Below are 43,204 nucleotides of genomic sequence, written 5' to 3'. Positions count from 1 at the left end.
ACTCGTACTTATGGTCATATTAGCGCTAGAGGTGGGGCAATTGCTGGAGATGGCGGTTTTGTCGAAACCAGTAGTGCTGGCTTTTTAGATGTTCCTTTTGCTCCCGATATCACAGCACCTGCTGGGGATGGGGGAACTTGGCTGATTGACCCCTACAATATCACAATTAGTGATGGGACTAATACCATTCCCCTTGGTGGCACTGCACCTGATTTGAATTTTACGGCGACGGCTGATAACTCAGTAGTCAAGATTGACACCCTCTTAACTGCCTTAAGTAGTGGTAATGTCACTATATCTACAGGGACAGGAGGCACCCAAGAGGGAAATATCACTCTAGCTACAGATTTAGATTTTAACGGCACGGGGCAGAGAGCCTTAATCTTGAATGCGGCAAACGATATCATCATCGATGGGAAGATATTTGATAGCACCCCCGATGCGGCTAATTCTGATTTCCTTTCCCCGACGTTGAATGCAGGTGGCACTGTTGAATTGAATCAAGATGTTTTAACCGGAATCGGTAACATCGAAATTAATGCTACGGGTGGGATTACGCAAGCTCCTGGCACAACGTTGAATATCGGAGGAGGCACCACGTTAGACGCCGGTGCAAGTGATATCAACTTGGATAATCCGGGCAATAACTTCTTGTTTGTATCAGTTGACAACGCTAATAATGTCTTTCTCTCTGATGCAGATAATATTGAGCTAAACACTTCTACCATTACAGGCAACCTTGATGTAACTGCCCAAGGTAACATTAGCCAAAGTGGAACTGTCACCGTTGGCGGTACAAGTAGTTTGACGACTAGCGAAGCCAACAGCACGATTACCCTAAATAATTTAAATGCCACCGGAGCAATTAGTCTCAACACCAACGGCGCTGGTGGTAACGCCACAATTACTAATGCTAAAGGAGTAAACCTCAACACCTCAAACGTTAGCGGAAACCTGAATGTCACCGCCACGACAGGTAACATTAGCCAAAGTGGAACTGTCACCGTTGGCGGTACAAGTAGTTTGACGACTAGCGAAGCCAACAGCACGATTACCCTGAATAGTTTAAATGCAACAGAGGCAATTAGTCTCAACACCAACGGCACGGGTGGTAACGCCACAATTACTAATGCTGAAGGAGTAAACCTCAACACTTCAAACGTGGGTGGAAATCTGAATGTCACCGCCACGACAGGTAACATTAGCCAAAGTGGAACTGTCACCGTTGGCGGTACAAGTAGTTTGACGACTAGCGAAGCCAACAGCACGATTACCCTGGATAATTTAAATGCAACCGGAGCAATCAGTCTCAACACCAACGGCGCTCAAGGTAACGCCAAAATTACTAATGCTCAAGGGGTAAATCTCAACACCTCAAACGTGGGTGGAAATCTGGATGTCACCGCCACGGATGTAAATATCAATGGTACAGTTGAAGCAGCCAATGCCACCTTCAAACCAAGTAGCGCTGCCTCAACGATTGGTATTGGTGATAGTGCGGCGGGAACTTTTAACCTGGATGCTACAGATTTAAGCAACTTACAATCCAATGGCACAGTCACAATTGGCAGTAGTACCGTTACAGGAAACGTTAGTATTAATACTATTGACCTGAGTAGTGAAACCTTTAACCTGGCAGTACAAGGTGGCAATCCCACATTCACTGGGAACCTTAACCTACCAAAGAACCTGAATGTTACCGCGACAACAGGCAATATTAGCCAAAACAGCGGTACGGTAACAGTAAATGGTCAAACTACGCTGGCGACAGGAACCAGCAATGATATCACATTTAATAATGCCAATAAATTCAACACAGTAGCCGTAACAAGTGGTGGGAATGTTACCCTGAACGATGCCGATGATATTGTTCTAAAAAATTCTACTATTGAGGGAAACCTTAATGTGACAAGCAACTCAGGTCAAATTACTCAAAATGACAATGACACCTTGATAGTTAAGGGGACAGCCACCCTTGCAGCAGGAAATAATCAGGATATTAATCTAAACAATACCAACAACAACTTCAATGAAGTAGTTGTCAACAACGCACAAAATGTGACGTTGAATGACACCAATGATATTAGTTTCAGGAATTCTAACTCTACGCTACGAAACTTGAATCTGAGTAGCAGCAATGGAACTATTGTTCTGGGAACTACCTTGGTTAATGGAAATATCAATGTAAATAGTCAAGGAGAAGGAGGTGGGATTAGTCAAAAGGAATCCACTGATACCCTAACCGTTAACGGCACAGCGACTCTGGCAGCAGGAAATAGCCAGAATATTACGCTTAGCAATACTAATAACGACTTTAGTAATGTAATTGTTAATCGGGGTAATGATGTTACTCTCAACGACGCCAATACCCTTAATCTAAATTCTGCCTCAGTTTCTGGTGTCCTGAAAGTTACAGCAGCAAATATCTCGGCGAATGGAGGAATCAACGCTGGCGCTGTCAACTTAACGGGCAATAACGGAATTACTCTAAACGGTACGATAAAAACGTCAGATATCGTTGACAACAACGTTTCCTTAACCGGAGCCGTGACTTTAGGGGCAAACGCGACGATTGATACTGATAATGCCAATAATGACGGCAATATCCGTATCAATCAATCGATTAATGGTGCCCGTAACCTGACATTGAATGCTGGAAGTGGTGCTATCACAGTAGGTCAAGCAATTGGTAGCACTACAGCCCTAAGCAACTTAAACTTAAAGGCGAGGGATATTACCCTATCTAATATTGGGGGTATAAGCGAAGGTGTTACAGACACAGTAACGCTTAATGGGACAGAAGCTATTAATTTTACAGGGACAACTTATAACGCTCAGAACCAGAACTACACCGCAGGAACAGCATTTAATCTGAATAATACTACAACGTTTACCTCTAATGGGGGTGCGATCGCGTTTAACACCGGTACGATTCAGGGGACTAATCCAGCCGATCTAACCCTTGATGCAGGTACAGGTAGTGTTACAGTAGATGCGATCGGCGGTAATGGCAATGACATTAATAACCTGACGATTCGGGGAAGTAGCGGTATTACGCTCAATGGCAACATCACCACATCTGATGCAGCTACCAATACTATCAACCTCAACAGTCCAGTCACTCTCGGTCAAGATATTGCCATTACCAATAATGGGGGAGTGATTAATTTCAACAGTTCTCTCGATGGGACAACAGCAAACAGTCAAGCTTTAACGGTAAATGCCGGGAATAGCACGGTAAAATTTGGGGGTGCTGTGGGCAATAGCGCACCGTTAAGCAATTTGACGGTTAATAATGGGGAATCTGTAACCTTTAATGATCTGGTCACGGTAACCAAAAAGATTGACCTAACCGCTGATGAAATTGACTTTAATGGCGGATTAAACTCGGTTAGTACCCCAAATCAAGGAACCATTTCCCTGAAGCCAACCACCGATGATACATTGATTGATATTGGCTCACCCCCTAGTGGAACAGGCACTTTAGATATCAGCGATACAGATTTAGCCGCTATAGCCAATGGCTTTAGCCAAATTACAATTGGACGAGAAACAGGTACTGGCACAATTGTCCTGGATTCTGGGGGAGTCAGTTTCCAAGATCCGGTGACGATTCAATCACCTTCACCTATTGAATCACCTGATTCTGGCGGCAAAATTTATGTGAATGGCAATCTGACAGGAACAGATGATGCATCGATCACAATTAATGGTGCAGATGTCTATCTAGGGAACCCAGATCAGCCGACAGTCACAATAGAAACAGCAGGAAAACCTATTACTTTAAGTCAAAATGTATGGCTATATTCTACTGATGTGGAAGTAAAAACCGGTGCAGAAGGCGGTGACATTATTTTTACAGGTAATGTTAGTGGTAGAACGATTGAGGAGCAAAATCTCACCGTTGCACCGGGTACAGGGAATGTAACCTTTGAAGGTGAAATCGGTCAGCCTAATGCCTTGAATCAGTTAAGGATTGGTGACGATACCACAATCAATGCTGATATTATCGGCACTTCGACGACTGTTTTTAATAGTTTAGTAGTGGAAGCTCAGCAGAGCCGAGTCGCGGGTATTATTAAAACTCGAGGCGGTCCAATTGAATTTACTGGTGATGTAATTCTGGTTACGGATACCACATTCGATACAATTTCTGAAGCATTACCGGGAGCGAGGGGAGGTGATGTTACCTTTGGTGCTACTGTATCCAGCTCAAAGGAAAACATCCCCAATCAATCCTCTACGTCACCCTTTGACTTGAACATCAGCACTGGCTCTGGAACCGTCACATTTGGTGATACTGTCGGCGCTCAAGACTTTGGCGGCGGATTTACCACAACAGATTTGGGTTCACTGACAATTGAAAGTGCTGGAGAGGTTAAAGCCGTTTTAGACGATGGTGTCAGTGTACCGTTTACAATTACCACTGTTGCACAAGAAATGCTTCCAGAAGATGCTCCAAAAGGCATTAGTATCTTGGCGGATAGTATCGACTTTAGCAATGCTAACCTTGAGGCAGAAATAGTCAACCTAGAAGCAACGGATGACATTAATACTGCAAGTATTACCGCCACAGAGGAAGATATCATACTCAATAGCCAAACCAGTTCCATTGATACGAGTGAAGGAACACTCACCGCCACTCAGGGTGACGTCAACCTCAACGCTAGTCAAGGTGATATTACGACGGCGGATATTGAAGTAACCGAAGGGGTGGTGGATTTAAATGCAGAGGATGGTAGCGTCACGACAGCGAATGTGGGAGCGCTAAACGTTAACATTCAGGCGAATAATGATATCAATACGGCTAGTGTCACCGCCACTCAGGGTGACGTAAACCTCAACGCCACTCAGGGTGATATTACGACAGAGGATATTGAAGTAACCGAAGGGGTGGTGGATTTAAACGCCGAGGATGGTAGCGTAACGACAGCGAATGTGGAAGCGCCAACGGTTAACATTCAGGCGAATAATGATATCAATACGGCTAGTGTCACCGCCACGGCAGAAAATATTACACTCGATAGCCAAACCGGTTCAATTGATACCAGTCAAGGAACACTTACAGCCAATCAGGGTGACGTAAATCTCAACGCTACTCAAGGTGATATTACCACGGCGGATCTTGAATTAACCGAAGGGGTGGTGGAGTTAAACGCAGAGGATGGTAGCGTCACGACACCGAATGTGGAAGCGCCAACGGTTAACATTCAGGCGAATAATGGCATCAACACGGCTAGTGTCACCGCCACGGAGGAAGATATCACGTTCAATAGTCAAGGTTTTATTGATACGAGTCAAGGAAAACTGACAGCCACTCAGGGTGATGTTAACCTCACCGCTAGTCAAAGTAATATTGCTGCGGCGGATATAGAAGGAGAAAGCGTCAATCTTCAGGCAAATAACGGAATTGCCACAGCCAATGTCTCTTCAACCAATGGCGGAATTACCTTGACTAGCCAGTCAGGAGCTATACAAAGCGGTGATTTAACCGCCAAGGGAGAGACAGAAGAGGGAGAGACAGAAGAAAACACAGTAACTGTTACAACCTCAAATACTATTACAACGGGTAATATTGATACCTCTTCAGAAACAGGTAAAGGGAATGCGATCGCGCTCACCAGCGAAACCGGAGATATTACAACACAGAATTTAAACTCATCGGGTCCATTGGGTGGGGGTTCTATTGATGCTTCCACCCTGGGTCAAATTACACTTGCAGAGGTTAACTCCAGTTCTACTGGGGGTTTCGCGGGTTTAATCACGCTCAATAATGGTCAACCCGAATTCCTCAGAGAAGCTCCTGGCATTGATTTGACGTTTATCAATGCTCAAGGGTTACCGCGAAATCCAGCCGCCATCTCATTAAGTCCAACAGAAACAGAAGGGACTGAAATTACGATTAACATCACCACGGATGGTTATTTGAGAGCAACAGGTACATTCGTTTCCCAAACTGGCTTACAAGCTAGTCTTGCTACCGGTGGTGATCCGATTGTGATTCGACATGGTGGTGGTACCGCCTTTGATCCCTTTGAAGTTGGAAATGCGACCCAAAATGGCACAATAGGTGCAATTACAAACGGCAATGGATTTACCGGAACAATCTTACCCGTTCAATCTTTTACTCGTCCTGTTCGACAAGAAAACATTGAAATTATTTCTCGGATACCCTCTCAAAACAATCTGCCATTAACAAGTCTCTATCCTAACCTTTCATTGACTAGTCAAGTAGCTGATGCTGACCTGGAAATTTCTACGCTTGACAGCGTTCTTACTGATGCCTTTTCAGGATATTTAGGACCCAAACCCAGTGTTAACAATCCCGCTGATGCACCTAAAATACTGGCGCAAATTGAGAAACAAACGGGGGTAAAACCAGCCTTTATGTATACCACCTTTGTGGGCGGACGCCTGGAACTGAGAATGGTTTCGGCTCAGAATAAAAAGATTGTCACCCTTCCTGATGTAACCCAAGAAAGGATTGTACAAACGGCGACAAAATTACGCCGCGAAATCACTAATCCCATTAAACGGAGAACGACCAGTTATTTAGAACCCGCTCAACAACTCTATGAATGGTTAATCGCTCCCTTAGAAGCTGAGTTAGAGGCGCAAGGCATTCAAAATCTGGTGTTCATTATGGATAGTGGTTTGCGTTCCTTACCTGTGGCGGCTCTCCATGATGGTCAAAACTTTTTAGTGGAAAAATACAGTGTGGGGTTAATGCCTAGTCTCAGTATTACCGACACCAGCTATAACAATATTCAAAATGCTCCCGTTTTAGCGATGGGAGTGGCTGAATCCAGTAGTCTGGCGAAAGAGCTGAATCTGAGTCCTTTACCTGCGGTTCCCCTGGAACTTCAAACGATTGAAAGTATTCGCGATGGAGAAACTTTCCTGAATGAAAAAGTTACCCTAGAAACTCTCAAAACCCAAAGCCAAGATGCCACAATTGTGCATTTAGCTACCCATGGTGAATTCAAACCGGGTCCTCTAGAAAATTCCTATATTCTCTTGTGGAATGATTTACTGCGTTTAAACCAACTGCGAGAATTAGGCTGGAATGAGCGTCGCACCCCAATTGAATTGTTAATCCTGTCAGCCTGTCGTACAGCCGTGGGTGATGAAAACGCGGAGTTGGGGTTTGCTGGATTAGCTGTGCAAGCAGGTGCTAAGTCAGCGCTGTCAAGTTTGTGGTATGTCAGTGATGAAGGAACTTCTGGATTGATGACGGAGTTTTATCGGAAGTTGCAAACCGCTCCAATTAAATCTGAAGCTTTACGACAAGCGCAGTTAGCGATGCTCAAGGGTGAGGTGCGCTTAGAAGGTGGACAATTACGAGGAAGTGGACAACCTGTTCCTTTACCGTCAACAATACAAAGTCAAGGGGATCAGTCTCTCTCCCATCCTTATTACTGGGCAGCATTTACTATGATTGGAAGTCCTTGGTAAGTAGGTGGACACAATAAAAGCTAACGGTGGAGAACTCGCTCCCTTGAGAAGCAAGCTACGTCCTTTGTAAGGGTTTGAGGTTTGTTTACCAAACTTACTACAGTACCGTTTTCTTTTGTCCGACTACTTATCAGTTGCTAAAGTCTTGACATGAGCAACAGCCGCTGCAACGGTGACAGGTAATCTGTAGCCACCTCCATGAGAAGAAAGGACTGGACACCTATATCTCTTGGCAGAATCTAATACAATTTCAGTCAGTTTGCAGAAATCAGCATTCGTCCAACCTGTTGTACATTTACCACAATCATCCCGATGTGAGTCATAACCCGAAAAAATAGTAATCAAGTCCGGTTGCCACGGCAGGCAATCTAGAGAGTGCTGAAAAATGTCGATGCTCTCATGTCCATCGTAAAACTTACCCGTTAGTCCCAGTTCCTCTAAAACTTCAACGGGAAAATATGTATTTAGGATAGGAATATTACAGTGTCCAACCGCTTCAGCCGCCGTAGTTGTCCCATATTTTAAGTCTGAGGCTTTCGCCATATAAAGGTCTACAGCACTGTGAATGCTAATGCAATAAATACTGGAATCATCGCTAAAAATTGACTGAGAACCATCCCCATGATGAATATCCCAATCAATCATCAAAACTTTCTCAAATCCTTGCACCTGAGCGTATCGTGCCGCCGCAGCCAGAGGATTTAAAAGGCAATAACCGTGTCCCCAATTACTGTAAGCATGATGTCCAACCATACTGAAGCAATAGGCACGTTCCAGGTTCCCTTTTTTCATCTGATCAATTGCTTCCATCATGCCCCCTAAACCATAGAGATATCCGGGTAAACCGTACTCCAAACCTTGGCACTCAATACTCAATTCAGGTAGGGCAGCACTCACCTCATCGAGTGGTTTTTCAAGAGCTTGTAATCCAATTTTTCGGAGATACTCAGGAGTATGAACGCTCTGGAAATTGCGCCGCTGGGCTTTTCTTAATGGAAGTGTAGGATATTCAGCAAGAGCTTGGGTAAGAGCCTGTCGAACTTGGTTGTAGTAGGGAAAAGAATGCCCCATGAAGGAAATTGATTCAATTGGCTTGGACGTACAGAATGTTTGTGGGTGTAGATAGGTCGCTAAATTATTCATTTCCCTAAATCAAGCACTATTCAAAAGTGGCTCTCTCTCGCTGAGTGAATTGGAAGCATGTCATCTTTGTAGGTTAGGTTGAGGAACGTAGGCGAAGCCTTCTCGTAGAGTAACCCAACGTCATCGTTAGCCTGTTGGGTTTCGCTATCGCTCTACCCAACCTACGAGAACATTTTGTGCAAAACTGACATGTTACCCGTGAATTTGTCGTCGCCTAAACTTCAGTATAAGTCATGCCGATGGCAAAGGTATTGTAATTGTCATCATTGTACCGACTCCTACTTCACTATTGACTGAAATCGTACCCCCTTGTATGTCTAGACATTTCTTGACAACCGCTAATCCTAATCCGGTTCCGGGAATGTTGCCAATATTCGTACCGCGATGAAATATACCAAACAATTTTTCTTGATCCTCTACAGGAATCCCAATGCCTGAATCTTTGACTTTAAATGTCACTGTGGATTGACTACAGGTTACTATTAAATCTATTTGACCCCCTATCGGAGAATATTTAATGGCATTAGACAGTAAGTTAATTAAAATAGAACGTAATAACTTCTCATCTAAGCAAACAATAGTAGATTTATGTTGACTCAGTAAGTTAATTGAGTAATCAGAGCCAGCATTTAATTGCATTTCCTCAACTAACTGATAGCAAAAACATTCTAATTCAACAGAGTGAGCAGTAAACTCCAATTTGCCAGTATCTGCTCGGCTAATTGTTAAAATATCGCCCAAAATTTGCGTCATGTTTTTAGCTGTTTTTTCGATACGATCAATATTACGAATAATTTTCTGATTTAATTCTTCGGGATAGTAATATTTCAGTAATTGAACACTGGCTAAAATGGTACTCAATGGTGTGCGAAATTCATGAGATGCCATAGAAAAGAAATTAAGCTGGAGTTGTCTTAGTTCCTGCTCTTGTGCCAGTGCCAGACGCATTGATTCTGCCTGCTTGTGTTCTGTAATATCTTGAGCAGTACCGAGAATTTGCTGGGGTAAACCATCAGCCGTGCGAGTGAACACCATCTCGCGACTATACAGCCACCGCCATTCCCCCGATTTATGTTGGATGCGATACTCTGTCTCAATAATTTCTCCCTCTTTAGCGGTGGCAAATCGTTTAATGGCAGTGGTACATTTAGATTGATCATCTGGGTGAATCAGATTTTGCGGAAATGTCGGTGCCATGGCTTGGATTTCTTCTGGGGAGTAGCCGATAACTTGAGTAATTTGTTGATTGCTGTAAATATTTCGCTTTTCAACTAAGTCATAAAGATACAAAGCGGTTGGCATCGCGTGAGCAATGCGTTGAATAAACCGTTCACTTTCCCGGAGTGCTTGTTCCCGAATTCTAATTTCGGTAATGTTGGTGGCGGCACAGGTAATGCCAACCACTTCTTCGGCATGGTTTCGTAGGGGTTCCACGGTTAAATCGTAGTACCGGACTTTGCCTTCTACGATAATTGATATCTCTTGGCGCTCACCTACTCCTGTGGTCAAGACACGATGTTTAATTGGCATTAGCTTTTGGGCATTTTCCGGTGCAAACATTTCTAATTCTGATTTTCCAATTAGTGCGTCGGTATTAATCCGACTCGCCGGATTATAGACCCAGGTGTAACGCAATTTTTTGTCTTGATTAAATACTGTGATGGGTGAGTCATGCAGCGCAACCCGAAAGCGTTCTTCACTAATTCTTAATGCGGCTTCTGCTTCCCGGCGTTCATGGATTTGCGTTTGGAGATCAGCGTTTGTCTCCATCAGTTCAGCCGTCCGTTCTTGAACTCTGACTTCTAGCTGATCACGGGCTTGACGCAGTTGGTATTCAATGGATTTGCGTTCAATTAATTCCGTCTGAAGCTGTTGATAGAGTTGGGCTTGGTGAATGGCGATGGTAACTTGGATGGCTAATTGATACAGTAAGTCAATTTCTAAGGATTGCCATTGTCTGGGTTGAGAACAGTGATGAGCAATCAGTAGTCCCCAAAGCTTTTCTTGTTGCAGAATGGGTACGACGAGTTTAGATTTGACACCTAACTGCTGGAGGAATTCCACTAAGCAGGGAGCCACGTCATCGGTTTCTGGGTTGACTACGGTGCGAATCCGTCCTTGACAGTACAATTGATGCATCTGTTCGGGAAACACTTCCGCCGGAAACGTTTGTCCGAGAATGGGTGCGGTATCAGGAGTGACAGATTCCGCTACAGTACTTCCTGTACCGTCAGACCAAATCCGATAGACTAATACTCGATCAACGCCCAGAAATTCTCGGACTTCGGTTACTGTGGTTTCGAGAATGGTGTCCAGATCCAGGGTTTGGCGGATGCGTTGAGCGCTACTGAGGATGAGTTGCTCTCGTTGCGCCATTTGCTCTAGAGTTGTTTCAGACAGAGGGCGATCGCGACTTAATTCTAACTCGGCTTTGAATCTAGAATGCTGCTTCAGGAGCAACCCACACAGCACCATAAGTATGGCGATGCTGAGACTATCCCCCAGAATTAGACTCAATTGGGTTCTCTGGATTTGAGTAACTATAGCCCCTAACTGCTCTTGTAACAACAGTTGTGCTTGCGCTGGGATCTGCTTCAAAAGCCACGGCTGGTGTTGAGCGATCGCAGAGGCGCTGTTGAGCTGAGACAATAAATCTTGCAGAGCATCCTGTAACTTGTCACTATAGTCCATCCATCGGGAAGTTTCCATCAGTTGAGTTAGGTGGCTATAGGACATGACACTAGCCCCTATAAAGATAAGTAATGCCAGACAATAACCACCGATAATAACTTTGATACCGATAGATTTTGGCATTTGAGTTCTCCTCCGAAATAACAGCAGCTAGTGCATCACGGCTTCAAATAAGCGGTTCCCCATTTAGATTAGGATACCTAAAATCCTGCCAGGGAACAGGGAATTATTTACATAGAACAGGAGCAAACGCTTGATATTTTTTACAATTCTTAACTCAGTTAAGCCAATTGATGTCCAAGTCATTCCCTCTCTGTTCTCTTGAGCAAGTTTATTTTGAGGCGACCTCGTGATAAATTCATAAAAGGGAATAGTATTTCTATAGGTGAGAATTCTTCTAGTCGAAGATGATATTTATTTGGCTGAAGCTTTGGCTGAAGCCCTGGCAATACAACGGTATGCCGTTGATACGGTTTCCGATGGAGAGGCGGCTTGGGTGCAAGTAAATACCCTCGATTACGACCTAATTTTGCTCGATATGATGTTGCCAAAATTGGATGGGATTCATTTGTGCCAACGCTTGCGTTCCTATGGTTATCAGATGCCAGTTTTGATGATCACGGCTCGCGATACCAGTACGGATAAAGTTATCGGTTTGGACGCAGGCGCTGATGACTATATGGTTAAGCCTCTGGATATTCCAGAGTTACTGGCTAGAATCCGAGCGCTACTGCGACGAGGGCAAACGGTTTCCCCCCCTATTTTAGAGTGGGGACAATTGCGTTTAGATCCAGGGACTTATGAAGTCTGCTACGGTGATCAAACTTTACGCTTGACTCCCAAAGAATATAGTCTTTTAGAATTACTGATCCGCAATGGACGACAAATCATGAGTCGGAGTGCCATTATTGAGCATGTTTGGTCTATCGATAATCCTCCGAAAGAAGATACGATTAAGGTTCATGTCAAAAGCCTGCGCTCCAAACTTCGAGCCGTAGGCGCTCCAGAAGATTTAATTGAAACGGTACACGGTTTAGGTTATCGTCTCAAATCTCTTTCTGAATAACTGCTTAGGAGTCGCTTTCACAAATTTTTATTACAACTGGAGTTTAGACTACGAACCCTGATTCAATTGAGCGACCGGGCCTTGTTAATTCGTGCAGGTGGGTCACCTCTACAGGTTGAATTAACCCACAGCAAACCCTGTATATTGCCTGACAAAAGGTTCATGAAACGCCAGAACAATATCCTCTTTTGGGACGCCCAACTTGACCAATTCATTGGCTATACCAATTTCTGTTCCATCATGCTGTATCCAAATTTTTCCATTTTTAATATCTAGATGCAATACGCATCCATACATCGGCTGGCGATTTTTCCAACCGGTATAAACAACCTGATAATGATCCCGTTCTTTGTCAAAAATTAGTTCTGTTTCTACTTCGTCATCCGATGGACTTCCTTTCGCATAGTCACTTAATAACTGTTGGATATAGGTACGATATTCTTCTATCCTTTCCATTCTAAAACCACCTCATCTTTAGGCTCATAAACCAGCAACCTGAGTTGAAACGACCTGCTCGAATTCTCATAGGATCATCGGTAATCACCCAATCCTCTTTTTCCAATCCGTTTTTAACGGCATCATGAAAAATATCTTTAGCCACTATCTAACTAATTGATAAATTTAGTATTTTTAGCTTTAATTGTAGCATGAATACCATCCCGACTTGCCGTGAAACGTTAGAACAATGCTAAGGATGATCAATCTGCCTTTACTCAAAACGTTTACGTTGATCTGACCAACGCTTAAGCCTATATTTATTCTCACCCGCCAGGACTAACGCCGCCGTTCCCCCATCCCCCAAATCCGCGATCGCAGTTAGTGATGTATTCCCATGGGTGGAAAATTCACTGTAGAGTAACGCCCCCTTCTCTGAAAATATTAATGTCCGAGGTTTATACTCCTGCGTGTTCGTGTCTGGGCGTTTGATATTCAGGGTTTGATTGGTACTCGCTGTATCCTCATACAAGGTTAAAACGGCTTCCGGTTCATCGTTTCCGGTTAAATCCAGAGGCTGTACTAACCAATGTCCGATCTCTTGCAGCATCATCGGAATCGTGGGTTCGACTTCAGGCGATCGCTTGCCACTTTTAACCAATTCCTGCCACAGTGTTGGTAAAATCGCCGCCACCCATTGCGGTTGCAGTTGGTTTAAATCGGATAAGCTAATTGAACCCGGTTCTAGCCAGCGCAGCGCCGTTTGAGAATATGCCATAGGCGAACTCTTTTCTCTATTGGGTAAGGCTTGTCCTGCGGCTAAAAGCTTGATTACACCCTCTTGATAGGACACCCCTTGAACCGTCGCGACGATCGTCTCCTGGCGTCCCTCCGCTGACCAGACGGCAATTTGCAGGTATGGATCAGTGTCTAAACCCAGATATTGCCAAAGACGCTGAGTTGCAACAACTGTGGACAATTGTAAATCGGTAAAGGGTGTTTGACGCCAGCGTTGACCATCATTAAAGGCGGCGACTTCTACCTGATACCAAACCTCTTGGGGGGCTTTTTGGAATCCTGAAGCTGGGGCGGTTAAAGTGACGGGAAATGTGGCTGTACTATTTCTGGCTTCCGGTTGTCGCCACTCTTCAGGCTTGACAGTTTCCACGGATTGTGCTGTCCCGACAATTTGACTTAAATGAGGGATGATGGCTGGAACCTCTGCTAATGCAGTATCCAGATAATCCAGGTAGGCATAAATTTGGGCATTATTGTTAGGTTGAGGCTGATCAGATTCTGATTCAGGGGATGGAAGTTGCTGCAACCAAGAAATGGCTTTAGTCCGCCCTTCTTGGGCGGCGAGAATTAAAGCCCCCCAAGTTTTTACGGTGCGATCATTGGGACTAATATTGAGGGCAGCTTCTACCCGTCGCCATAATTCCTCGGTATCGGTTTTAAGTAAATTAGCAATCTCTTGGGCGGAACCATTAACGGCGGCGGTTTGAAATACCTGTAAGCCATCTGTCCACCGTCCATCAATTAGATAGGCGAGAACTTGTTGTCCTTGACTTGCCCAGGTTTGGTTGGCTTGCGCCTCAGTAAATTGGGCATGAAGTCGAATTAAGTCTAGTTGCGCTTGGACTGTCGCCGACTCCGTGTTTTTCTGTTCTTGTTGCAATCGTCGATACGCCCACGACCATAACCCATTCCGGGCTAACATTAAGGAATTCCGATAAGTGGGACTATCATCAGCCCGTGTATTTAGTGAAATTTCGGTTAATTGAATTGGATTGAGGAGAAACTGGCGGGGTTGAACCTGGTACACCTGGAATTTCGGTTCTAATCCTACTGTTTGATTAATCACTAATTCTGGGGTGGATTCCCCGGTGACTTGTTGCCAATAAGGGGGTTTATCTGTGGGACTTTGCCAGTCCAGCATAACACTCAGGTGCATTTGTTCGGGGTTGTAATGGAGGATTTGTCCATAAGTTTTCGGGGATTCATCGGTGAGGCGAACTCCCCAGAGGTTAAACCAAAATCCTGTGGCGGGGGCTTTATTTTCTAAACGGTTAAATCGAGTAAAGGGTAAGGAACGAGATGCACTTCCAGTAATCGCGTCGGTGGAGGAGAGGACAAAATATTCTTCCTGTTCATTGATAGCCAGCTGAGTGACCAATTGGTAAGCAAGTTCGGCTTGCTGAAATTCGATGGGTTGATAAAGTCTCAGTTCGACAATTTTTTGGCAATTGGTTTGACAGTTCGGTTTAGATTTTAAGATAGGTAATAGAATAGGGGTTTCTCGATAGGGTTGTCCTGTATTGAGGGATACAAGTTCTCCCGCGATTAACCCATTTTGGCGCAATTCGTCGCGTATGGTTGCCAGGGTTTGTGGGGGTGAAGCATCAGCGATGGGAATCTTTGTCCATCCGGGTAAAATACGATTCAGCCAGATCGCTGCATTGGGATCAATCATCAGGCGAATCCCTAGCCATATTCCCCCAGTAACGATCGCACCCGTGGCGATTAATGCGGCGATCGTACCTAATGCTACCAGACAGCCATTGGCTGATGATTTTTTCCGAATTCGTCTGCGGCGTCTCTTTGTGACTCCGGACAATCGTTTCCCCCTTTCACCTACTGACACCTTATCGCCGATCATCGCTGCATTAAGTTAGTGATTTCGTGAACCTAAATGACCCGGTTATTTTGACATTAGCAATCAGAACCAACGCCGCGATCGCAACTCCAATACAGATCACCGATATATAGGGTATTGTTCCCCCTGCATTCAGACGCGCTACGATTCTTGGCATATCCCGCCGACGCCCCATAGCCAATAATACGCGAGATAACGCGATCGGGATAGTGCGTTGCGGTTGATGCACCTCTTCTCCCAATGTGGCAATTCGACCATAGCCAGTATACGCTACAAACATTAAAGCACTGCCATGGAGTAACGACGCGATCGCACTTTTATGTCGAGTGATCTACGATACAAGCAAAAAGAAATGTAGGGGCGCAAGGCTTGCGCCCAGAAGTATTTTGATGTTGCCCAAATCTTTAATATACCGTAGTAGGCTGGCAAGCTTAAAAATAGGGGTAAAATTTTTCTGGATCGCTACTCTAATAAGGGTTTTGGAAAATACTGGGCGATTCAGCGACTTTTCCCAACCGCATCAAATCAACACCTACCCATCCGCGCTATCGACAAAAAAAGAGTTTTGGCATCAGGGGGAAACGAGGGGGGTTGGGAGAGGGGCTTCTGGTGAGGGATTGAGCTTAAGTTGACACCAATGGGGTAAAACTCGCCCCTACAGAATACCTCTTTTATCTAAAGGTTTGAGTCTTGGTGGTAAATGCTTGGTTACTACGCCCCTACTTATCCATAGTATCTAAAGTCGCTTCCTGTTCCTTTAAAGCTTCAATACTGTCGCTCAAATCAACGCTATTACTAGACACTCGATTGAACGATAACCAAACGACAGCAGTCGTGAAACTGGCTCCTATAATCACCGCTAAAGGTAAAATAAAACCACTGTCAGTCATCGAAACTAATGGAATGCAAATCCCTAGCATTCCCGTAGCAAATCCCCAGATAATGGCAGTGGCTGCAAGTTTAAAGCCTGCTCCTTGTGTTTGACGTATCATAAGTTAACTCAAGTTATCAGACAATCAGTCTCTCCTCTGTCAAAATGCGATAGTGTTCATTTCCCGCCCAAAACAATGGAGTAAATTTTCCAGCTTGGGGTCAGTCAAATCATTAACCACCAACTTCGCCCCCGCCGCCATTAACGCCTGTGGTTCATGAGTCGTCGCCACACCAATCGTTAAAATTCCTGCACCGACGGCGGAACGAACGCCAGTTAAGGAGTCTTCAAACGCCATGGCTGAAACTGGGGATACACCCAATAATTCTAACCCTACCTGATAAGGCATGGGATCAGGTTTACCCTTTTCCAGTTCCTCGGCTAAAACAACAGTAGTAAAGTGCTTGTCTAAACCGAGAACTTGCAACATAAATTGGGCATTATCTTTCGGTGCATTTGTCACCACCGCCTGCTTCAGTTGCTTTTGATTTGCCCAATCTAACACCTCTAGCAATCCGCCTAACGGTTTCAATTGTTGAGCAGCACGTTTCCGATATTCTGCTTCTTTATAATCCCCTAACTGTTTTCCTGCCTCTAGAGACAGATGAGGTAATAAATCCTTGACAATCGCCGCATTGAGACGACCGCTAAAATGAGTTTGGTAGAAGGCGTGATCAAACTCTAAGCCATACTCGCGCAAGATATCTTGCCACGTCTGAAAATGGATAGGGTCAGTATCCGCTAAGGTGCCGTCTAAATCAAATAATAATGCCTGAAGCATAATCGATGGGGTGATAGCTGTTGCACTCCAGTCTACCGTTTAGTAACGAAATATGACAAGAACGATCCAGTTTCAGGTTAAGACTGACGTATCGTAATAAAAGGTGGGGTTTATCAAGATGGGTTTAGCCACTTTCTGCGTGGGTATCACCGATTACATTTCAACCAAACCCCTCTTTATCCCAAATCAGTATCACTGCGCCAAAGCTTTGATTTCTGCCAGTATTATTCACAATAAGTGATATGATTCAATCTCAACTCACACCGCCAAAAGTATCCTACAGGATTGAATGGAAAAAACTGCCTGATGATTTTCACTTACCTGATGAACCTGTGGAGAATATTTATCATCCCTTACTCGCATCAGCACTGCGAGAGATTCTAGAAATCGCTGGCTTTATCACCTCTTCCATGCTATTCGCCTCCAACTTTGCTATCTGCGCCACCGTGGATGGCAAAATAGTGGTCAAAGCACCAGATTGGTTTTATGTTCCCAATGTGTTACCTATCGCGCCAGAAGTTACTCGTCGCAGTTATACCCCTCATACAGAGGGAGATATCCCAGCCATTGTTATGGAGTTTCTCTCTGAGACTGAACAGGGGGAATACTCAGCGAAATCGACTTATCCCTATGGAAAATGGTATTTTTATGAGCGGATTTTGCAAGTCCCAATTTATGTTATTTTTAACCCCAATGATGACACATTAGAAGTCCATGACTTAGTAGCCGGACATTATGAACTGCGACAACCTGATGCGAATGGACGCTACTGGATTGCCGCAATGGGTTTATATTTGGGAGTTTGGTACGGCACTAAGGCAGAAATAACCTGCTATTGGTTACGGTGGTGGGACGAATCAGGAACTCTTTTACCTTGGGGAGTTGAGCGAGTGGAACAAAGTTTACACGAAGGAGTACAACAAGGAAGAATGCAGGAAAAGTTAGCTATGATTAACCGTTTATTGATTCGCCGAATTGGTGAAATTACTCCAGATATGCAATCACGAATTAATGGTTTATCGGCAACAGCTTTAGATGAATTAAGTGAGGCTTTATTAGATTTTACGGATATGACGGATTTAGTCAATTGGATTGAGCAGTATTAATTCATATCAAATATTCATACCAAATCCACCTTTATCACCCCCTTTTGCCACGGCGATTGAAATCGCTGCTACACAAATGTATGGTAGAGACGTTGCATGCAACGTCTCTACAACAGTTCGTTTGTCCTAATCGATGTGTCTACTGCTATAGAACGCAACATTGGTATTATTACTGGTTCAAGATGTAAGGTGAATAAAACTCGTGGATACGATGTCAGATTTAACTTGACGATCATTAAGTCCAATCAAGTCTTTAAAATAAATAGATGTTGGTTCTTTTAATGCTGAACTATAGTCTTTATGGAGTTGAGGCGTAACTGAGGTACTATCGCTGAAAAATAAAGAATCTCCGAGGACGGAAAGAGACTTTTGATTAAGGGAGTGAATTAAATCCTGTGACGTTATCCCTTTTTGATCATAAATTTTATTTAAAGCGGCATTATCTTCTGACACAATTGCTTTAAATGCCATTCGCTCATCCTGACTAAGCTGTTGAGTAAATGCCAGCAACTTCTGCCATTCTCGTGGTAAAAATACGGATAAATTAGGTTCAATTATGGGGAAGACTGTTTCAGTTGCGGTTAACTTCTGTACTCCTAGGGTTTGCATTTGCTGTTGCAGAGCGGCATAATCGGATTCTAACTGCTGTTTAAGCTGATCTAATCGCGTCAAATCTTGATTGAGTTGCTTTTGTTGTTGCTGTTTTTCAGTAACTTGTTGCTGCATTTGTTCCAATTCGGATTTGAGCGGAGTGAGATTTTCCTGCACTCGCTGTTGCTGTATCCGTAAAGACAAAAAAGCTTGATTCAGTTGCTCTAAACGTTGCTTTAAGGCTTGAATTTGGGTATGTAAGTCGTAAGCTTCGCCGCCTAAGTCTTGCTTACGGTGTTCCAGTTCGGCTAAGTCTTGACTAAGATGTTCGTGGTGATGCAGTTTATCGGCTATTTCAGTTTGAAGTTGTTCAAGTTCAGTATGTAAGTGATTTAAGCGAGTTTCCGCTGGCTGGAGTTGGGCAGTTTTTGCCCAAAGGGATTGATTCAGTTCGCTTTGGTGTTTCTCTATCTGCTGAATTTGCGATCGCAGGGTACTCACTTCCTCTAGGTGTTCCTGCTTATGCTGTTGAATTTCACTGATTTCTTGATACAGGCTATTTCGTTGGTTATGCAGTTCAGACACCCGACTCAGAAGCTGACTCCGTTCAGTTTGTAATGCATGACTACTGGCTTCGAGTTGATGTTGGGTTTCCCTTCCCTGGATGAGTGATTCATACAGCAGCCGTTCTTCTTCCTCAAATTCTTGGATTTGATTGAGTAAAGCGTTTTTGCGCTGTTTTTCTGCTTGGAGGCGTCGCCTATCCGCTACAGTAACGCCAGCATAACTTGCTACAACGGTAACGACTCCATTAACCAAGGCTTTGTTGGGGTTCACGAATAATCCCACACCCACGCTGACTGTAAAAGCAACTGTACCCAGAAGCATTTGATTAACGAGTTGGTTCATTGGTCATTCGTTATTGGTCATTGGTCATTGGTCATTGGTCATTTGTCATTGGTCATTCGTTATTGGTCATTGGTCATTGGTCATTGGTCATTTGTCATTGGTCATTGGTCATTGGTCATTTGTCATTCGTTATTGGTCATTCGTTATTTGTCATTGGTCATTTGTCTCAAATTTAAACGAAAAGAGGGCGGGTTTTGTTGATAAGTTATCGGTATACCCATCAATTAAATGGCTAAACCCGCCCCTACAATAGGATATAACTTTTGCCTCTTGCTACCCTTCTACCCTATCCAAAGGACGAATCCCTAAATCAGCGCTGAGAAAATCAACAAATTGGCGGGCGCTGCGCCCAGAACGCCCATTGTGGCGGGTTGCCCATTGAATGGCACGGGATTTTAAGTCGTTTTGGGGTAAGTTGATGTTGGCTTGCTGGGCTAAATGATAGACAATTTTGAGATAAGCGTCTTGGTTTGTCGGTTCAAAGGTCAGGGTTAAGCCGAAGCGATCGCTAAAGGATAATTTTTCTTGTAAGGTATCCCAGGCATGGATTTCATTATTATCGCTGGGATGAGGGCGATCGCCAAAAAATTCCCGTACTAAGTGGCGTCGATTGGAGGTGGCATAAACAACTACATTTTGGGAACGGGCGGTGACACTCCCTTCTAAGACGACTTTTAATGCCTTAAATGCATTGTCGTCTTCCTCAAAGGAGAGGTCATCTACAAAGATGATAAACTTCTGCGGTATGTCTCGCAATTGCTCCACAATTATCGGTAAGTCGTTTAAGTCAGACTTGGCAACTTCAATCAGCCGCAGTCCTTGATTTTTATACTTTTGTAATAACCCCTTGACTAATGACGACTTGCCTGAACCACGACTACCATACAGTAAAACATGTAACGCCGGATAATCCGCGAGTAAGAATTCTGTATTTTTAACTAACGCGGCTTGTTGAGACTCATAACCCACCAATTGAGTTAACTGAATCGGATCAGGGTGGGCGATACCAACCAATTGACCCGACTGCCAACGCAGGGCATGATATTGGGCAAATAACCCTGTACCATGGTGCCGATAGTGGGCGGCTAATTCCTCTAGAGATTCTGTCCAATCACTCTTTTGGTGTAGAAATGTGGGCTGCACTGTGTCCAGATTCCAGGAAACAGGCTGTGCTTCTAACTGAGAAGCTTTTTGCACCCACCGACTTAGCTGTTCGGCGCTACATTCAGAAAGATGTTGTAAGGCGTGTAAATCCTGTTGAGCCGCCGTGATTAGGGCTTCTGGTAAATCGTCCAGGGCTACCCGTTGTGCTTGCACAGAAAAGGGATTATCGTCTTGGAGAATTTGCCGAATCAAATAATCTTGCCAATTTTCTCCGTGGGCGGCTAACGTTTTGAACCAGTTACCATACGCCACCAAGCAAGCGGTTTGTTCGGCTTCACCCTTGCTTAAGGTTTGCAAAATATGGATAAAAGCTCGTCCCACATCGTTACGGAGAACGGATTGATACAGCAGCAGTGACGCGGCTTGGCGTTTGAGGAATTGGCTGGAGGCGTTGGCAGGTGTTTTTGTTGATGGCATGACGCCTATTTTAGCGGATTACAGAATACACAAGGAAATTTCGTTTCTTTCCTCAACCCAGCCGACAAAGGTAACATGCTTCCTGTTCCCAGCGTAATTGGTCGCTATCCTATGAAGCCTCCACTAAATTAGTGCCAACTGATAACTGATTCGTGGTAGGCGTTCGTTGTGGGTCTATGACTGTTGCAGACTGATTCAGAAAATAGTTACAGTAGTTGATATCATTTTATGATTGCACAGGCTGCAACTATGGAGCGAGAAGCTGTAACTATCCGTATTCCCGCAGATTTGCTTGAGCAAGCAAGGCAATTTCGAGAAGGCAGTGAGTCTTTTAACGAGATGGTTGTTGAAGCCATCAACCGCGAGGTGCGACGGCGGCGATCACTGGCAGCCCATCAACGCATTGTGACTCGTAGTGCTGAAGTAGAAGCCAAAACAGGAATTCAATCCAGTTCTGTGGACTTGATTCGTCAGCTGCGATCGGGTGAGCAACGGCGTGACTAAGTGTATCGACACCAGCGTTTGGATTCCTTATTTGATACCTGAGACATTGCAACCCCAAGTTGTATAACTAGCGCTCAAAGTTTAGATCCCCCTAAATCCCCCTTCAAAAGCTATGCATTACTCACATCTTTCTTAACAATTCAGAAGGCTGGACATATCTAGGTTTCAACCTAATGACGTTACATTTATTAATAGGCTCCCTCGGTAGTCCCTGATCCATCGTCAACGTCAGAATACGGCACACTGATAACAGGGTGTGGTAAAGTAACAGCTTTCCCTTGCATCCATGGGACTCATGGGACTTCAGCAACTTGGCTGAGACGATGTAACTTGTCCCCTTCCCATGTTTTGAGCGGTGGGTTAAAGGCAAGGCGATCGCACTCCTCAATCACAGCCGCAAACCTAAGCCCCCTCAACCCGGCAAGTTGTGGGTAGTTGGTAAAAAAGCGAGCGATTGTCTCCGGCACTGCGTTCCGTGCGATCGCACAAAATGTTGAAAATGTGAATTTGCAGAGGTAATTCAAATGAGCGATTGGGCAGCCGCAGAATTGCAATATGCCGACTTGGGGGATGTGCGCCGCAAAAAAAGGCTCATACGTAAGCGTGAGTGACTTGGCAGCCCAACCCTGCGCCAGCATACCCCAAGCATCGGGAAACTGGGCAGCGACCCAAGGGGCGTATGATTTTTGGAGTTCTCCTCATGTCAAAGCCTCCTCGATTGTTCAAGCTCACCAAACCAGTACTCTCAATAGAATTCAAGCCGAAGCGGTCGTTATTGCGATTCAAGATACGACAGAACTCAATTTCACCCATCATCCCAGCAAGAAAGGTATGGGTTATCTAGACAATAGTAAATCATCGGGTTTAAAAGTGCATTCGGTCTTTTGTAGTAGCGCTTCCGGAATACCTTTAGGAGTCTTACATCAACAAGTCTGGACAAGAGACCCAGCCTTTTTGGGCAAGAAACATCAACGACACAAAAAAGACATCCAAGATAAAGAATCTTATCGCTGGTTAACGGCACTGCAGGCGACTCAAACCCTAATCCCACCGGAAACAACCGTGGTAACAGTTGCTGACCGAGAAGCTGATATCTATGAGTTGTTGGCATTGCCCCGTCGCCCAAACAGTGAGTTGATCATTCGGGCTAACCACAATCGTTGTGTCAAGTCTACACAGCCCGAACCACAAGTACAGCGCTTGCAGCAAACCATTGAGCAAGTTCCACCAACGGGTCAACTTACCTTGGAATTGAGACGACATCCAGAGCGTCAACCTCGAATCGCCACTCTCACACTGCGGACTACCACCGTAGAATTACAACCCCCCCATACTCATCCACAAGCTCAACACCTTCAACCTGTCTATATACAGGTGATTCAAGCACTTGAAGTTGACCCACCTCCGGGTGTGGAACCCGTTAATTGGTTACTCCTAACCACCTTAGTCATCACTTGTTTTGAAGATTTGGTGCAATGTTTACGTTGGTATTCTTATCGTTGGTTGATTGAACGTTATCATTATGTTCTCAAGAGCGGTTGTCGCCTTGAACAACTGCAATTGGAAAGTGCCGATCGCATCCACCGTGCTTTGGCTACCTACACCATTGTTGCTTGGCGCTTATTATGGATCACCTATCTTGCCCGTTACCATCCCGAGCTGCCTGCCGACACTGTTTTAGAAGCATATCAGTGGCAGGCTCTTTATTGCACGATTCATCACCACTCTAACCCCCCTGACTCTCCTCCCAATTTAAGAGATGCCGTGCGTTGGATCGCCCAACTCGGCGGGTTCTTAGCCCGTTCTCATGATGGCGAACCGGGGGTTAAAACTATTTGGCAAGGTCTGCGACGACTCCATGACATTGCCCAGACTTGGCTTTTACTTTCCCCCAAAACTACTGCTTTTGTCAAGGGCATTCATGTTAAGAAAGATGTGAGTAATGCATAGCTTTTTAAGGGGGGCTGGGGGGGATCAACCACCGCCACATCATGGACATCTAAATCCCCCGTAACATAACCCACTTGCGGCACATAAAGGCAATCATACCCGTTGTGAATTTGTCCTGCTTCCAGGACATTTTCAAATCGCCACAACTGATAGAGTGAACTCAAATAAAGGGTGGAGCCATGAACACACAACCCCATACATCGCTCAAAGGTGCGCTCAAAGATTGATAACTGTCCCGTTGGCTGTACTCCAATAAAAAACACCTTCCCAGCTTGATAGGTGGTAAACGCCAGACTGAGATGTTGCTCTGCTAACCAAGCCGTGAATTGCCGGGAACCCGTTATTTCTAATGACGGGGAATTTGTCGAGGAGATTGGCGATTGATGCACCATGAACCTTGTACTCTCGATGAAAGCCACAAACGTTGTCCGTTATTTATATTAGGAGTAGTCGGCAACGAAAAATTAGCCAACAGGAAATCTTTACCGAATCTTCATACAGCAAGCTGAATTTTCTATGATTGGACAATTCCCGCCAATTTACCCCTATTGGTAGGATAATTTTCCCGATCGCGCGAACGAGATCCCGCACGAGGCGATCGCGTGGAAACTATTGACTCAACGCCCAATAAACTGCCCAAATTGCCATCGCCCGCAGATAATGACCTGCCCGAAATGTGCCAACCGGTGTAATCGCTTCCGGCGTGCGGAATTGTAACCCATTTTCATAGACTTGTCGCACTACTGATTCAGTGAGTTTTAAGGATTCATCCTTCATCCCCAATTGAATTAAAAATGCCGCTAGTCCAAAATTAATCCCTGTCCACACCTCCAAAGGATGCGTCGCATCGGGATATTCGGGAGAACCATCGGGTTTTACCCCATTCGCGGCACCGAATTGGGCATTATGGAACTTTAAAAAACAAGATTCGTAAACCGTTTTTAATACCGATTGGGTGCATTCAGCGGGAACAATATCCGGTAATCCTAATAATTGGGCATAGAATTGACCACAGAGTTGATCTGCCATCACCACATCAGAATCACTGTCGCTATCCAGGCGATAATATTGACCATTCCAGAGTTTTTCTTGATAAATGGGTTTCGCTTGTTGCAGCCATTGTTGATAATCGTTCAGGGTTTGTTGAATCACCTCCGGATCAGGTAGATCAATGGAAAAAACTAGGGTGGAATTGTCTAGGAGAATTTGGGCGATCGCGCTTGCGGCTTCTAAGGCGGCTAACCATAACCCACCACAATATGCGCTAACACCCTGCAACTGCCAATCATCAAACGTCTGATCCGGTGCGCCGGAGTTTTCTGGAATCCCATCCCCATCGTGATCAAAGGTTTTCAGATACGCCAACGCCTTGACAATCGCTGACCAACATTCGGCTAAAAATTCAATATCCTTTGACCCCGTAAACACAAAGGTTCGATATACCTGCAAGACAAAATCACAGGGTAAATCTTTCCACTGATTACAATCTTGATAACTGGTATAGTTTGTCTTTTCCCAAGGATGTTCATTTGCTGCACCTAAATCGTGAGGTGTGGCATCAGCAGCTTTGCGAATCGCTGTGGCTTGGTTGTATCCAATAATTCGAGGCGTATCATCACTGGTGGGAATTGCCCAGGCAAAGGCTTCCAGTACCGCTTTATCCAATCGCGACCACAACATCGCTAGGGCAAATGATCCATACAGGCGCACATCTAAACTTTCGTACCAACGATAATCAAAGGATTCCAAAACCCCGAACTGACCCACGGGATTCCGTTCATTTGCCGCACTCCAGATTGTTCCCCCAGCCGATAACAAATACAGTTCATTAAACAGCGCCATTTTGAACCAATTGGGTAAATCCTGACGCTGTAAAATTGGGTTTTGCCAGGATAAAATTCGCTCTTGCCAAAGGTCAGAATGTTTCAGGGCGGTGCGAACCATTGACCAAGCATTATTCCCGGTGCGCCCAAAGAAATCGGTATAACGGCGGTAATATTTAACCCCAGCCGCAAACTCAGTGATGGGAAAATCCCACGCCAGGATAAACGGGATTTTCCGGGTTCTTCCAGGGCGCAGTCTTACCCGTACCGCGATCGCGCCTGCAATTTGTTCTCCGGGTTCAGCAGGCGTTTCGTCTTGCACATCACTGAGACTTCCGTCACTGGCAAACGTATTCCACACCTGTGATCCATCGCCTGAGGGATTCCAGCGACAGTGATAGAATACCTCCTGACTGGGATTCGTCACCGTGGCGAAACAGAGTTGTCCTTCGCCTTCTTCAATCTCATCCCGCAACCTCACCCGATCTAACAGACAACCCACCCGAAAATTATCCACAATCCACTGATTATAATTCCCGGTGCTATTGCCCCAACGGGGTTGATACTCGTAAACTGGACTCCCATCATCCCGTACCTGAACTTGGGGATGCCTAATCGCGTTAGTAAACCAGCCCACCATATTCTGCCAGGTGAGCATAATACTTAAAATAATCGGCTGATCGGTGGGATTATGGGCAGTCCATTCAAACACCGCCACCGGATAACTGCTTTCCTGATAACAATCCGCCCAAATCGGAGAAAACTGTTGGCAAGTTAATTCCGTTTGAAATACATTTTCGTAGACAAACCAACTCCGAGGATAAAGGGCGTGATAGGTTCCTGTCGTGACGTTTGACGTTTCCCCAGTGGGATACCATTGCCATTTGCCCAGACTGCCATCTGCTGGGGGTTCGGTGCAAAGGGCATAAGCTTGGGCATCTTGGTTTTCTGGCTGTTCAAAGACGCTAAACTGACAAGCAGGCAGAGATTGAAACGTATGTTCTCCCCCATCCAGATGCCATAGATTAAAATCACCCCGTGAAGACCGACCCAGACAACCTGCGCCAAACCCACCCAAGGGCATACCATGCCAGGGTCCATCATCCAGATTACTGGCATAGCGTACAGTATAGGGATTCTCCCAGCCCTGTCCAATCGGACGTTGCCAGGTACAATCGGGGATAATTGGGCGCGGTGGTTGATAGATCATGCTTTCGATCTTACGGCGTAGTGGGTCGCTTGGACTATTTTGGATCAATCTTGTAGTTATACCAAGAAGAAAATTTAACCATGCTACTCCTAGACACGACAACCCTGAAACCGACCGCAGAACAACGTATAATTCTTGATGGCATAACCTGGCAACACTATATCAATCTTGCCGATATGTTTGTTGATACCTTCCCTCGCTTGACTTACCTGGAAGGCAAACTAGAAATTATTATGACCACCTCCCCCGAACACGAACGTCTCAAGAAAATTATGGCTCGATTAATTGAAACATACACCGAAACAAGAGACATTGAACTCAACGGTTATGGTAATACTACCTTCCGTAGAGAAGCCGCCGCCAGAGGTGCAGAACCCGATGAATGTTATTGCTTGGGTGAACTGGGAGAAGTTCCTGATATCGCCATAGAAATTGCTCTCACCAGTGGTGGAATTGACAAACTTGAACTATACCGAGGGTTGGGTGTAAGAGAAGTTTGGTTTTGGCAAAATAATCAGTTATCGTTTCAGATTTTGCAGCCAGAGACAGCAACGTATCTACAACGCGATCGCTCTGTTCTCCTCCCCGATTTAGATCCCATGTTATTAGTGAGTTACGTCAATTATTCTAACCAAACCCAAGCCGTCAGAGCCTATCGACAAGCCTTACAGAATTAGGGTTTGCTGCACAACTCCAAAACCCTTAGCCATCAATGTTTTGAGTGGCATTGACCTGGGTTGTAAGAGCGATAACTTAACTCAACTCTAAACGAAACCCTGGCAAAACATCCTCCCCTGACAACACCACAGGCATCCCCAGCACCTCCACTTTTTGCCCCTGGCGATAAATTTCCACCTGTTTCTCTTTGGCATTAATCAACCAACCCAACTGCAACCCACTCGCCAAATACTCCTGCATCTTATTCTGTAGCGGCTTTAATCTATCCGTGCGAGAACGTAGTTCAATCAAAAAATCCGGGCAAATCGGTGGAAACCCCTCTCGTTCCTCCTGAGTTAACTCCTTCCACCTTTGCAACTCAACCCAAGCGACATCGGGAGCTCGATCGCCACCTCCGGGTAAACTAAATACAGTCTGAGAGCTAAACACCACTCCTAACTGAGTTTCTTCATTCCAGATTACAACTTTTGCAATCAAACTCGCTTCTTGGCTGCCACTTTCACCACCGATAGGTGTCACAATAATCAATTCTCCATTCGCTGAACGTTCAAGCTGTAAATCGGGATTCGCCTGACACAATTGAACAAACTGTTCTGATGTCAGAGTGGTAATTGGCTCTAAATTCAGTGCCGTTGTCATCGCATTATCTCCTTATCTGGGCAGATATAACCCAGATCACTCAACAACTCACTTGTTAACTTGTCCAAACTTAATATCGGCATTCTTCATCAGTTATACCCTATCTATGGCTCTCTGCCTTTGCGATCGCACTTATTGGTTTAAGAGCCGTGAACTCAAGTTCCGGCTTAAAGCTAAAACCCGTTAAAACGGGTTAAAACGTCTAGTCAGCTTTAGCTGACTTTAGCTATTAGCCGGAAATTTATTTCCCGGCTGACCTTTGTTTGTGTAGCTGCGACTTTCTCCTCGCCATGGCAAAAAGGGATTTACTCCTCCAGTGAAACCTCTGGGAGTCGGGGTTGTATGCACAAGTACCCCCGTTTAGGTGGAAATGCGATCGCATCTAGCCAAGACTACACACCTACGAACCTTGCTGGAGAATCTGTGCATTTTTGTCACTGTATAACAGAAATTATAATGTTATGTATCTACATAAACCCTATTCTGTCTAAGTCTATGACCCTAATTTTGCCCAGCTTGATTTAAGTGTAAAAATTTGTGAATAATATTTAGAGCGAATACTTCAGTAAATGTAAATAAATGTAAAGTAAAGTGAGCAACTTCCTATCGAATTGTGTCAAACAAGGGCGAAAACGCTGCATCGGTCAGCATTTTCTGGTAAAACCACTAAAGTTGCCCTAACTGTAACGCCAAGCCGATTCCAAGGGAAGCCAAGCCAACCTTCCCTGGAACCCTATCAATGAGAAGAGAACACGGATCAAAAGGAGCAAGAACAGCATGTTCACTCACGTCAAGTCCACCATTCGTCACATCACCCCCGATGACCCCCAGAATCGTCATGTACTGAAGGTGGTCTATGTCGTGCTAGAGCCACAGTACCAAAGCGCTTTATCTGCAGCTGTCCGTTCAATTAATCAAAATCAGCCGGATATCGCCATTGAAATCAGTGGCTACTTAATCGAAGAACTCCGCGACGAACAAAACTATCAGGCATTTGAGCAGGATATTGCCCAAGCCAATATCTTTATCGCCTCGCTGATCTTTATTGAAGACTTAGCGGATAAGGTAGTCGCCGCCGTTCAACCCCATCGCGATCGCCTAGATGCAGCGGTGGTATTCCCCTCGATGCCCCAGGTGATGCGCCTGAATAAATTAGGCAGCTTCTCCATGGCACAACTGGGTCAATCCAAGAGTGCGATCGCCCAGTTCATGAAGAAGCGTAAAGAAAAGTCAGGCTCATCCTTCCAAGATGGGATGCTGAAGCTATTGCAGACGCTGCCGAAAGTCCTGAAATATATGCCCATCGATAAGGCACAGGACGCCCGGAACTTTATGCTTTCGTTCCAGTATTGGCTAGGAGGTTCCTCCCAAAACCTGGAAAACTTCCTGTTAATGCTGGCAGATAAATATGTGCTTATGGGAAAAACCCTAGAATTTAAAGATCCGGTGGTTTACCCAGATATGGGTCTCTGGCATCCCCTCTCTACCAAGATGTTTGAGGATGTCAAAGAGTATCTCACCTGGTATAACAATCGCGACGATATCTCCGAGGATTTAAAAGATCCCTTCGCCCCCTGTGTGGGCTTAGTTCTGCAACGTACCCACCTGGTAACCGGGGATGATGCCCATTATGTGGCAATGGTACAGGAACTGGAAGCCATGGGCGCACGAGTTCTGCCCGTGTTTGCTGGGGGATTGGATTTCTCCAAACCTGTGGATGCCTTTTTCTATGATATGCCCACGAGTAAGGGACAAGGAAACGTTACTCTGGTAGATGCGGTGGTGTCTCTGACCGGATTTGCCCTAGTTGGCGGTCCAGCGCGACAAGATCATCCCAAAGCCATAGAATCCTTAAAACGCCTCAACCGTCCCTATATGGTGGCATTGCCCTTAGTCTTCCAAACCACAGAAGAGTGGGAAGGGAGTGACTTGGGACTGCACCCGATTCAGGTAGCCCTGCAAATTGCCATCCCCGAATTAGACGGCGCGATCGAACCGATTATATTATCCGGACGAGATGGCACCACCGGGAAAGCGATCGCACTTCAGGATCGGATTGAAGCCGTGGCAAAGCGGGCGCTGAAATGGGCAAGCCTGCGCCGTAAGCCGAAACTGGCGAAGAAGGTGGCAATTACCGTGTTTAGTTTCCCGCCAGATAAAGGAAATGTGGGAACGGCTGCCTATCTAGATGTCTTCGGGTCGATTTATAAAGTCATGGAAGCCCTGAAGCATAACGGCTACGACGTAGAAGACTTACCCGAATCCGCCGAAGCGCTGATGCAAGACGTGATCCATGACGCCCAGGCACAATATGCCAGTCCCGAACTGAATATTGCCTACCGGATGTCAGTAATGGAGTATGAACGTTTTACCCCTTACTCCACCCGTTTAGAAGAAAACTGGGGTTCACCGCCAGGACATTTAAATAGTGATGGACAAAACCTCCTCATTTATGGTAAGCAATTCGGCAATGTGTTTATTGGTGTCCAGCCCACCTTCGGCTATGAAGGTGATCCGATGCGGCTGCTGTTCTCCCGTTCCGCTAGTCCTCACCACGGGTTTGCCGCTTACTACACCTATTTAGAACATCTCTGGCAAGCGGATGCCGTATTACACTTTGGCACTCACGGGTCATTGGAATTTATGCCCGGTAAGCAGATGGGGATGTCGGGGGATTGTTACCCAGATAATTTAATTGGTTCGATTCCCAATCTCTACTATTACGCCGCCAATAATCCCAGTGAAGCCACGATCGCGAAACGGCGCAGTTACGCCGAAACCATTTCCTACCTCACCCCTCCGGCAGAAAATGCGGGCTTATATAAAGGGTTGAAGGAACTGAATGAATTAATTGGGTCCTATCAAACCCTGAAAGACACCGGACGCGGCGTTCCAATTGTGAACACAATTATGGATAAATGCCGCTTGGTGAATCTGGATCACGATATCGCCTTACCGGAAAAAGACGCCAGTGAACTGACCCCAGAGGAACGGGATACCCTGGTGGGGTTGGTGTACAAAAAGCTGATGGAGATTGAGTCGCGGCTGTTACCCTGTGGGTTACACGTCATTGGTAAACCGCCCACCGCTGAGGAAGCGATCGCGACTTTAGTTAATATTGCCAGTCTGGATCGTCCAGAGGAAGAAATCCTGAGTCTACTGCGAATTATCGCCAACAGCATCAACCGGGATATCGACGAGATTTACCAAAATAATGACCGAGGTGTCTTAGCAGATGTACAGTTGCTGCAAGACATCACCCAAGCCACTCGCGCGGCTGTAGCGGCGTTAGTTCAAGCCCAAACCGATGCCGAGGGGCGGGTGTCCAAGGTGACGAGTCTGAACTTCTTTAATATGCGGAAGCGCACCCCTTGGATAGAAGCATTAATTGATGCGGGGTACTGTCAAGTTGACTCGGATGCAATTAAACCCCTATTTGAGTATCTGGAATTCTGTCTCCAGCAAATTGTCGCCGATAACGAACTTGGGGCGATGCTGAAAGCGTTGGAAGGGGAATATGTGCTTCCTGGACCCGGTGGTGATCCCATCCGCAACCCAGATGTATTACCCACCGGGAAAAATATCCACGCCCTGGACCCCCAATCCATCCCCACCACCGCCGCCGTAAAATCGGCAAAAATCGTCGTAGATCGCTTATTGGCGCGACATCGGGCGGAAAATGGCGGAATTTGGCCCGAAACCATTGCCTGTGTTCTCTGGGGAACCGATAATATCAAAACCTACGGGGAATCCCTGGCACAAATCATGTGGATGGTTGGGGTGAAACCCGTTCCCGATGCGTTAGGGCGAGTGAATAAGTTAGAACTGATTTCTCTAGAAGAATTAGGGCGTCCCCGGGTGGATGTGGTGATTAACTGTTCTGGGGTATTCCGGGATTTGTTTATCAACCAGATGAATCTATTGGATCAAGCTGTGAAAATGGCGGCTGAGGCGGATGAACCTGAGGAGATGAACTTTGTCCGCAAACACGCGGTAAAACAAGCAGAAGATATGGGGATTAATCTGCGTCAAGCGGCGACGCGGGTGTTCTCTAATGCATCGGGTTCCTATGCCTCGAATGTGAATCTGGCGGTGGAGAATAGCACATGGGAAAGCGAATCCGAGTTACAGGATATGTACCTAACCCGGAAATCCTTTGCCTTTAGTGCAGATAATCCGGGAACGATGGAACAGAATCGCCAGATTTTCGAGTCGTCGTTGAAAACAGCGGAGGCGACGTTCCAGAATCTGGATTCCTCAGAGATTAGTCTGACGGATGTGTCTCACTATTTTGATTCTGATCCGACGAAGGTAGTCTCAACCCTGCGTCAAGATGGTAAGACGCCTGCATCCTATATTGCTGATACGACGACAGCAAACGCCCAGGTGCGGACGTTATCGGAGACGGTGCGTTTAGATGCGCGGACGAAGTTACTCAACCCGAAATGGTATGAGGGAATGCTGAGTCACGGCTATGAGGGAGTGCGAGAACTCTCGAAGCGGTTAGTCAATACCATGGGTTGGAGTGCAACGGCTGGCGCGGTGGATAACTGGGTATATGAGGAAGCCAATGAGACGTTTATCCAGGATGAAGCGATGCGTCAGCGGTTGATGAATTTGAACCCTCATTCCTTCCGCAAGGTGGTGTCCACGTTGTTGGAAGTGAATGGACGCGGGTATTGGGAGACGAGTGAGAGTAATTTGCAGATGTTGCGGGAGTTGTATCAGGAGGTCGAGGATCGGATTGAAGGGATTGATTAAATTTTCCTGAAGATTTAGTGTCTTGTAGTCTACACGACATAAGATGCATTCCTATGTCGTGTAGTTTTTTATTGGTCTAATCGACTACTATTTGTCAAAAAAACTTAATAATTATAAAAATGGATTCATATTTCTTCGCATTTTTCTGGGGAATTTGTATTCTTTTATCTCTCATTGGTTGGGGAGCAGTAGTTAATCGTATCCTGTTCCCGAAACACCGTGCTGATTGGGGACAGCTAGCAGCATGGGGTGTCGCATTTAGTATTGTTGTTGGCGGAGTATTAAATGTTACTTGGACTATTTCAAGGACAGTTATTTTGATCTATTTAGGATTGGGATTGATCTATTGGATTTTTGATTTTTACCAAACTAGAAATTCGATAATTGATTCCATATCGAAATATAGGCAAATTTGCGATAAAGACAAAATAGTCTTTCTCTTGAGTACTATTGTTATTTTTATGATTGGAGTTCAATATGCAGGATCTATTTATGCAGATGATTTCAATAATCATGACGACTATCATGCTTATTTTGTATTTCCGAATAAAATGCTCCAAATGGGTTCTATGGGAGCAGATCCTTTCAGTGAAAGGCGATTAATGTCGTCTTTGGGAGGGCAAAGCTTTTTAGATACTTTTACAGTTAGTCTCCTTTCAGAAAGAAGTTTAAATATTATTGATCAAGGATGCGGAACTATAATAATATCATGGTTAATTATAGGATGGTTTATAGAATTAAAAACACCGATTAAAACAAGTTTAATATCTTTAATTACTTTGTTGTGTATTGTTATTGCAATTCCTGATGTCAACATAACGAGTGTTTTAATAGCATCAGCGCTTTTTCTATGTTTATTCAGAACTATTAATTGGTCAAAATTAAAATCTAACTCTTTTATTGCTAAAGGAACAATTATCGCTTTACTTGCAGCGGGTATTTGTGCAACTAAATCAACTATGATTCCTGTGTGTGTTATTCTATTAACACTAAGTTACTGTTTTTATCTGATAAAAGTTGAAAATAAAAAGATAGCTATATATGATATTTTATGGGTTATGAGTTTATCTTTCTTGTTTTTGCTACCATGGATGATATCGATGTATCAATCATCAGGAACTTTATTATATCCCATATTAGGTAAAGGTTATCATGGTTATTTTATTAGCCGATCAAGTGACCTGACACTATTAAAATCTGTTAAGTTGATCAGAGGCGCTGCAATAAGTTTTTCTTTCTTAGCCTGTTATTTGCTGAGTTTTATTATCTGGAGACAATACCGCTACAATCTAATAAATCGCGAATCTCCACTATCTCTTCTAATCAGCGTTTGGATTGGAGCAATCTTAGTAGCATTATCTACTGGATCTCATCGTTTTTCAGCTTCATTTGTTGTTTCAGCAATAATTGCATTAATGATAATAGCTTTAGATAGTCAGAGAAAAGCAACAGAATATAAAGACTATAAATTTCAAACCTCTATGATAATAAGTTTCTTGATGGGGCTTCTAATTGCGAAGTTTGGTTCTCCAGCAATGTATGTTGAATTAGAAAATATCGGAAAAATTAAATCGGGATTAAATCCTTTACCCTTAGTGACAAAAGAAGAAGTTAACTCATACCTTAATATGCAACAATCCATTCCGGAAGGTGAAACAGTTTTAACAAGACTTGAGAAGCCTTTTGTACTTGATTTCAGTCGAAATCAAGTGTTTATAGCCGATTATCCGGGTGCAGCTAGCCTTCCGCCTGGTATGCCCTTTTTTAAGGGAGGTGAAGCCTTAGCTGATTATCTCACATCAAAATCTATTAAATATGTTGCATATTCTTATGCAAACGAAGCTGGATTTCAAAAACAAATATATAAAGATAGGCTTAAACCAGAAATTAATATTTGGATGAGAACCCAAGCTCAACACACTTTTGATTTTCAAGATAATTTAAAGGAGCTTGGTGAAACTAGGACAATAATCTATGATGATGGAGAAAAATTTGTATTAAATTTGTTGCCAAATGGATAGCAAATATTGCCGAAGTGCCAGAATTATCTGGTTGTGCTGCTGATGGCGAAACTTACCAAGAAGCACTGCAAAATGTAGAATTTATTATGCTCCGAGTGGATTGAAACCGCCAACGAGTTAGGGCGTCCGATTCCTGAACCCAAAGGTTGCTTGATGTTCGCTTAATTGATAAAGACTGAAGTGCGATCGCGTTTCTGTGTCGGTGTATGCGATCGCTCAGTCTTGATCATCTTCCACAAATAGCGCCTCTAGATCGCGATAGCCGCCCACTACCCGCATCACCTCGATTCCATTTGGAACCAAACGATAAAAAATTAGATAATCCTCTAACGGTACACTCCGCAAGCCAGGATAGAGTTCATCTCGTTGACGTCCCATTTGGGGGAACTGAGATAGCATCTTGAACTTCCTGTCGATCTTCTCAAGAAAACGCTCTGCCGTTTCAATACTTCCTCTTTGGGCGAGATAGTCCATAATACTCTCTATATCTCGGCTTGCTGTCGGTGTAATTCGGCAAAAATTGCTCATCCATTAGCCTAAGCGCGACGCTTTTGCAATTTCTCTTGCAGCCCAATTATAACGGTTTCTGCATCTAACAATTCGCCTCGTTCAGCCTCTTCAACTCCAACCATAATCTCGCGGCGTAATTCCTCAAACCGTCCTTGATAAAGATTTTCTCGTTCCTGTAGCAGCTTAATACCAGCCAAGAAGACTTCATCATTAGAGGCATACTTGCCGCTAGCAACCTGATTTTTGATAAACTGTTCCAGTTCCGGTGGCAATGTAATTGGCATACTAAAATCAGCCTCAGATTAACCTGCTGCTATTGTAACGCGATCGCGCTTACTTTCAGTTGATGCGATCTTTCCCTGTTCGACGGTAGGGGCGCACCGACGTGCGCCCTTTATTATTGTTGTGCATCCTATATTTAACCAACTATAAAATAACAGCAATACTCATCCTACGAAAAACTCGCGTTGGCGAAGCCTGCTGAAGAAGGAACGTATCGCACAATACCAATCAACAGGCGGTTGCGACGCACAATGCCTTTGAGCTGTATGCTAGGTTTGCCAATTTCTTGCTAGACTCAGAGCAGCTAGGCTATACTTGTACAGTTAAGCAGACAGCTTTTAGGAATGAAAGTCGTAACGTTTACTGAAGCTAGAAATAAACTGAAAGCTATTTTAGATCGAGTGATTAATGATTCTGACTATACTATAATCACTAGACGGGATGCTGATGATGCAGTCGTTATGTCCCTGGAGTATTTCAATAGTTTGCTCGAAACTGTTCATTTGTTAAAATCTCCAGCCAATGCAGCCCACTTAGAACGCTCCATTGCCCAATACAAACGAGGACAGGTAACAGATAAAGACTTATTAGATGAGTAATCGGAAGTTAGCCTGGACTGATGAAGCGTGGGAGGACTATCTTTATTGGCAAAGTCAGGATAAGAAGACTCTTAAGAGGATTAATAAACTGATCAAGGCAACTAAAACGCTTCCCTTTGAGGGGATTGGCAAACCTGAACCTTTGAAAGAAAATTTGTCTGGATTTTGGTCACGTCGTATTGATGATACAAATCGTCTTGTCTACGCGGTCGATGATAATTATCTAACGATTATTTCTTGTCGCTATCATTATTAATACGGTAGGGGCGCAAGGCTTGCGTCCTTTCTCGTGTGTCCATGATATCAGTCGTCTATTTTCTGATCTTCGTAAGAGATATCAAAATGTTTAGATAATATTTCGTTCCACTTAATCTTATGATTAACTTGAAGCTCAGAATCTGATTCTATCAATCTAGAATATTTATTAATAAAATTATCTAGGGAAGTTATCAATCTTAAATAATACCTTAAAGTAGGTATAGTTCCGTTAATAATTACTTGACATCCATATTTTTTTGCTATTTCACTAATTTTAATATCAATTAATTCAGTATCTAAGCTAGAAATATCAGATGATGAAAAAATACAGTATCTTTGTGGGTGGTATTTCACTATTTTTTCTTTAGCTATATGAATCATTTGAATATCAATTTTTTTGCCCTGTTTAATTTCAACAGCTTCAAATAACTTATTGTTTTCATCAAATACTTCAATATCACCTGCACTTCTAGACGTTAGATCAGAAGCTGTATGACTAGCTAAATTTTTTAAGGTACATAATTTATAGCGTTCAACCTCTTCAATCAAAATTTGATAAATTGCATAGAACGCAAGAACTGGAAGTTTAGATGCTCCATGAGTTTTATAATTAAAATTAAAATGCTCTTCTAAACAATCCACTATAACTCTAATATTAAGCCTTGTATTATTTTCTATTTTAGTAATCTCAATTTTATTGAAATTTGTATTTTGGATAACTTGCCCTAAAAGTATTCTCAATACTAACTCTGCTTTTTCAGGATTTTTTTGAACCAAATCTATAAGATTCAGAAATGCTTCTTTAACTGATTTATTACCGATTTTCCCAGGGTAATCAAGAGTGTAAGGTTTAGGTTGTTCAAGGGAGCGGGTTAACCAGCCACTTTCAGCCATTGCAGGAAGCCCTAACTCTTGTAAAGTAGGAGTAATATACTGTGTATCTATATTTCTACCTGAAAAACCTCCTATTTGAGCTTGATGAAATCTAATATCTTGGTTTGGGTTAAGAGTTTTATGTACTAATAAAGTTATTAAAACTGTATAAACTCCTTTTAATCGAGTACAGTTGTTGGCAATCTTGGAAATAAAGTCTTTGTAAGTCTCTGGTATTTCACTTTGAATATCTTCAGCATTGGTGGCTTGTTTATAAACCTGTAATAACTTTTCTTTGTGATTCATAACCGTAATCCCGGTATTTGCAATTGAACAAACTTTTCTTCCTTTTTAGCTATAAAATCATTTCCATTTTCTTCTTCCTGACTCCCAAGAAATATTTGTTCTTTTAATTGATGAGCAATTTCAGCAACCATGGGAATGCAAACCGAATTTCCCACTTGCTTGTAACATTCTCCCAAATTGTTGTGGAGTTTAAAGTTTTCAGGAAAGCCCATAATTCTATAACATTCTTTAATCGTCAATTTGCGAACAGCATTTTCTTTAGGAAGATAAATAAAGAATCGCCCCGAGGTTTCTTGAGAAGGTATTGTAGGATGTATGCCTTCTACTGAATAAATTCTATTGGGTTGATGGTGAACCCTAGATAAATGATGAGTGTTGGGTCTAACTCCTTTTTTCCAAATACTCTTATTATTCCGATATCCTACAAAAATTAATCCCGATTGCTGTTGTTTGGGTTTATCTATTAAGGTATAGCTGTCCGGATCTAAATATTCAAACTTTTCAGAATCGGATAGAAAAATTTTTAATTTTGCTCTAGAATTTATTTTTTTCAATTTATTGAAATTAAATTGTTTGTTTTTGGCAGCAACAATAATGATCCTTTCCCGGTTTTGGGGGACTCCAAAATCTTTAGAATTCAGCAGACTATAATTGACTTTATATCCCAAATCTTCTAAAGAATACAAAATTACATTGAGCGTTCTACCTTTATCTTGATGCATTAAATGTTTTACATTTTCCAGGAGAATAACTGGAGGTTTTTTGGCTGCGATTATTTCACAAATGCGAAAAAATAAAGTACCTCGTGTATCCTGAAAACCTTTTCTTTTGCCACATATACTAAAAGGCTGGCAAGGAAACCCCGCCGTTAAAACATCAAAATCAGGAATACTATTAATGTCTATTTCCCTAATATCACCTGCGGGTTTATCTGAAAAATTATTAAAATATACTTCCTGACATTTGGGATCAATTTCACAAGAATATACACATTTATAGTCCGTTCTTTCAAAGGCAATTCTAAACCCACCAATTCCAGCAAATAAATCAATAAATTTAAGTTTTTCCATCCCTATTTTTCAGCAACTTTGATTCTCTCATTATAAAACATGGTTGCACGTTCTTTATCCAGGATGAAGAAGATGTAGAGACGTTGCATGCAACGTCTCTACATCATGATCGGGGAAAACCGATAACTTGATCACGTATTACATTGTGAAGTGCGGAATGTGGGTACTAGCTATTCTCCACAGCCGTTGAGGTATCCGCTTGAGGCGGCAGATAATAACTGGCAATAATCGCCACCATCAACCACCATACTGTACTCACCTGAGGACGATACCAAACCGTGTCCACTAACCCATGAGACAACATTCCCGCCATGGTTGCGATCGCACCAATTAACCAGAAGCCTTGAACATTCCACCGGGCGCGGAGTCGGTTAATTTGTTGTACACCACGATTCACCGTAACTACGAGTAGCCAGAGAAAGCAAAACAAGCCAATAAAACCCGTTTCAACCGCCACTTCCAAAAAGATAGAATAGGCACTCAATGCGGTATATTTAGGACGTTGGTACAAGGGATAAATCTGATTAAACGCATTGTTTCCCGGACCAATACCAATAATCGGGCGATCGCGAATCATATCAATCACCGCCGCCCATACATTCATTCGGAAATTATTACTACTATCTTCCCGCCCTACAAAAATACTCGCCACTCGCACTCGTACCGGTTCAACAAATAGCACCGCCAGAATAATCACCGCCGCACAACTCCCCAGCATCGCAGGCATTGCCCAAGGACGCCATTTTTCTGGTAATTGGATACTATACCAATACACGACAAGAACGGAGAAGACAAACAGACAGGCGACAAAACCAATCCAGCCGCCGCGACTAAACGTAAGAACCAGACAAGCGGAATTCACCACAAACATGGTTAAAGCTAACGCTTTGGGAAGCCATCTCGTCCAAGCAAACACCGCTGCTAAACTCAACGCCACAGCCGGAATCAAATAACCCGCTAATAGATTTGGATTCCCCAAATAGCTATAAACCCGCGTCAAATCCGCAGACGCCGAATTAGTATCAGTCCAGGTTGCCAACGCTTCTGCGCCAAAAAACCACTGTCGTATCCCGTAAACGCTAACAATTAACGAAATATGCAGGAAAACGCCGATTACCCAAGAACGCAGACGGGTTGATCGGAGTACCCGTGCCATTAACGCAAAGAGTAATAAGTATAGCGTCAGTTTCACCAATCCCTGACGGGCTGCCACTTTCACCGGGGACATGGCTGTGGCAACGGTGGCAATTGACCAATACAGTAACACCAACAGATGAATCGGTGTCACCTGGGGGCGTTCTCTCTCATCCGATACAGTCAGCAGTAGCCAAAACCCCGCACAAGCAATTAACAACACGCCGATGAGGGCAGTAGAGACAAAGGGCGCAACCGCAAACACAATCGCCACAAGCAACGCGCCCAAGGGTTCCGCCCACTGAAGCAGCCAACTCCCCCGCCGCCAAGCTTGCAGCAATCCCACGACGCGATATAAATAGCTAGCGCCGCGCCACTGATAGAAACGTAAATTGGATAGAGTAACCTGTTGCCACACTGAATTCATAGAGTCGTGATTGGTTAATTGTTTCCGATTTAGCACGCGATCGCACCAGTTTGTAGTCAGCGCTTTAGCGCTTGATCCACTAAAGTGGCTACTACGAACATTTCCCTTAACCCACTCGTTCTAACAGTAACGCCTGGGTATCTCGCAACTCAAACGATCGCAGATCACTCACCTCCAATCCTGGAGACGCGATCGCAATCTGCCATTCCTCCAAATCCAGTTGCAGCCAGTCTCCCAGCGTCACCGTAATCGGATCACCACCCATGTGAGACACCATCGCCATCTGATACGGCGTTTCATTCGCCCCCTCCTCTGTAGGTTGACTCCGCAAGCCATAGAAAAGGGTGTAGTTATCCTCACTAATTCGATTAAACCGATCCAACCCCGATAAATTATGACGCAACCAAGGATGATCATGACGGAAACGCCGCAAGGTTAAATTAAACGCCGCTAATTCTGGCACCAAATAGTCCTCATAATTCCACACATTACAAGCTTGGTGCATATCTTCCATAAACGCCCTAGCAAATACCTTCAGCTTTCCGACATCCAACTCCGTCAACACCTGGGATTTTTCCGGTACATTCAGCTTCTGTAATTGCGCCGCTGATTTCCGCTGCGTTGCTTCCTGTTTAACTTCCTCTTTTTCTGACTCCGCCCCCAGATAACGCTGACATAAACTTGCCACTTCTTCTAAATCGTAATTCGTTTCTTCAATAGCGTCATAAAGTCCGCGCATAAACTGACGTAATTCATCAATTTTGCGGAACCCCATTTGCTTTAGCCGGGGAAAAATCGTCTCTTGGTCATTATAAACATACTTTTCCACCTGCCAATCCAAAAATCCCGCTTCTTCCGATGCTACTTTTACTCCATAGCGATCATCAGTATTGCGGAAAAAGCCCCAGGCGGCTTCCATGGTGCAGTTAATAAAGTCCATCGGTAAACCCGGACTAAATCCATACACCCATAACGTCACGGCAGGATTATTATACGCCGTATTCAAAACTTCCGGTAAGGTTTTACCCAAATTCCAATTAATGGGTAATCCGGGTTCGACTTGCGTACCTCGGCGTAACGTATCATGGTTTCCACACCCAGTAATCCAGTTTTCGCCCACCTGCATCACATCACAGACGCGACGCCATTTCTTATCCCAAAACTTCTGCAAACCAGGGGTATTGTGGGCAAAAATTAATGGACTCCACTGAAACGCATCGGGCATAAATTCAACAATATCCCGATAAGTAGAAATCTCTTCCCACCCTTCAGCGGGCCACGGGCGTCCATCCTCAAAAATAGCAAAGAGTTGCCGCTTATTTGACCCAATGTCTTGCACCACTTCGCCCATATCTTTTAGGTAGGCATCGTCATATTCCACCCGCCCGGATAGGGGGTTAAAAAACTTGAAATCCTGGGCACCATCTACGCGAATCCCATCCACGCCAAAATTATTTTTCCGCCGCTGCATTTCCAACAAAATAGCCCGCACAACGGGGTTTTGATGGTTTACATCTTGACCGTACATATTTGGTCCCTTGAGGAAGCGTCCATTCAGGACATCTGATGCCTGGTTATCGGCATGACCATAAACAATATCAAAGATGACTTGAATCGGACCGCTGGGGAAGGTGTGGAGGGTACTAATAAACTCAACTAATTCATCCGGGCGCAAGGTTTCTAGAACAGAAGGATTGGTAGCTGAAGACCCAAAAATAACGATATCATAACCCCAGTTTTGGATATCCGGTTTTTTCAGCGTGATTTTAATGTCCTCAGTTTCGTAATCTACCTGTTCGGTTTCGGGGTCAATTTCATCCAAGTCATCTTCATTGAAGATAAAAAACCCTTGTCCCAAATCATGTTCGATGCGATATTCTACCGTGAGTTCAATGGGGAGAAGTTGCACCGCGTCATAGCCGATGTAGCATTGTTCGGCTGGGGTTAAAGCGTCATTGGCGTTGATTTTTTCCGCAATCCGTTGATAGATGCGGGTTAATCCTGCCAGTGTCCCTTCTTTAGCGGCGGTGGTGATATGAATTTGCAAAATATTACGGGGTGGATGAACGCGAATAATCCCGGATTCATCCTTGTCCCCTTGACCGAAATACTCCAAGTCGCTGCGTTTTTCTTGTAACTGATTCAGGTCATAGAGTTCGGCGGGGGCGTAGACACCGTAAGGTAAGGAATAGGCTAAAACATCGCCAATGGTTTGGATTTCATTCTGAAAATCTAAGTATTTTAGCCAATAGAAGGAACCTATCTGGTCTTTGGTTCCGGGACGCATTCCGGAAACGACGCCCCAGAAATATTCGCCTTGTTTTTCCAGTTGCAGGTGTTCCCGATGAACTTTTACCTTTTGGTTGGGTAAGGTGGGGTCAATTTTGTTAAGCGGGGTGAGAATTTCCAGATAAATGTTCTTGGGTTGGAACATATCTGCCCCTAATTCCGGTGCCCAGAAGCCTATTTCTGTGAGTCCATCGGCACGGTAATGGGCACCGATGCGGGTGGCTAATGTTTTGGCTTTGTGGAATATTGTTTCATCAGATTGTTGAACGCTATCTGCCCAATCTAGGAGTTTTTGGGTTTCGTCGGCGATTAAGGTGATGGGTGTTCTTTTGGTTGCAATTTTTGTCATGTTTCCCTGTTAATCAACAAAAGATTTGTTTTTGTCCCTTAAGCGGTGGCAGAATTTTTCAACGCAGAGGGACGCAGAGGTTCGCGCAGAGGGGCGCAGAGGGTTTTGGGGTAAGGATGCATGGCTGTGCGCCCACTGTCTGCTAATTATGTTCGCGAACTTTTCCTATTTTTACG

Annotated in this window: 26 protein-coding genes and 5 pseudogenes; 12 read left to right on the top strand and 19 right to left on the bottom strand. The window is 44.2% G+C overall.

Features of this window, described 5'->3' with window-relative positions; all coding sequences use genetic code 11:
* Window positions 1–7,455, top strand: a 7,455-nt coding sequence (locus RIB93_RS25440) for a CHAT domain-containing protein (protein WP_446376894.1), incomplete at its 5' end; no start/stop codon positions are given.
* A gap of 123 nt (window positions 7,456–7,578) precedes the next feature.
* On the opposite strand, the gene RIB93_RS25435 is transcribed toward RIB93_RS25440, so the two are convergent.
* Both RIB93_RS25435 and RIB93_RS25430 read right to left on the bottom strand, forming a co-directional pair.
* Window positions 7,579–8,598 carry a histone deacetylase gene (locus RIB93_RS25435; RefSeq protein WP_446376892.1) on the bottom strand — a complete coding sequence of 340 codons (1,020 nt, stop codon included), beginning with the start codon at window positions 8,596–8,598 and terminating at the stop codon, window positions 7,579–7,581.
* 231 nt (window positions 8,599–8,829) lie between these two features.
* The gene (locus RIB93_RS25430; RefSeq protein WP_446376890.1) at window positions 8,830–11,412 is read right to left on the bottom strand and encodes an ATP-binding protein; all 2,583 of its coding nucleotides are present in this window, start codon (window positions 11,410–11,412) and stop codon (window positions 8,830–8,832) included.
* A 262-nt stretch (window positions 11,413–11,674) separates the two neighbouring features.
* Here RIB93_RS25430 and RIB93_RS25425 point away from each other — a divergent pair, with 262 nt between their 5' ends.
* The gene (locus RIB93_RS25425) at window positions 11,675–12,355 is read left to right on the top strand and encodes a response regulator transcription factor (RefSeq protein ID WP_446376888.1); all 681 of its coding nucleotides are present in this window, start codon (window positions 11,675–11,677) and stop codon (window positions 12,353–12,355) included.
* Between the two features lie 120 nt (window positions 12,356–12,475).
* On the opposite strand, the gene RIB93_RS25420 is transcribed toward RIB93_RS25425, so the two are convergent.
* From RIB93_RS25420 to RIB93_RS25395, 6 genes and pseudogenes are all read right to left on the bottom strand, one after another.
* Complete coding sequence (locus RIB93_RS25420) at window positions 12,476–12,811, bottom strand: element excision factor XisI family protein (protein WP_446376886.1); 336 nt, start codon at window positions 12,809–12,811, stop codon at window positions 12,476–12,478.
* Between the two features lie 52 nt (window positions 12,812–12,863).
* A pseudogene (locus tag RIB93_RS25415) lies at window positions 12,864–12,959 on the bottom strand (element excision factor XisH family protein); the annotation flags it as partial.
* Between the two features lie 105 nt (window positions 12,960–13,064).
* Window positions 13,065–15,407, bottom strand: coding sequence for a hypothetical protein (locus RIB93_RS25410; RefSeq protein ID WP_446376884.1), 2,343 nt, complete (start codon window positions 15,405–15,407; stop codon window positions 13,065–13,067).
* Window positions 15,408–15,480: 73 nt separating this feature from the next.
* Window positions 15,481–15,759: pseudogene (locus RIB93_RS25405) on the bottom strand (amino acid permease); the annotation flags it as partial.
* Between the two features lie 406 nt (window positions 15,760–16,165).
* Window positions 16,166–16,438, bottom strand: coding sequence for a hypothetical protein (locus RIB93_RS25400; RefSeq protein WP_446376882.1), 273 nt, complete (start codon window positions 16,436–16,438; stop codon window positions 16,166–16,168).
* A 39-nt stretch (window positions 16,439–16,477) separates the two neighbouring features.
* On the bottom strand, window positions 16,478–17,158 hold the full coding sequence (locus RIB93_RS25395) for an HAD family hydrolase (protein ID WP_446376880.1): 681 nt from the start codon (window positions 17,156–17,158) through the stop codon (window positions 16,478–16,480).
* Between the two features lie 242 nt (window positions 17,159–17,400).
* Here RIB93_RS25395 and RIB93_RS25390 point away from each other — a divergent pair, with 242 nt between their 5' ends.
* Window positions 17,401–18,264, top strand: coding sequence for a DUF4351 domain-containing protein (locus tag RIB93_RS25390; protein WP_446376878.1), 864 nt, complete (start codon window positions 17,401–17,403; stop codon window positions 18,262–18,264).
* 177 nt (window positions 18,265–18,441) lie between these two features.
* Here RIB93_RS25390 and RIB93_RS25385 read toward each other — a convergent pair whose 3' ends face one another.
* On the bottom strand, window positions 18,442–19,764 hold the full coding sequence (locus tag RIB93_RS25385; RefSeq protein ID WP_446376876.1) for a hypothetical protein: 1,323 nt from the start codon (window positions 19,762–19,764) through the stop codon (window positions 18,442–18,444).
* Here RIB93_RS25385 and RIB93_RS25380 point away from each other — a divergent pair.
* Window positions 19,764–19,940 carry a hypothetical protein gene (locus RIB93_RS25380; RefSeq protein ID WP_446376874.1) on the top strand — a complete coding sequence of 59 codons (177 nt, stop codon included), beginning with the start codon at window positions 19,764–19,766 and terminating at the stop codon, window positions 19,938–19,940. The two genes, RIB93_RS25385 and RIB93_RS25380, sit on opposite strands and share 1 nt — an antisense overlap.
* A 97-nt stretch (window positions 19,941–20,037) precedes the next feature.
* On the opposite strand, the gene RIB93_RS25375 is transcribed toward RIB93_RS25380, so the two are convergent.
* The gene (locus RIB93_RS25375; protein WP_446376872.1) at window positions 20,038–21,345 is read right to left on the bottom strand and encodes an ATP-binding protein; all 1,308 of its coding nucleotides are present in this window, start codon (window positions 21,343–21,345) and stop codon (window positions 20,038–20,040) included.
* A 249-nt stretch (window positions 21,346–21,594) separates the two neighbouring features.
* On the opposite strand from RIB93_RS25375, the gene RIB93_RS25370 reads away from it, so the two are divergent.
* Both RIB93_RS25370 and RIB93_RS25365 read left to right on the top strand, forming a co-directional pair.
* A complete protein-coding gene (locus RIB93_RS25370; RefSeq protein ID WP_446376896.1) occupies window positions 21,595–21,849 on the top strand; it encodes a YlcI/YnfO family protein in 255 nt (84 codons plus the stop codon).
* Between the two features lie 524 nt (window positions 21,850–22,373).
* Window positions 22,374–23,799, top strand: a pseudogene (locus RIB93_RS25365) (IS4 family transposase).
* Between the two features lie 29 nt (window positions 23,800–23,828).
* On the opposite strand, the pseudogene RIB93_RS25360 reads toward RIB93_RS25365, so the two are convergent.
* Window positions 23,829–24,191, bottom strand: a pseudogene (locus RIB93_RS25360) (DUF4915 domain-containing protein); the annotation flags it as partial.
* A 217-nt stretch (window positions 24,192–24,408) separates the two neighbouring features.
* Entirely contained in the window at window positions 24,409–26,832 is a 2,424-nt protein-coding gene (locus tag RIB93_RS25355; RefSeq protein WP_446376870.1) for a GH116 family glycosyl hydrolase, read from the bottom strand.
* Window positions 26,833–26,912: 80 nt separating this feature from the next.
* On the opposite strand from RIB93_RS25355, the gene RIB93_RS25350 reads away from it, so the two are divergent.
* Complete coding sequence (locus tag RIB93_RS25350) at window positions 26,913–27,509, top strand: Uma2 family endonuclease (RefSeq protein WP_446376868.1); 597 nt, start codon at window positions 26,913–26,915, stop codon at window positions 27,507–27,509.
* 76 nt (window positions 27,510–27,585) lie between these two features.
* Here the strand turns inward: RIB93_RS25350 and RIB93_RS25345 are convergent, their stop codons facing one another.
* Window positions 27,586–28,149: a Uma2 family endonuclease gene (locus RIB93_RS25345; protein ID WP_446376865.1), complete on the bottom strand. Its 564-nt coding sequence runs from the start codon at window positions 28,147–28,149 to the stop codon at window positions 27,586–27,588.
* Between the two features lie 777 nt (window positions 28,150–28,926).
* Here RIB93_RS25345 and RIB93_RS25340 point away from each other — a divergent pair.
* The 3 genes and pseudogenes from RIB93_RS25340 to RIB93_RS25330 all read left to right on the top strand — a co-directional run bounded on the left by RIB93_RS25340 (window position 28,927) and on the right by RIB93_RS25330 (window position 35,096).
* A complete protein-coding gene (locus RIB93_RS25340) occupies window positions 28,927–32,910 on the top strand; it encodes a magnesium chelatase subunit H (RefSeq protein WP_446376863.1) in 3,984 nt (1,327 codons plus the stop codon).
* Window positions 32,911–33,029: 119 nt separating this feature from the next.
* A complete protein-coding gene (locus RIB93_RS25335) occupies window positions 33,030–34,931 on the top strand; it encodes a hypothetical protein (protein WP_446376861.1) in 1,902 nt (633 codons plus the stop codon).
* Window positions 34,901–35,096, top strand: a pseudogene (locus tag RIB93_RS25330) (type II toxin-antitoxin system HicB family antitoxin). The gene RIB93_RS25335 and the pseudogene RIB93_RS25330 overlap by 31 nt, the downstream one beginning before the upstream one ends.
* Window positions 35,097–35,147: 51 nt before the next feature.
* Here RIB93_RS25330 and RIB93_RS25325 read toward each other — a convergent pair.
* Entirely contained in the window at window positions 35,148–35,459 is a 312-nt protein-coding gene (locus RIB93_RS25325; RefSeq protein ID WP_446376859.1) for a type II toxin-antitoxin system RelE/ParE family toxin, read from the bottom strand.
* An 8-nt stretch (window positions 35,460–35,467) separates the two neighbouring features.
* Window positions 35,468–35,725, bottom strand: coding sequence for a type II toxin-antitoxin system ParD family antitoxin (locus RIB93_RS25320; protein ID WP_446376857.1), 258 nt, complete (start codon window positions 35,723–35,725; stop codon window positions 35,468–35,470).
* A gap of 342 nt (window positions 35,726–36,067) precedes the next feature.
* Between RIB93_RS25320 and RIB93_RS25315 the strand changes: the two genes are divergently transcribed.
* Window positions 36,068–36,322: a type II toxin-antitoxin system Phd/YefM family antitoxin gene (locus tag RIB93_RS25315; RefSeq protein WP_446376855.1), complete on the top strand. Its 255-nt coding sequence runs from the start codon at window positions 36,068–36,070 to the stop codon at window positions 36,320–36,322.
* Window positions 36,315–36,578, top strand: a complete 264-nt coding sequence (locus RIB93_RS25310) for a Txe/YoeB family addiction module toxin (protein ID WP_446376853.1) — start codon at window positions 36,315–36,317, stop codon at window positions 36,576–36,578. The genes RIB93_RS25315 and RIB93_RS25310 overlap by 8 nt, the downstream gene beginning before the upstream one ends.
* A gap of 47 nt (window positions 36,579–36,625) precedes the next feature.
* Here RIB93_RS25310 and RIB93_RS25305 read toward each other — a convergent pair whose 3' ends face one another.
* From RIB93_RS25305 to gghA, 4 genes are all read right to left on the bottom strand, one after another.
* Window positions 36,626–37,759, bottom strand: a complete 1,134-nt coding sequence (locus tag RIB93_RS25305; protein ID WP_446376851.1) for a hypothetical protein — start codon at window positions 37,757–37,759, stop codon at window positions 36,626–36,628.
* The gene (locus RIB93_RS25300) at window positions 37,756–38,829 is read right to left on the bottom strand and encodes a DNA cytosine methyltransferase (RefSeq protein WP_446376849.1); all 1,074 of its coding nucleotides are present in this window, start codon (window positions 38,827–38,829) and stop codon (window positions 37,756–37,758) included. The genes RIB93_RS25305 and RIB93_RS25300 overlap by 4 nt, the downstream gene beginning before the upstream one ends.
* 166 nt (window positions 38,830–38,995) lie before the next feature.
* Window positions 38,996–40,390 carry an IctB family putative bicarbonate transporter gene (locus RIB93_RS25295; protein ID WP_446376847.1) on the bottom strand — a complete coding sequence of 465 codons (1,395 nt, stop codon included), beginning with the start codon at window positions 40,388–40,390 and terminating at the stop codon, window positions 38,996–38,998.
* A gap of 106 nt (window positions 40,391–40,496) precedes the next feature.
* Window positions 40,497–43,028, bottom strand: coding sequence for a glucosylglycerol hydrolase (gene gghA, locus RIB93_RS25290; RefSeq protein WP_446376845.1), 2,532 nt, complete (start codon window positions 43,026–43,028; stop codon window positions 40,497–40,499).
* Window positions 43,029–43,204 lie beyond the last annotated feature (176 nt).

Source organism: Coleofasciculus sp. D1-CHI-01, from assembly GCF_040218875.1.
Lineage (GTDB): Bacteria > Cyanobacteriota > Cyanobacteriia > Cyanobacteriales > Coleofasciculaceae > Coleofasciculus.
The sequence above is the reverse complement of the archived record's forward strand: the minus strand, read 5'-3'. Positions and strand labels throughout refer to the sequence as shown.

Bases quoted from the DNA above. Each gene is read 5' to 3' on its own strand.
- RIB93_RS25435 (WP_446376892.1), bottom strand. From the start codon at position 8,598: ATGAATAATTTAGCGACCTATCTACACCCACAAACATTCTGTACGTCC.
- RIB93_RS25430 (WP_446376890.1), bottom strand. From the start codon at position 11,412: ATGCCAAAATCTATCGGTATCAAAGTTATTATCGGTGGTTATTGTCTG.
- RIB93_RS25420 (WP_446376886.1), bottom strand. From the start codon at position 12,811: ATGGAAAGGATAGAAGAATATCGTACCTATATCCAACAGTTATTAAGT.
- RIB93_RS25400 (WP_446376882.1), bottom strand. From the start codon at position 16,438: ATGATACGTCAAACACAAGGAGCAGGCTTTAAACTTGCAGCCACTGCC.
- RIB93_RS25395 (WP_446376880.1), bottom strand. From the start codon at position 17,158: ATGCTTCAGGCATTATTATTTGATTTAGACGGCACCTTAGCGGATACT.
- RIB93_RS25390 (WP_446376878.1), top strand. From the start codon at position 17,401: ATGATTCAATCTCAACTCACACCGCCAAAAGTATCCTACAGGATTGAA.
- RIB93_RS25385 (WP_446376876.1), bottom strand. From the start codon at position 19,764: ATGAACCAACTCGTTAATCAAATGCTTCTGGGTACAGTTGCTTTTACA.
- RIB93_RS25375 (WP_446376872.1), bottom strand. From the start codon at position 21,345: ATGCCATCAACAAAAACACCTGCCAACGCCTCCAGCCAATTCCTCAAA.
- RIB93_RS25370 (WP_446376896.1), top strand. From the start codon at position 21,595: ATGGAGCGAGAAGCTGTAACTATCCGTATTCCCGCAGATTTGCTTGAG.
- RIB93_RS25355 (WP_446376870.1), bottom strand. From the start codon at position 26,832: ATGATCTATCAACCACCGCGCCCAATTATCCCCGATTGTACCTGGCAA.
- RIB93_RS25350 (WP_446376868.1), top strand. From the start codon at position 26,913: ATGCTACTCCTAGACACGACAACCCTGAAACCGACCGCAGAACAACGT.
- RIB93_RS25345 (WP_446376865.1), bottom strand. From the start codon at position 28,149: ATGACAACGGCACTGAATTTAGAGCCAATTACCACTCTGACATCAGAA.
- RIB93_RS25340 (WP_446376863.1), top strand. From the start codon at position 28,927: ATGTTCACTCACGTCAAGTCCACCATTCGTCACATCACCCCCGATGAC.
- RIB93_RS25335 (WP_446376861.1), top strand. From the start codon at position 33,030: ATGGATTCATATTTCTTCGCATTTTTCTGGGGAATTTGTATTCTTTTA.
- RIB93_RS25325 (WP_446376859.1), bottom strand. From the start codon at position 35,459: ATGAGCAATTTTTGCCGAATTACACCGACAGCAAGCCGAGATATAGAG.
- RIB93_RS25320 (WP_446376857.1), bottom strand. From the start codon at position 35,725: ATGCCAATTACATTGCCACCGGAACTGGAACAGTTTATCAAAAATCAG.
- RIB93_RS25315 (WP_446376855.1), top strand. From the start codon at position 36,068: ATGAAAGTCGTAACGTTTACTGAAGCTAGAAATAAACTGAAAGCTATT.
- RIB93_RS25310 (WP_446376853.1), top strand. From the start codon at position 36,315: ATGAGTAATCGGAAGTTAGCCTGGACTGATGAAGCGTGGGAGGACTAT.
- RIB93_RS25305 (WP_446376851.1), bottom strand. From the start codon at position 37,759: ATGAATCACAAAGAAAAGTTATTACAGGTTTATAAACAAGCCACCAAT.
- RIB93_RS25300 (WP_446376849.1), bottom strand. From the start codon at position 38,829: ATGGAAAAACTTAAATTTATTGATTTATTTGCTGGAATTGGTGGGTTT.
- RIB93_RS25295 (WP_446376847.1), bottom strand. From the start codon at position 40,390: ATGAATTCAGTGTGGCAACAGGTTACTCTATCCAATTTACGTTTCTAT.
- gghA (WP_446376845.1), bottom strand. From the start codon at position 43,028: ATGACAAAAATTGCAACCAAAAGAACACCCATCACCTTAATCGCCGAC.